This window comes from Rhizobium sp. P1_B8, assembly GCF_056406515.1.
The window spans coordinates 1-55448 of sequence record NZ_JBFTZZ010000003.1 but is presented as its reverse complement, the minus strand read 5'-3'; the positions used below and the strand labels follow the sequence as shown (position 1 = coordinate 55448).

Genomic DNA, 55448 nt, shown 5'->3' with positions numbered 1-55448 from the left:
GCGAGGGTTTCACCTGGGAAACGCAGGACCGCGCCCGCGACGTCGCCGCAGCCGCGGCCGCCTGGGAAAAGGCCAAGGAACTGATCCGCGACGAAAGTATTTCCATGGTGCTGCTCGACGAGATCAACATCGCGCTGCGCTACGATTATCTCGACATCAACGACGTCGTCGCCTTCCTGACGAGCGAGAAGCCCGCCATGACGCATGTCGTGCTGACCGGCCGGAACGCCAAGGAGGAATTGATCGAGATCGCCGATCTGGTGACCGAGATGGAACTCGTCAAGCACCCCTTCCGCTCCGGCATCAAGGGTCAGCCGGGCGTGGAGTTCTGAGGCGGTCAGTTGAGCGCGAGGCTGCGCAGGATGGCAGCCGTTTCCTCATCCGCCGGAAAGAAAGATTCGACCGCGAGTTCCGACAAAGTGATGTCGACGGGCGTGCCGAAGATCGTTGTTGTCGAGATCAGGGAAAGCAAGCCGGCCTTGGTCCAAAGCTGAAGGGGAACGACGATTCCGGCATAGTCGGTATGGACCTCGCCAGCAGTTTTAGGCGCTGGATAGGACAACAACTCCTTCAAAAGCTTGTCCAACATTGGATCGCCCGAAGCCGAGAACTGTTGGCGCAGCCTGCCGATAAGGTGGGCGCGCCACTCGGAAAGGTTTTTGATATGGGGCGCCAATCCTTGTGGATGCAAGCTGAGGCGCAGTACGTTGACGGGTGCCGTGAGCAGAGACTGGTCAGCAACGGCTGAGAGCAGCGGAGCGATGGCCGCATTGGCCGCGATGAGTGTCCAATGGCGGTCGACGGCGATTGCTGGGAAGGGCTCGTGCCCCTTCAGCACTATGTCGATGGCGAGACGGGCCGGTTCCATTGCGGGATCGTCGAGCGCGCGTTCGGCAAAAACAGGAGCGAAACCCGCCGCGAGCAGCAGCGGGTTCCGATCGCGAAGGGGCACGTCGAGCCGCTCGGCAAGATGCAGCAGCATGTCGCGGCTCGGTGTCGAGCGCCCGCTCTCGATGAAGCTCAGATGGCGCTGCGAGATCTCCGCCTCCAGCGAGAGCTCGAGCTGGCTCATGCGGCGACGTTGGCGCCATTCGCGCAAATGGTCTCCAAGCGAGCGGGCGGTCGGCGTCATCAGGCGGCTTCCGGCAGCAAATCTATGAACCCGCGAACGGATTTCAGCTTGCCGCCTTGGAGTTCAGCGAAATCCGTGCCCTTTATCAGCGCTTCGCCATTTTCCGGGCCGAGGCCCCAGGAGAAGCGCAGGTTGTCGCCGTAGCCGTCGGCCGCCCCGATCAGGGCGAAGCGGAAGCCGGGGAAGCGGCTTTGCACGGCCTCGACCAGCGAATTGATCTGCTCATGGCCCTCGCCGCGCATCAGTGGGTCGATATAAGTTGCGGCTTCGCTCCAGCTCTCGGCGATGAGAGCGCGGCGGCGAGCGGCATCCGTCTCATTCCAGATGGCGAGATAGCGCTCTGCGTTGGTGTTTGCTTCGTTCATCGGGTCATCTCCTTCTGATCGCCCATCAGTTCCAGGCAGCCCGATCATGCGGGAAGGCGGTGCACCTTATCAATTACGCCAGAGGTAATGGAAGATGGTCGAGGGTTTGGGTCAGACGCCGAGCCACAGGCGCAGCGGATTTGCCGGGCCGGCGAGCAGCTTTACCGCAAGGGCGACGCAGACGATCACAAGCAGCGGCTTGATGAGCTTTGCGCCGATGCGTATGGCAAGCCGCGAGCCCAGCTGCGCGCCGAGGAATTGGCAGACACCCATCAACAGGCCGATCTTCCAGAGTATCGCGCCGAAGCTTGCGAAGACGATTAGCGCGCCGAAATTCGAGCCGAGATTGAGCAGCTTGGTGTGGGCCGTCGCCTTCAGCATGCCGAAGCCGGCGAGCGTGACGAAGGCCAGCATGAAGAAGGAGCCCGTGCCGGGGCCGAAGACGCCGTCATAGAAGCCGATGACAGGTACCAGCGTCAGACCGAAGGCGAAGGGAGTCATGCGGCGGTGGGTGTCGAGGTCGTTGAGGTTCGGCTTGACGGCGAAGAAGACGGCGATCGCCACCAGGAGTACCGGCATGATGGCCTGCAGCACCTGGCCTGGAACGATCGTCGCGAGTGCCGCGCCGAGCGCGCCGCCCATGATGGCCATCAGCGCCATCGGAAGTTGTTCGGCAAGCTGCACATGGCCCCTACGGGCATAGGCGATCGTGGCCGAGGCGGCGCCGAAGAGAGACTGCACCTTGTTGGTGCCGAGGGCCTGGAGCGGTGGAATACCTACGATCAGCATGACGGGAACGGTGATGAGGCCACCGCCGCCGGCAATGGAATCGACGAAACCGGCAAAAAAGGCCGCCGCGCAGAGCAGCGGAAGCAGATGGAAAGCGATATCGGGCAAGGTGGTATTCCGGGGGAGGGACTTCAGACGGCCTTGTTGCATTTGCCGCGCCAAGCTGCAATGGCTGCAACGACACGGGCAGGGCGCATTCGACGGTTTCCATGAGCGATCTCTCTTTCGATACGGCGAGGCACCACGTGCTCGGCCTCGGCTGCGAGCGCGGGACGTCGCCTGCCGAGGTGCTGGCGCTTGCGATCGAGGCGCTCGACGTAGCCGGTATCGGCGCGGCGGAACTCGCAACCATCGCCTCGATCGACAGCCGAAGACTGGAGCCGGCGATCCTTGCGGTTGCTGCGCATTTTTCCGTGCCTGGCGTCTTCTTCGATGCGCTGCGGCTGGAGGAGGAGACGCCGCGGCTCGCGAATCCCTCTGCGGTCGTCTTTGCCCGTGTCGGCTGCCATGGGGTCGCCGAGGCAGCTGCGCTGGCGGCTGCGGGGCCGGATGCCGAGCTTGCTGTCGCCAAGATCAAATCTGCGCATGCGACGGCGGCAGTTGCCCGCAGCGGGTTGCAGAAAGCCTAGTGGGCGTTATGTTGGCGCCAATTCGCGGCGCCGTCCGGCAGCTTCACGGTTCACATCTAGAGGATATCTCATGCACAAGGTCATCTATGACACCGACCCTGGCGTCGACGACGCCATGGCGCTTCTCTTCCTGCATCGCCATCCCGAAATCGACCTTCTCGGCATCACCACGGTCTTCGGCAACGCCTCGGTCGAGACGACGACGCGCAATGCGCTCTTCCTCAAGCGTGAATGGAATATACCGGCACCCGTTTCCAAAGGCGCCAGCGTCACTATCGATTCCTCGCGCGCGGAGCGGCCATGGCCCGCCATGGTGCATGGCGAGAACGGCCTCGGTGATATCGACGTGCCCGAGACGATCGACCTGCCGCTCGATCCGCGCCCGGCGCATCGTTTTATCATCGACACGGTGCGCGCCCACCCGGGCGAAGTGCGACTCGTCGCCGTTGGCCGTATGACCAATCTGGCCCTGGCGCTGAAGGAAGATCCCGAGATTGCGACGCTGGCCAAGGACGTCGTCATCATGGGCGGCAATTTCTATGTGCCGGGAAATGTCTCGCCCGTCGCCGAGGCCAATATCCACGGTGATCCTGAGGCTGCCGACATTGTCATGACCGCGCCCTGGAAGGTGGCCGTCATTGGCCTCGACGTCACCGCGATCACTACGATGAGCCGCAGCTATCTCGGCGAGATGGCGGCTATGGGCGACAAGGCGGTCAAGCAGCTCGACGCACTCTCGCAGTCCTACATCGATTTCTACAAGCACGCGGTTGAAGACGGCATGATGGTGCATGACAGCTGCGCCTGCGTCTATGTCGTGGTGCCGGAGCTGTTCTCGTCAATATCGGGTGCAGTGCGTGTCGTCTGCGGCGGCATCGCCGATGGCCAGACGATCGTCAGGCCAGATGGGCGGCGTTTTCCGCCTGATGGCGCTTGGGATGGCTTGCCGAGCCAGATCGTCTGCACAGGCATCGAGTCGGAAAGGGTCCTGGACCTCATCCGTAATACGCTGCTTGCAGCCTGACACGCTTGAGGGCCGGCAGCATCGCGGCCGGCCTTCGGGATATATTGTAATATATTCATTGCGTTGTGCGGGTTCTCCGAGGATTTGAATCCGACGCTTCACAAAGTGATTCATGATCATCTCAGCAACTTCAAGTGAGGCGATGGGCGCGGCGTTGACCTTGCCCTTTGCGGGGCCTAGATCAGCAGGATGATCGATGCCGCATTCTCCAATCTTCCGGCGCTTCAGCCGGGCAGCGTCTGGCTCGTCGGCGCCGGTCCCGGCGATCCCGGGCTTTTGACGCTGCTCGCCGCCAAGGGGCTTTCCGAGGCCGACGTCATCGTGCACGACGCTTTGGTCAACGAGGAATGCCTGGCGCTGGCGCGGCCGGAAACGCTTGTGGAATATGCCGGTAAACGCGGCGGCAAGCCTTCGGCGAAGCAGCGCGACATCTCGCTGCGGCTGGTGGAGCTTGCGCGCGCCGGCAAGCGAGTGCTGCGGCTGAAGGGCGGCGATCCCTTCGTCTTCGGTCGCGGCGGCGAAGAGGCGCTGACGCTGGTCGAGCACAACATCCCCTTCCGCATCGTGCCCGGCATCACCGCCGGTATCGGCGGGCTCGCCTATGCCGGCATCCCGGTGACGCATCGCGACATCAACCATGCCGTGACCTTCCTCACCGGCCATGATTCGTCCGGCATCGTGCCCGACAGGATCAACTGGGAGGCGATAGGCCAGGGCTCGCCCGTCATCGTTATGTACATGGCGATGAAGCATATCGCCGAGATCAGCGCCCGGCTGATCGCCGCGGGACGGCTGGCGTCGGAACCCGTCGCCTTCGTCTGCAATGCGGCCACTGGCCGGCAGCAGGTGTTGGAAACGACACTCGCCGATGCGCCCGGGGCCGTTGCCGCCTCCGGCCTGGAGCCGCCGGCGGTGGTCGTCGTCGGTGAGGTGGTCCGGCTCCGAGCCTCGCTCGACTGGCTTGGTGCGCTGGAGGGGCGGCGCCTGCAACCCGATCCATTCCGCCGGTCCGGCAAGGTGCGGGCATGAGCGGCCTCCTGATCGCAGCCCCTTCCTCCGGTGCCGGCAAGACGACGGTAACGCTCGGGCTGCTCCGAGCGCTTCGCCGGCGCGGCATCGCGGTCGCGCCGGGCAAGGCCGGCCCTGACTATATCGATCCCGCCTTCCATGCGGCAGCGAGCGGCACGCTCTGTCTGAATTTCGATCCCTGGGCGATGCGCCCGGAGCTGATCTCGGCCAATGCGGCCCTTCACCGTTCCGGCGACCGCATCCTCGTCATCGAGGCGATGATGGGGCTTTTCGACGGGGCGGCTGACGGAAGGGGGACGGCGGCCGATCTGGCGGCCCAGCTTGGGCTTTCCGTGGTGTTGGTCGTCGATGCTTCGCGCATGTCGCAGTCGGTGGCGGCGCTGGTTACTGGTTTTGCCGGTTTCCGTGCCGATGTGCGGGTTGCTGGCGTCATCCTCAACAAGGTCGGCAGCGACCGGCACGAGGCGATGCTGCGGCAGGCGCTCGAAGCTATCCGTATGCCTGTCATCGCCGTCATCGGCAGCGACAAGGCGCTTTCCCTGCCGGAGCGCCATCTCGGCCTCGTCCAGGCCGGCGAACACGCAACCCTCGACAATTTCATCGACCATGCGGCGGATGCCGTCTCCGAGGAATGTAATTTCGAATTCCTGCTGCGCATCGCCAGGCAGGGGCTCAACCGGCCGTCGGCCGCCAATATCGACCGGTTGCCGCCACTGGGTGCCCGCATCGCCGTGGCGCGCGATGTCGCCTTTGCCTTTTCCTACGAGCATATGCTGCTCGGCTGGCGCCGCCGGGGCGCTGCGATTTCCTTTTTCTCGCCGCTCGGCGACGAGGCGCCGGCTGGTGATGCCGATGCGATCTATCTGCCCGGTGGTTATCCCGAGCTGCATGCCGGGCGGCTGGCAGAGGCGCAGAATTTCCGCGCCGGCATGCTCGATGCGGCAGCGCGCGACATCCGGATCTATGGCGAATGCGGCGGCTACATGGTGCTTGGCGAGTGCTTGATCGATGCTAAGGGGCATCGCCATGAAATGCTCGGCCTGCTGCCCGTCGTCACCACCTATGCCGAGCGAAAGCGCCATCTCGGCTATCGCCGTGTTGTGCCCCTCGACGGCGCCTTCTTTGCGCGGATGATGACGGCCCATGAATTCCACTATTCCAGCGTCGTTTCCGAGGGCGAGGGCAAACGGCTTTTTCAGGTGCAAGATGCGCTCGGAACCGATCTGGGCGCCGCCGGTCTCAGGCGCGACCAGGTGGCAGGCTCCTACATGCATCTGATCGATCTTGCCGGAGCTGCAGGATGAGCGCACCGATCGTCCACGGCGGCGGCATCACCGCCGCTGCCGCTACCTTCGGCGGTAGACCGGAAGATTGGCTCGATCTTTCCACGGGCATCAATCCGTGCCCCGTCGCCCTGCCTGACATTCCGGCAAGGGCCTGGCATCGCCTGCCGGACCGGCATCTCCTCGATGAGGCAAGGCGTGCGGCGCGAGATCATTACCGCAGCGGCGAGATCTTGCCGCTGCCGGTGCCAGGTACGCAGTCGGTCATCCAGCTTCTGCCGCGCCTCGTCGAGGCGGATAGGCTGGTTGGCGGCACGGACAACAGTGTCGCGGTGACGGATAACAGGGTTGCCGTGACGGACAACAGGGTTGCCGTGGTATCGCCGACCTATGGCGAGTATGCGCGCGCCTTCGCCTCGGCCGGTTTTGCCGTCGATGCGGTCGACGATATTGCCGCGATCGGAGCCGGACATCGGCTGGCTGTCGTCGTCAATCCGAACAATCCTGATGGGTTGATATGGCCGGCCGAAACGCTGATTGCCCTGCACGACAGGATGAAGGCAGCGGACGGACTTCTCGTCGTCGACGAAGCCTTTGGCGATACCGATCCGGCGCTCAGCCTTGCATCCCGCGCGCCGCAGCTTTCCAATCTGGTGATCTTTCGTTCTTTCGGCAAGTTCTTCGGGCTTGCCGGCCTGCGGCTCGGTTTTGCGATTGCGCGCAGCGATATTCTCGCGCGTTTCGAAGACTGGCTCGGCCCCTGGGCGGTCTCCGGCCCGGCTCTTTCGATTGCAGCTTCGCTGCTGCGCTCGGACGTTTCTCCGATTCGCGGCCGCATCAATGAACGCTGCGCCGGCCTGCATGGGGTGCTGACGGGCGCCGGGTTGCAGCTTTCAGGAGGCACGGCGCTCTTCACCCTTGTCGCCGATGCGAGAGCCGACGACATTTACACACATCTCTGCCGCCATCATATTCTCGTCCGCAAGTTCGACTATGCGCCGGAGTGGCTGCGTTTCGGGCTGCCGCCCGATCCGGCGGCAGACAGGCGGCTTGGCGAAGCCCTTCAGAGATTTGAGCGATGACGATCGACGAAAACCTTCTCGTACTGCTTCTGGCGCTGCTGCTCGACCGGATCGCCGGCGATCCGCAATGGCTGTGGTCGCGGATGCCGCATCCCGTTGTCATGTTCGGCGCGGCGATCTCCTATGCCGAGCGGCAGCTCAACCCGGCAAGCCTCACGGGCTCGCAACGCCGAATGAACGGTATTGCCGCCATCCTGGCGCTGCTTCTTTTGGCGGTGGCCGCAGGCTTCGTGTTCAACCGGTTCTTCGCGCTGTTCGGCCCTGTCGGCATCTTGCTGGAGACCGGGCTGGTGGCGATCTTCCTGGCGCAAAAAAGCCTTGCCGATCACGTCGCGGCCGTCGCTGTCGCCTTACGCCACGAAGGGCTTGCCGGCGGACGAGCCGCCGTTTCCCGCATCGTCGGACGCGATCCCGAGACGCTGGACGAGCCGGCCGTCTGCCGCGCGGCGATCGAAAGCCTTGCCGAGAATTTCTCCGACGGCGTTGTGGCGCCGGCGCTCTGGTATGCCATCTTCGGGCTGCCGGGGCTCTTCGCCTACAAGATGCTGAACACCGCGGATTCGATGATCGGCCATAAGTCTGAAAAATACATCGACTTCGGCTGGGCAGCCGCCCGGCTCGACGATGTCGCCAACTGGCCGGCCGCTCGCCTCTCCATCCTGCTGATTGCCGCCGGCGCCTGGATCCGGCGGGGAACAAGCGCGGGCCGTGAAGCGATCCGCGTGGCGATGCGGGACGGGGCCTTACACCGCTCGCCGAATTCCGGTCGGCCGGAGGCGGCCATGGCGGGTGCGCTGAACGTCCAGCTCGCCGGGCCGCGCATCTATGGCGGCGTCATCGTGCGTGAACCGATGATCAACGACGCCGGCCGCGACGTGGCGACCTCAGGCGACATCGAGGACGGCGTATCGGTGTTCTACGCCAGCTGCATGGTGCTCGCCGGTGTTACGTTCGGGCTGTTTTTGTGTTTTCTGTAGGGTTGTGCCGTGCATGCCCCAGTGGACAGGTCAGGCTCAAACGTTTATTCCGACCGCCTCATATCTCGTCAGACCGGAAGTAGAGCGATGACAGTTCAGGTTGAATTACCGTGCCCGAAGTGCAAGAGCACCAAGATGAAGTTCGAGCGGCCCGAGATCCGGGAGACCGACATCATCACCTGTGCGGCCTGCGGGCATAATCTCGGCACGATGGCCTCAATCCGCGAGAAGATGAACAAGGCCTACCAAGGGCTCAAGAAGCCTTCGGCGGCACGCAAGCTCCAGTGAGCAGGTGCCACTATCTTCCGGCGCTTGCTCCTGCTTTGGCTCGTTAAAATTGTGATTACCATTCGGATTAAAGCAATATAACAAGTATTGCCGTAGTCTCTCTTTCGTGAGGGCGCAATTAAGCTGCGCGAGTTCGAAGAGGGCTATGATGAAGACGATTTTGGCGGCTGCGGCCGCAAGTTTATTGCTGCAGTTTTCTCCCGTTGCCGCTCAGGCAGCAACGCTGGTCGCCAATATCAGCATCGGTAAGCAGATGATGACCGTTTCCGAGAACGGCTTCGTCAAGTATCGCTGGAAGGTTTCGACCGCGCGCAACGGCTATGTCACGCCGACCGGTTCGTGGAGCGCCAAGTGGCTGTCGCGCGATCACCGCTCCAGAAAATACGACAACGCGCCGATGCCCTTTGCCGTCTTCTTCAACGGCGGTTACGCCGTTCACGCCACCTTCGACCTGAAACGCCTGGGTCGGCCGGCCTCGCATGGCTGCGTTCGCCTGCATCCCGACAATGCGGCGCAGTTCTTCTCGCTGGCGCGGCAGGCCGGCCTTGCCAATACCCGCGTCGTGATCACACGCTAATCTCGGATCAGCGCGTGAATCCGGGTTCGGTATCGGATCCTGTTTTACGCGCTAATCTCAGATCAGCGCCTGCCCCCGAAATCGGCAGCTGACCCCAGTTTACGCACTGATCATCCTCTCCAGCTCATCCATGTCGGGGACGATGATATGCCGGAAGTTCTCGATGCGTATGACGCCGCTCTTGCGCAACCTGGTCATCTGGCGGCTGACGGTTTCGATCGTCAGACCGAGGAAATCGGCGATCTCGGCGCGGGATAGCGGCAGGTCGAAGGCGGTGCTTGTGGCGGTTTGCGGTTCGGCATGGGTGGCGATGAGGTGGAGCAGGCTTGCGACCTTCTCCTCGGCGGTGCGCCGGCCGAGCGTCAGCATCCATTCACGCGCCGCATCCAGCTCCTTCAGCGCCTGATCGTGCAGGCTACGCTGCAGTTCCGGCGTTTCCGATATCATGCGGTCGAGCAGGCTGCGCGGGAAGACGCAGATTTCGGCATCGGTCGCAGCCTCGGCCGACAGCGTGCTTTCGCGCACGAAGGGCCTGCCGACGAAATCGGGAGCGAATTGCAGGCCGACGATCTGCTGGCGCCCGTCCGGCATCACCTTGCAGAGCTTCACCACCCCGCGCATGATGTTCGAATAGAAAGAGCTTTCCGACCCTTGTGCGATGATCTCGCAGCCGGCATCGACCTTGCGGCGCAGCGAGTGGCGGCCGAGGTCCTTCAACTGACCGCTCGACAGTACGCCGCAGACGACGCCGTGCCGCGCCTGGCAGGAACGGCAGGCGACGGGGATACCAACCTCGAGAACCCCACTATGTGCGACGTCCATATCCTGATCCCTTCGAAATCCGCATGTGCCGGGCGTAGCTGCGCATGCCGGGCATGCCCTAGACGATTACGCCGCGATTGCGGGTTCGGCTATCCCGATTTCTTCCAGCGCGGCTTGATGATTATCAATTTCGCCGGGATCGCGATTTGATCCAGATCAAAGTTTGCGTGCCCTGGCTGTTATTGAAAGTGCGGCGTCGAGATGAGGCCGTCCGCGGGTTGATTCGGACGGCTTCTTCGCCCTCGCTGGCGAGACGGGTTCTCTGCAGCGGCATCGCCTCGCGCCTTGGGTGAGGGCAAAGGCCGGCATTCCATTGCTGTTTAGGCAACACCCAGCCGGCAAATTGCCGCGACGCCGGGACGAAAGCATTGGCTTTTGAAATGGATTTGCCTATGAGGGGGTTTAAATCGTCATTTCATGAGGTACAGCGCGTGACCGCTACATTCGATAAAGTTGCCGACATTATTGCAGAAACCAGCGAGATCGACCGCGCGACGATCACGCCGGAGAGCCATACGATCGACGACCTCGGTATCGACAGCCTCGATTTCCTCGACATCGTCTTCGCGATCGACAAGGAATTCGGCATCAAGATCCCGCTCGAAAAGTGGACGCAGGAAGTCAACGAAGGCAAGGTTTCCACCGAAGAATACTTCGTGCTGAAGAACCTCTGCGCCAAGATCGACGAGCTCAAAGCAGCCAAGGCCTGAGCGATATAACAGTCTTTTTTGAACGCCCTGCCGCCCTGAATATGGCGGCTGGGCGATTTTGTTCCTAAGTAGGCGTCACCGGCGGGCGGATCTGGCCTGTCGGGCCGGAGGATCCGAATGCTGCTGGAATATTTCCAGATGATCGACCGCGTGGAAGCGGTGGACCTGAAGAAGGGCACGCTTAAGGCGCGATCCGTCGTGCCGGCGAAGAGCCCTGTCTTCGAGGGTCATTTTCCCGGCATGCCCCTCGTTCCCGGCGTGCTCCTGATCGAGACCATGGCGCAGGCCTCCGGCATGCTGGTGCTTGCCGTCACCAATTTCGCCGCCATGCCCTTCCTGATGACAGTTGACGGCGCCAAGATGCGCACTTTCGTCGAACCGGAAGCCGTGCTCGACATCGAGGCAGTGCTCGAGCATGACGGTTCGGGTTTCGCGGTCACCAAGGCTAAAATCACCAGCGGCGGCAAGAAGGTCTGCGATGCGCAGCTGAAACTCCGCACCATGCCGTTTTCCGAGGTGCCGCTCGGCGATATCGTGAAGAAACGTGCCGGCGAGATAGGGCTTCTCGAAGCGATCGCGGCGCAGGGAGTGATTGGATGAGCAAGGCTGCAAACGACGTCGTCATCTCGGGCATCGGCATCGTCACCTGTCAGGGCGTCGGCAAGGATGCGCATATCGCGCTGCTTTCGGCCACCAGCACGCCGAAGGCGATCGTCGAGACCGAGAAGTTCAAGCCCTATCCGGTGCACCCGCTGCCGGAGATCGACTGGTCGCAGCAGATCGCCAAGCGCGGTGATCAGCGCCAGATGGAGAACTGGCAGCGCATCGGCGTCTTCGCCGCCGGCCTTGCGCTCGATGATGCCGGTTTCAAGGATGATATCGAAGCCTGCGGCACGATGGACATGATCGTGGCGGCCGGCGGCGGCGAGCGCGACATCAATGTCGACACACTAATCGTCGACGAAGCGCTGAAGCGCAATGACCGCGAGCTGCTGCTCAACGAGAAGCTGACGACCGAGCTGAGGCCAACGCTGTTCCTCGCCCAGCTTTCCAATCTGCTCGCCGGGAATATCTCGATCGTGCACAAGGTCACCGGCTCGTCGCGCACCTTCATGGGCGAGGAAGCGGCCGGCATATCCGCCGTCGAGACCGCCTTCTACCGCATCAAATCAGGCGAATCCTCGCATGCGCTTGTTGGAGGCGCCTTCGCGGCCGAACGGCCGGATATGATCCTGCTCACCGAAGCGATCGGCGCCCATGCGCGCGGCGACTGGGTGCCGCTCTGGTCGCGCAAGCCGAGCGACGGCGGCGGCATGATCACCGGTTCGGCAGGCGCCTTCCTGGTGCTCGAATCGCGCAAACACGCCGAAGCCCGCGGCGCCCATATCTATGCGGTCATCGACGCGGTCGAGGGTGACCGTGGCAACCGCAATTCCGGCAATCTCGAAGTCCGGCTGGAGCGGCTTTTGGCACCGGCTGCCGGGCTTGCGGCCGAAAGCACGGCGATCTTTTCCGGATCGACCGGCATGCACGATCTTGCCGCCCGTGAGCGGGCGGTGCTCGAACATCAATTGCCGGACTTTGCGATCCGCGGCTTCGGCGGCGTCACCGGCCATACGATTGAGACGCAGTTTACGCTGGGTCTTGCGCTCGCCGCCCTTGCCGTCGACGGCAAGGCCAAGGTTCCGCCCTTCGATGCCGCCCATGAGGCGCCGATGCGGGCAGGGGCCACCGCCGCCGTCGTGACCACGGTCGGACACCAGCGCGGCGAGGGCGTTGCCGTTCTTTCCGCAGATGCGTGAGGAGTGAGAGATATGACAGCTTCCGCTTATAGAGATCACCTCGGCCGTCCGATCGTGGCTGTTACCGGCATGGGCATCATCACCTCGCTCGGCCAGGGCCTCAGCGACAACTGGGCAGCGCTTTCGTCAGGCACGTCGGGCATCCACGAGATCAACCGCTTCCCGACCGAGGGCCTGTCGACGCGGATCGCCGGCACCGTCGATTTCATCGGCATTCCGGTGCCGAACGCCGTCGAGCGCTCCTATGCCTTTGCGCGCGAGACGACGATCGAGGCGCTGGCCGATGCCGGCCTTTCCGGTGATTTCAACGGCCCGCTATTCCTCGCCGCCCCGCCGATCGAGCCGGAATGGAGCGCGCGCTTCGAGCTTGCCGACCGTTCGCCGGCCTCCGACCATCCGGGTGATGCCTATGAGCGTTTCCTGACGGCGCTGCGCCAGCGTCCGGACCCGGCCTTCCATGAGGCGGCTCTGTTCGGCGCGATTTCAGAGCGCCTTGCCGACCGGTTCGGCACCCGCGGCCTTCCCGTGACGCTGTCGACCGCCTGTGCCTCCGGCGTCACGGCGATCCAGCTCGGCATCGAGGCAATCCGCCAGGGCCGCACGGATCGGGCGCTGACGGTCGCGACCGACGGATCGCTGAGTGCCGAAGCGCTGATCCGCTTCTCGTTGCTGTCAGCCCTTTCGACGCAGAACGATCCGCCGACCAAGGCTTCCAAGCCATTCAGCAAGGATCGTGACGGCTTCGTCATCGCCGAGGGCGCGGCGACCCTGGTGCTGGAATCGCTGGAATCAGCAGTCGCCCGCGGCGCCAAGGTGCTCGGCATCATGAGGGGCGCCGGCGACAAGGCCGACAGCTTCCACCGCACCCGGTCGTCGCCGGATGGCGGCCCGGCAATCGCGACGATCCGTGCAGCCCTTGCCGACGCCGGCATGGACGAGAGCGGCATCGGCTACATCAATGCGCACGGCACCTCGACGCCGGAGAACGACAAGATGGAGTATGGCTCGATGTCGGCTGTGTTCGGCGAGCGGCTCGTCGGCATTCCGGTTTCGTCGAACAAGTCGATGATCGGCCATACGCTGACGGCGGCGGGCGCTGTCGAGGCGGTGTTCTCGCTGCAGACGATGCTGACGGGAACGCTGCCGCCGACCATCAACTACAACAACCCCGATCCGTCGATCGTTCTCGATGTCGTGCCGAACAAGAAGCGGGAAGCACAGGTTTCAGCCGTGCTTTCCAACTCCTTCGGCTTCGGCGGGCAGAATGCCAGCCTTGTCATGGCGCTCGAACCGGCTTAAGCGGTTCCCGACAATTTTTCGAGACGAGATGACGCCTTCAGGCGAGGGATTTTGCCATGCGCGCTTTGCAACTGATCGACGACCGCAAGCTTGAGATCACCGATCTGCCGGAACCGGATGCTCCAGCCGCTGGCGAGGTGACGCTGCGCGTCAAGGCGGTCGCGCTGAACCATATCGACGTCTGGGGCTGGCGCGGCATGGCATTTGCCAAGCGCAAGATGCCGCTGGTCATCGGTGCGGAAGCCTCCGGCGTGGTGGAATCGATCGGGCCGGGCGTCGCCAACGTGCTGCCGGGCCAGCTCGTCTCCATCTACGGCGCGCGCACTTGCGGCCTCTGCCGCCCCTGCCGCGAAGGCCGCGACAATCTCTGCGAACATGTCTCGGGCGTGCACGGCTTCCATCTCGACGGCTTTGCGCAGGAGAAGGTCAACCTGCCGGCGCGCCTGCTGGTGCCGGCTCCTCCCGGCGTCGACGCGATCGGCGCGGCGCTTGCTCCGGTCACTTTCGGCACGGTCGAGCACATGCTGTTCGACAATGCCAAGCTTGAGCCGGGCGAGACCATCCTCGTCCATGCCGGCGGCTCCGGCATCGGCACGGCGGCAATCCAGCTTGCCAAGAAGATCGGCTGCACCGTCATCACCACGGTCGGCTCGGATGACAAGATCGAGAAGGCCAAGGCGCTCGGCGCCGATCACGTCATCAACTACCGCACCGACCGTTTCGAGGGTGTGGTGCGCAAACTCACCAAGAAGAAGGGTGTCGACGTCGTCTTCGAACATGTCGGCAAGGACACCTGGGCAGGCTCGATGCTCTGCATGAAGCGCGGCGGGCGGCTCGTCACCTGTGGCTCGACCTCGGGTGTTTCCACAGAGATGAACCTGATGATGCTGTTCCAGCAGCAGCTGAAGCTCTTCGGCTCGTTCGGTTGCCGTATGGAGAACATGGCGGATGCGATGCAGAAAATGGGCCGCGGGCTCGTCCATCCGGTCATCGATACCGAGGTCAGCTTCGGCGATATCGATCGGGCACTGGAGCGGATGGAATCGCGCCAGATCTTCGGCAAGATCATCCTGAAGATGGATTGACCGCGTGAAGCTGTTCATCACCCGGATCGTTCTAGCGCTCAGGAATTTCCAGCAATGGCTGGTGGCGCAGATGATGTTCGGCTTTCTGAATTTCCTGAAGCTGTTTCCCGCCGATGGCGCGATCCGCTTCGCCGACAGGATGATGCGCCGCCTCGGCCGGCTGACCAGCCGCCACAGACTTATGCTGACCAATCTGCGCAACGCCTTTCCTGAAAAGAGCGAGGCCGAGATCGAGGAGATCGCGCTCGCCAGTTGGGGCAATATGGGCCGGCTTGCTGCAGAATACGTCTTCCTTGACCAACTGTTCGACTATGATCCCGAAAAGTCGGAGCCGGGCAGGGTGGAGGTGTCGGGCGTCCCGATCTTCCTAGACCTGCGCGACAATCCGCGCCCCTTCATCGTCTTTACCGGCCATACCGCCAATTTCGAGCTGCTGCCGGTGGCGGGCGCCGCCTTCGGGCTCACGGTAACCGTGCTCTTTCGGCCGCCGAATAATCCCTATGTCGCCAAGAAAGTGTTCGACTTCAGGAGCGCGCGCATGGGCAAGCTGGTGCCCTCGCATGCCGGCTCCTCCTTCGCGCTCGCCCGTCAGCTGGAAGCAGGTCAGGGCGTGGGCGTGCTGGTCGACCAGAAATTCCGCAAGGGGCTGAAGGGTACCTTCTTTGGCCGCGACGTGAAGACCAATCCGCTGCTGCCAAAGCTGGTGCGCCAGTTCAACTGCGAAGTCTATCCGGCGCGTTGCATCCGTCTGCCGGGAAATCGCTACCGGCTGGAAATCGAGCCACGGCTAGACATGCCGCGCGACGCCAATGGCAATCTCGACCTGCCGGCGGCGGCCCAGCTGCTCAACGACAAGGTGGAAAGCTGGGTGCGGGAATATCCGGAACAGTGGCTCTGGTATCACGACCGCTGGCAAATCAAGCAGACGCTCGCGCCTTAGAGCAGGATGATTAAATAATTGGAGCACGATGTCGCGTGAAAACCGCTCACACTTTCGGCATCATGGTAAAAAAACGTCCACCCTCATTTATCAGCGGTGAAAAGCGGCAGGTGCTCTCGGATTGAAACTGAGGGCACTTCATGTTACCCGTCACCACCAAGACGCGAATAATGTCTACCGGAAAGCGCATTTTTGGGAAATGCAGCCATATGAGGTTTCGGACTCGTCTCTTGGGAAAATGGGAGTGGAGGCGTCTTGCTGGAGCTTTTTCGAGCTTTTTCCTTGCGTTGCGTGCAAATCGAGGAAGCCATACGCCTGGGCGACGACCAGCGCGTCACGGCGCTCGACCGCCATGTCGAGCCGCTGGTCGAGGCAATCCTTGCCTGCCGGGCAGTCAATCTGCTCGAAGTTTACATGCAACTGCAGTTTGTGAGCCATCTGATCAGCCAGGATGCCGACGACAGCGCCAGCGTCACGGAGCACACGTCGGTGCTTTCCTACCTGCTCGACCGCTATTTCGGGGCGCATGGGCCGGACTGGCGCGTGCCTTCGCCGCAGGATGTGCGCATCGAGCCGCCACCGGCCTATGTGCCTGATACCGACAATGGCCAGTTCCTCAACGCGGTAATCCTTGAAAGCCTGCCGGATCGCGTGGCGGTGCTGACAAGGGACTATCGCTACCTCTATTCCAATCCCGCCAACAGCGCCCATCTCAACAGGAAGCCGATGGAGCTCATCGGCCGCCACCTTTCCGAATTCATCGGCGAGGAGCGGTTTGCCGAATGCGCCAAGCATAAGCTCGACGCCTGTTTTGCCGGCGAACAGATCGACTATTCCTATGAGCGCCCGGCCGGCAGCGGCAAATCGCGACAGGTGCGCTGTCGCATGTCGCCGCTGCGCGATGCGGGCGGTACGGTGATCGGCGCCCTGCTCGTCATGGAAGATCTCGATCGGCTGTCGCAGGCTGCCTGATCCCGGTCGGCAGCCTTAGGCAGCCTGACCAACTCGGCTGCGTTGGGTAGTCTGGCTAAGCCGCCGCCCAGACGGCGAGCTCGTAACCATCGCGGTCGAGGAAGTGGAAGCGACGGCCGCCGGGAAAATCGGTGATCGGCCGGCAGATCGTGCCGCCGGCTCTTTCGACTGAGGTCAGCACTTCTTCCAGATCACTGGCATAGACGACGACAAGCGGGCCGCCGCCCGGCCGCACCGGTCCGAAATCGGTAAAGCCGCCCTTCAGCCGGCCATCGTCGAATTCGCAATAATTGGGGCCGTAATCGGTGAAGCGCCAGCCGAAGGCCGAGCCGTAAAAGGCTTTGGCGGCGGCAATGTCGGCGACGTTGAATTCGACATAGTCGATGCGGCGGTCGTGGTTTTCTGTCTTCTCGGCCATCTATCTCTCCATCAGGGCTTTCAGCATGGCGAGATCCTTCTCGACATGGGCGGCATCGGCGGAAAACTGTGTGTCGGTCATGCCGGGCAGACGCAGCAGCGTGAACATGACCTCGCAGCCATCGCCGTTCGGCACGATGCGCAGGGCATTATAAACCCTCAGGCCGGATTCGATCGTCACCGTATGGTCGATCACGCCGAATTTATTGGCAGGAACGAAGCTCACCTTGACGTTGCCGAGAGCGCCGTGGGCGATCCAGTCGGCGCCGTGAGGCTCTAAGCCAGTCGCAAGGCCAGAGGCCCAGAGCGGCATGTTCTCCGGCTTGCCGGCGAAGTCATAGACGTCGCGCCAGTCGCGCTCTATCGACAGGTGGATGATTTTCGCGGGCATTGTCGACATGGCTTGCAGGTCCCTGGCATTTGGTTTCGTCAGAATAACAGACCGGCCAGCAGCGTCTTGAACAAAACGGTCAATCGGCTCTTTGCCGTCTGCTGAGCTGGTCGAGAATGACGGCAGGTGTCAGCGTCGAGAGCTCGCCGACCTCGCGTGTCATGTGGGGCTGGTCGGCAAAGCCCGCTTCGAGCGCAAGGCGGGCAAGCGGCATCGCGCCCGACCTGTGGCAGAGGTCGAGGAAACGCTGGAACCGGCGAATCCGTTCCAGCGTCTTTGCGCCGTAGCCGAAATGGTGGTGGCAGCGGCGGCGCAGCTGCCTCTCACTCATGCCGAGGTGCTCGAGCAGGCTGGACGCCTGGCGAGAGCTGTCGGCGGCGGCGAAGATCATGGCGGCATCGCGGGCGGGCTCCTCCTCACCGCGCGCGGTCTCTTCGAGCAAGCGGCTAAACAGCGCCCTGGCGGCCGAGGGGTCGGGACAATCCGCAAGCCGCGCTTCGAATTCGGCGGTGTCCTTCCGGCCGATGTCAGCGAGGGGCACCGAGCAGCCGACCAGTGCCGAGAGCGGCGTCTTCAGCCAGGGGGCTGCGGCGCCGGGCGCAAAACGTGCGCCGATGACTGTCGCGCCCGGCCGGATGACGGGAAAGGACGCTGTCCTGTCGGGACCGGCGACAACCAGCCGGCCGTCGATCCAGAGGAGATCGCAATAACCGTCAGGCACGATCGCCACCATTGCCGGCGGTCCGTCATGAAGCGCATGCGACCAGAGGCGGCTGAAATGGCGTCGCAGCGCCGGCGGCGGCATAGACTCGCGGTAGCAGCCGGCGCGGGCCGCCAGGAGAGCCGTATCTTTTCGTCTTCCCGATGCCAATGCGATATCTCCCGAGGCGCTGATGATAACAGATAGGGCATTGCGGGCGGGGCGCACGAAAAAACTAGGGCTTCCGGAGTAGGCGCCAGCCGGCGGGTTGTCGGACAAGCGGCGATATTGCAAGCTTCATTTCATTGGCTTTTGCGAACCGATTAGACCCTTGCGAGACTTGCCGTTTGACCGAGACAGTGCCACAACACCGGTCCAAATGACACATCGGAGGTTTGTCGTGGAAAAGGCAGAAATCGGACTGATCGGTCTTGCGGTCATGGGCTCCAACCTGGCGCTCAACATCGCGGAGAAAGGCAATAAAATCGCGGTGTTCAACCGCACGCCGGAGAAAACCGACGAATTCTACGAAAGCGCCGGCGATCTGAAGAAGCAGATTATTCCCTGCAAGACGATCGAAGAGTTCGTCGATGCGATCCGGCCGCCGCGTCCGATCATCATCATGATCAAGGCGGGCGAGGCCGTCGACCAGCAGATGGAGCTGCTGCGCCCGCATCTCTCCAAGGGCGACATCATGATCGATGCCGGCAACGCCAATTTCCGCGACACCGTCGCCCGCTTCGACCGGCTGAAGAATACCGATCTGACCTTCATCGGCATGGGTGTTTCCGGCGGCGAAGAAGGTGCGCGCCATGGCCCGTCAATCATGGTCGGCGGCACCGAAGAGTCCTGGAAGCGCGTCGAGAAGGTGCTGACATCGATTGCCGCCCGCTACAATGACGAGCCCTGCGTCGCCTGGCTCGGCAATGACGGCGCCGGCCATTTCGTCAAGACCATCCATAACGGCATCGAATATGCCGACATGCAGATGATCGCCGAAATCTACGGCATCCTGCGCGACGGCCTCGGCAAGAGCGCCTCCGAAATCTCCGGCATCTTCGGCGAATGGAACAAGGGCCGGCTGAACTCCTACCTGATCGAAATCTCCGAGAAGGTGCTTGCGGCCACTGATCCGGTCTCCGGCGGGCCGATGGTCGACATGATCCTCGACAAAGCAGGCCAGAAAGGCACCGGCAAGTGGTCGGCGATCGAGGCGCAGAATATGGGCATTCCGGCAACGGCGATCGAAGCCGCCGTCGCCGCCCGCAGCCTCTCTTCGATGAAGTCGCAGCGCGAAGCCGCCGAAAAGATCTTCGGCACCCAGGCTGTGTCCTTCCCGATCGCTTACGGCCCCGAACTCAACAAGGATCTGGAACTGGCGCTGTTTGCCGCCAAGATCGGCGCCTATGCGCAGGGCTTCGCGGTGATGGCGGAAGCATCGCGCGAGTTTAACTGGTCGCTGCCGATGCCGACGATTGCCAGGATCTGGCGCGCCGGCTGCATCATCCGCTCGCAGTTCCTCGACGAGATCACCTCGGCTTTCACCAAGGCGCCTGATGCTGCCAACCTGATCGTCACGCCTGCCTTCTCCGACATGGTCAAGGAATCGATCCCGGCGCTACGCCGCGTCGTCGGTGCCGCGATTGCCGCCGGCCTGCCGGTTCCGGCGCTGACCTCGGCGCTGACCTATTTCGACGCCTATCGCCAGGCCAGGGGAACGGCAAACCTCATCCAGGCGCAGCGCGACTTCTTCGGCGCCCACGGTTTCGACCGCCTGGACGGCAAGGATTTCCACCACGGCCCCTGGGGCAGCGGTGCGTCGACCTTCTGAGGTTGCTGAGAAGAGATCGAGGAAAAGCCCGGCCGTCGCGCCGGGCTTTTTCGTCATTGTGCCCTCAAATTCTCCATCTACGATCCGCTGGGGTGGCGCTCCCTGCGCAGGCCCGATCGGATAGTCTGCAAGGCATCCAATTGCGGCGATCGGGCTAGATTGGTTGACCGACGTCGATGCGGTTCCCGTCGGGATCTTCAAACACGAATGCCCGCAATCCGTAGTCCTTGTCCTGAAGGCTTTTGATGATTCTTAACCCGTATTGCCGGCAAACCGTGTGCAGGGCATCGACATCGTCCACCATCAGGTGCGCAACATTGAAGTCCGCAGCCTTGTGGCTCGGCTGCAAGGTGAGATGCAGCTCCCCGCGATCACGCTTCAGGATCATGAAGCCGACAGGATTTCCGTTCTCGAATATTTTCTGGAAGCCGAGGACATTGGCATAAAAATCGTAGGCTTTGGTCATGTCCTTGACTGGCAGCATGGCGGCAATTCGTCCGAAACGAACACCGTGATCGGCGATATTATTCATCGCAGAACCTCTGGTTGCGAAGACGCTCACACCCTTCGGACGGTGCCGGCAGAGATTTCACGCTTCGATGTTTCGATCAGCAGGACGGTGCCCACGCCTCTCCGTCTATAGCCTCGGAAAATCCTCTGCGGAAGAGGGGCAACCGATTCCCGCGAGATTCGCGTGGGTCTACGACACTTCGTTTCAATAGGATAAGACGTTATTTATACACGACAACGCGCCCGAGGAATTGACCGTGATGCTGATCCGAGACGAAACGCCGGAGGATTTCGACGCGATCCATGATCTGACCTCGACCGCCTTCAAGCCGATGTCTTACAGCGACGGGACGGAAGCGGAGATTGTTCGAAGACTTCGTGAATACGGTGATCTGACAATATCGCTGGTCGCAGAGCAGCACGGCGAGATCCTGGGGCATGTCGCGTTTTCCCCGGTGACGATCGACGGCGCGCATGATGGCTGGTTCGGGCTGGGGCCGATATCGGTCAAGCCGGAGAGACAACGGCAAGGCATCGGTAAGGCGATGATTGCAAGAGGTCTCGAACTGCTGAACGAGATGGGTGCCAGCGGATGCGCGTTGATCGGCAATCCCGACATCTATAGCCGTGTCGGTTTCAGCAGCGACGGGCAACTGAAGTATCTCGACCTCGATACGCGGCTCGTGCAGCGGATTGTTTTTCGCGGATCCCGGCCAAGCGGGACGTTGCAATTCGCCCCGGCATTTGAAAGCTAGGATATTCCGTTCAACGGCCGAAACTTCAAAACCAAGCTGACAGAGAAGGCGGCGACATGTCCGAAACGGGCGCGATGACCATCCGAACCGAGCGTCTCAGGCTCCGCATGCCAGATATCGACGATTTCGCCGCCTATGCGCAGTTGATGGCGTCGCCGCGATCGCTCGGAATGGGCGGCCCGTTCGATCTGCGCGCGGCGTGGGGGATGTTCTGTCACGACGTCGCTCTCTGGCAGCTTTTCGGCCACGGAGCGCTGACGATGGAGCTCAGCGAAACTGGCGAATGCGTCGGTCAGGTAGGGATCAATCACGGGCCGCTCTTTCCAGAGAAGGAGCTCGGCTGGTTCGTCTATGCGGAATATGAGCGCAAGGGCTATGCTACCGAAGCGGCCTTGGCGCTGCGCGACTGGGCCTTTGCGACACTCAAGCTGCCATCGCTTGTCAGCTATATCGCTCCCGGCAATGCCGCATCCGTTGCGGTTGCGGAACGGCTGGGAGCGCGTCTCGATCCCGCAGCACCCCGAACCGATCCCGCCGATCTCGTTTACCGGCACCTCCCTTCCTGAAATGCGGAAGTGGTCTTGGGAACTGCATTGGTTGCGGACGTCTCAGTCCCTACATGTTGATCTGTTAGGATGTCGGGCTCCGCAAGAGATGGGGATATCGGATGACAGGCGCGAAGCGGGAACACTGGGACGAGGTCTACCGCACGAAAGCTGCCGACAGCGTCAGCTGGTATCAGCCGACGCCCGGGCCTTCCTTGCGAGCGCTGGACGAGCTGCAACTGCCGGTCACGGCCTCGCTGATCGATGTGGGCGGCGGCGCATCGAACCTTGTCGACCGTCTTATTGAGCGCGGGTGGTCCGACCTCACCGTCCTCGACATCGCCGCGCCGGCGCTTGAGGTCGCCAAGGCGCTGCTGCGGGATGAAGCCGACCGGATCGCCTGGGTGGTTGCTGACGTCACTTCATGGCAACCCGACCGGCATTACGATGTGTGGCACGACCGCGCCGTCTTTCACTTCCTCACCGAGCCCGAGCAGCGGCTGGCCTATCGGCATGCGCTCGAAACCGGCACGGCGCCGGACAGCGCCGTGATCATCGCCACCTTCGCGCCGGACGGGCCGGAACGGTGCAGCGGCCTGCCGGTCCAGCGCTACGACGCGGTAGCGCTTGCGAGTGAATTCTCGTCCACCTTCGCGCTTCAGCGCGACTGGCGCGAGGAGCACACGACACCCGCTGGTGGCCGGCAGTCGTTCCAGTGGTGCGTCTTTCGCAGGCGCTGAGCCCTCGGAGTGGGCGGCCGGGAGGCACGACCCTGATGATCGCGCTACTGCTGCCTCGTTTCCCGAGAGAGGCAGTCGAGGATGAAATCCGCCCGGTCTGCGACCGCGATTTTCGGCAGTATGATGATGTCGTAGCCGAGCGTCGGATAGATCGCGGCCAACCGGTCATATTCGTCGACAGCCTCGTCGAAGCCATGGCGCCGCTCGGGATCGGTCGTGTAGATTTCGGGCCATGGCGGGGTCAGAAAAACCCTCTGGTGATAGCGGTGGGCTACGCTCAATTTTTCCAGGATAGGTTCTCCGGTGAGGTGCTGAAGCGCTGCCGCCGCATCGACCAGCCCGCGATCGAAAAACATCCAGCCGGTCTGCTCACACGCCGCTGCATGGTCGGCGATCGCCATCTCGATCGCGCGGCGCGCAAAGGCCACCATGTCGACCCAGGGCAGGGCTGCGCCGTCGCCTTCAAGTTCTTGCTTGACGATGCGCCGGCCAGGCTCTTCGACGACGGCATGACCGCGGGCAACAAGCTCCTGAAGCAGCGTCGATTTCCCGCCGCCGGAACATCCCGAAATCAAGACCGACCTGTTCATGTTCAAGCTCCCATCTCAGGCGGCCCGACGGGCGCGCGCCAGGCCGTGGTCGACGAGCCTGTCGATGATTTCGGCGTATCCGACGCCGCTTGCCGCCATCGCTTTGGAATACATGCTGATATTGGTGAAGCCGGGGATGGTGTTGATTTCATTGACCAGGAACTGCATGTCATCAGTCAGGAAGAAGTCGATGCGGGCCATGCCGTCGCAACCGACGGCTCGGAAGGCGCTGGCGGCCACGTCGCGCATCGCGGTCTCGACCTCCTCGGGCAGTTCGGCCGGCACTTTCAGCGCCGCGCCCTTCTCGTCGATATATTTGGCGTCGTAACTGTAGAAGCCGTGGCTTTCGGCCGGCACGATCTCGCCCGGCCGGGAGACGAAGAGTTCTCCTGCCGCATTCTCCAGCACGCTGAATTCGATCTCGCGGCCGCGCACGAATTCCTCGGCGAGCAGCGTGCGATCATGGCGGAAGGCCTCAGTAAGGGCGCGCGCGAATTCCTGACTGGCATGGACCTTGGCAACGCCGACCGACGATCCCTGCCGCGCCGGCTTGATGAAGAGCGGAAGACCAAGTTCACCTTCGAGGGCTGCCAGTGAAGGGACAGCATCCTCATGGATCGTCACCGCTCGCGCAACAGGCACACCGGCTGCCCTCAGCAGGCGCTTGGCAATGTCCTTGTCGAGTGCTGCGGCGGAGCCGAGGATGCCGCAGCCGGCGAGTGGAACGCGGGCCACCTCCGCCACGCCTTGCACTGAGCCGTCTTCGCCATGCGGGCCGTGCAGCACAGGAAAGAGGATGTCGATCCTTGCCAGTTCATGCGGCGCGCCATGGACAGGGATCGCCAGCATCCGGCCCCGTCCGCCCGGCACGAGGCAGATTTCCGCACCCGATGAAGGTGTCGCCAATATGCCGTCTTCGAAACTGCTCAGCAGCCATTGCCCCTCACGGGTGATGAAGATGGGGAGGGCATCGTATTTTTCGGGCTTGAGCGCGCCCATGACATTGGTTGCCGAGAGCACGGAAACCTCATGCTCGGCCGAGCGGCCGCCGAAGAGCACGGCAATGCGCAGCCTGTGTGGGGAAGGTGTCATGAAAGCCTCCGAAACGATCTGGTGTTGAAAAGGTCAGGCGTCGACCGATATGCCGCGATTGGCGAAGAAGCGGTCGAAGACGGCAAGCGGCAGCGTCACATCGGCCTGGCTCGCCGCGTCGTGGCCGGACGGGTTGTGGAATCGGATTGCCCCCTGCGAGGCCGCCGTCACCAGCACCAGATGCCCGCCCTTCGACGGCGGCTCGCGCTCCGGCCAGCGGATGCCCGAGTTCACCGAGGCGATGAAGAACCGCCGCCTCGACAGAAGGTCGGGAATGGCCGATGTCTCGACGCCGGTCATCGTCTCCGCGCTAAGTGCGAAACGGTCGGTGGCGAAGCGGACGAAGGGCGCGTAGATCAGCCCTTTGATCGAGGCATCGAGTTCGTTGACGACATAACCGCCATAGGCGGTGCAGGCGCGGGCAAGCTCGAGTGTCGGATGGATCTCGCCGCGTGCGGCAAGAATCATCTTCAGGCAGGCCATGCCACAGACATTGACCGCCCAGCGCGCATATTCCTCGATCGTCGTGGCCCCAGAATGGCGCCAGAGCGAATCGCCCAGCAAGGCCTTTGATCCCTCGGCAAGCACCGGCAGTGTCATGCCGGGTGTTTCCCATTGGCTGAAATAAGGCACGCCGCTTTGCTGCATCCTGTCGATATCCCCCTGGTTCGTCTCATGAGATGGCCGGCAATCTTGGCTTTTTTCGAACCGATGCCCGCTTGCGAATCCAAGGCTAAGGTGCAGCTTTCTTCAGGTCCACTTAATTAAAGTAAGTATATAGGTTAGAAATTATGGCCAATTGATCAGCCGGGGAAACAGGCTTGGATTTCTTCCGATTGCGCACACTTCGCGAGCTTTCGCGCCGCGAGACGATGGCGGCGGTCGCCGACGCGCTGGGTATTTCCTCATCGGCCGTTTCTCAGCAGATCGCCCAACTGGAGGACGAAGTTGGAATCCCGCTCGTCGAGCGGCGCGGGCGAGGGGTGATGCTGACACCGGCCGGCCAGAGGCTCGTCCTGCATGCCGACCGGATATTCACCGTCGTCGAGGAAGCCAAAACCGATATTGCCGAGTTGCAGAACATCGTCGCCGGCGACTTGAGGATCGCCGCCCAACCCTCCGCGGCGTCCTCCTTCATCCCGGCCGCGATGCGCGAGCTCGCGATCCACCATCCGCATCTCAACATCGTCATGACGACGATGGGACCTGCCGAAGGCGTGGCCGCGCTCCGGGCCTGGCAGGCCGACATCGTCGTTGCCGACGACATATCCTTCGATCCGCACACGCTCGAGGGCACGGTCGACACGCTGTTCCTCTGCCGCGATCAGCTCTTCGCGCTTCTGCCCGCCGGCCACAGGCTGGAGAGCGAGCCCGTCATCGAACTCGCACAGCTGAGGGATGAACATTGGGCACTCGACGTCGCCTCCAGCGCCTATTCCATGGCGATCCGCCAGGCCTGCCGCGACATCGGTTTCGAGCCGCTCATCAACGGTTTCAGCGACAGTTTCGAAGTGGTGTTCGCGCTCGTCGAAGCCGGATGCTCGATTTCGGTGATGCCCGGACTGGCGCTTCGAGATTTTGGCGAAGGCCTCACCGTCAAGCCGCTGGCGCCAGCCGCCTACCGCGGCATCCATGCGATTAGCCGGCGCGGCGAGGTGCGCAACCCGAAGGTCGCGGCGGTGCTCGATCAACTGGTAAAGAGCGCGCCGCGGGATTTGAACAGATCCTGATTTTCGCGCGAATGCACTCTTGGCAGAAGCGATCATATCGGGCACTCTTGGTTCATGACTATGGCAACTCAAGCAGCAGACGTTCGCGCACGCGACGCACGACTTACCACCACGGCCTCCTGATCGGAGCCGGGTTAACACTGTCGTTTGCTTTCTCCTTATTTGCCTTGAGTCACCGTCCATGGACACCAGATCGTTTCCAAAGCCACATCGCGCTTTTTTCGTCCGGAGAGTCGCGCGGACGTTCTGCGTCGCAACTCCGCACGCGTTTCGACTTAGCCGCGGCTGCCGGACGTCACCGGAGCACCGGCAGCCGTAGCTGCTCCTGAACCAAAGAACGCCTCCATTTTTCAGGATACGCCGCCGCCAGAGCCGGTCGGCGCCAGGAGTGATGCATGCCTTATGATCCCAGGACGATCGAACCGAAGTGGCAGGCCTATTGGGCCGATCACCATATTTTTCGCGCGGAAATCGATCGGGCCAGGCCGAAATTCTACGCGCTCGACATGTTTCCGTATCCTTCGGGTGCGGGCCTGCATGTCGGCCATCCCCTTGGCTACACTGCCACGGATATAACGTGCCGCTACAAACGCATGCGCGGCTTCAACGTCCTGCATCCGATGGGATGGGACAGTTTCGGCCTGCCGGCGGAGCGCCACGCCATGCGGACTGGTGTGCATCCCGAGATCACGACGAAGCGCAATATCGAGACGTTTCGCGGACAGGTGCAAAGGTTGGGTTTCTCCTATGACTGGAGCCGCGAGTTCGCCACCACCGATCCTGCCTACGTGCGCTGGACACAGTGGATATTCCTGAAGCTGTTCGAGAAGGGCCTCGCCTATCAAGCCGAGGTCGCGGTCAACTGGTGCCCGGCACAGAACGCCGTGCTCGCCGACGAGGAGGTCAAGGACGGGTGTTACGTCGAGACCGGCGATCCCGTCATCCGCCGCAGGATGCGCCAGTGGATGCTGCGCATCACGGCTTATGCTGGCCGACTGCTGGAGGGACTGGATGGCCTCGATTGGCCCGAAAGCCTGAAAACCATGCAGCGCAACTGGATCGGGCGTTCTGAAGGGGCCGAAATCCGTTTTTCGCTCGAGCATGGCACGGAGGGCATTACCGTCTTCACGACGCGCCCCGAAACCCTATTCGGAGCAAGCTATATCGTGCTCGCACCGGAGCATCCCGCTGTCGCCACCACCGTCACGCCCGAAGCAAGAGAGGCGGTTGCCGCCTATATTGCCGAGGCCGAGGCATTGGAGGAAACGACGCGTACCGATGCTGGACGCGAGAAGACCGGCGTCTTCACCGGCGCCTATGCCGTCAATCCCGCAACCGGCGCCCGGCTACCGATCTGGGTGGCCGATTACGTCCTGGCGGGCTACGGCGCCGGCGCCTTGATGGCGGTGCCGGCCCATGATGCGCGGGACCACGCCTTTGCCTGCGCGCACGGCCTGCCGATCATTCGCGTGATCGACAGTGCGGACGACATCGAAAAGGCGGCCTTTGAGGGTGAGGGGAGGATGGTTAATTCCGACTTCCTGAATGGTCTGGCCGCGCCGGAGGCCAGGAAAGCCATGATTGCTTGGCTGCAGGCGAGTGGCGCAGGCTGGCCTAAAGTCACCTATCGCCTACGCGATTGGCTGTTTTCCCGCCAGCGCTACTGGGGCGAGCCGATACCGGTGCTGCATCTGGCGGATGGCTCGGTGATGCCGCTGCCCGAGGAATGCCTGCCGCTGCTGCCGCCTGAGCTGGACGACTACGCCCCGACGCCGGATGGCGAACCGCCGCTTGCCCGTGCGCATGCCTGGGTCGAAACGATCGTGCCGGCCACCGAGATTCCGGCACGGCGGGAGACTAACACGATGCCGCAATGGGCGGGCTCCTGCTGGTATTTTCTCAGATTCCTCGATCCCGGCAACGCCCGCGAGCCCGTCGGGCGCGAGGCCGAGCGCTATTGGATGCCGGTTGATCTCTACGTCGGCGGTGCCGAGCATGCGGTCCTGCATCTGCTCTATGCCCGCTTCTGGCACAAGGTTCTCTACGATATCAGGGTCGTTTCGACGGAAGAGCCGTTCCAGCGTCTGTTCAACCAGGGCATGATCCTTGCTCATTCCTACCGCGATGCGGCGGGCCGGTATTACGCGCCGTCTTCCGTCGTCGAAGAGCAGGGCAGATGGTTCGCTGGGCCGGTCGAAGTGCAGCGCGCCGTCGAGAAGATGTCGAAGTCGCGGTTGAACGTCGTCAATCCCGACGATGTCGTCGATCAGTTCGGGGCCGACGCCTTGCGGTTGTACGAAATGTTCATGGGGCCTCTGGATGCGGCAAAACCCTGGCAGACCGCTGGCGTGATCGGTGTGCGCCGGTTTCTAGAGCGCGCCTGGCGTATTGTTTGCGACGAGAGCGACGGACTCTCCTCAGCGGTGCAGGAGGCGGCCCCGAGCCCGCAGCTTCTGTGCTTGCGCCACCAGACGGTGAAGACCGTGACGGCGGATATCGACGCAATGCGGTTCAACACCGCGGTTTCCCGGCTGATGGAACTGGCCAATGCACTGACGGTAGAAGCCGCGCGTCCGCGCGAAGTGGTGGAGACATTCGTGTTGCTACTGGCACCCTTTGCGCCTCACATCGCGGAGGAGTTATGGAGCAAGCTTGGTCACGGGGAAACACTGACATGGGTTTCCTGGCCGACCTTCGACCCTGCGATGATCGAGATGGAAACCCGCGAATATGTCGTGCAGATAAACGGCAAGGTTCGCCACCGCTTCGAAGCTGCCGCCGACCTCGGCGAGGCGCTGCTGGCGGCGGCGCGATCGGAACCCGCTGTCATGGCCTTGCTCGACGGCAGAATGGTGGTCAAGGAAGTTTTGGTCCCGGGGCGACTGGTGAATTTCGTCGTCGCAGACCTGTGATGATCCAAAGCTGATCGTCGGATTTGAGCCCGACGGTCCGTTCCCTCAACCGACCGCCTACCTGCCGCTCTCCGGCCAAGTCGGCTGGCTGACGCTCTGCAGCAGTTCCGGTTCGACGCCGTCGATGCGGGCGATGACGGCTTTGGCCATTTCGCGGCCGGCTTGGCGCACGTCTTCCTGGGCGGTGATGATCTCGGGGCGGATCCAGTTCAGGATCGGTACCGATTGCTTGGAAACCATGTCGAGATCGCGGCCGAGCGCTTTGCCGGCGGCCTCGATGCCGGCATTGACGGCGATTGCCGCGCTACCGGCCGAACAGACGATACCGTCGGGGGCGTTGGCCGAGCGCATCATCACCTCGACGATGTCGCGGATGTCGGCGAGCGGGGCGTCGGTGTTGACGCGCAGCGGCACTTCCTCGGCGCCGTAATCATGCAGGCCGGTCTGGAAGCCGATGCGGATATGGGCGTAGTAGGTGAGCTTGCTCGGCGGCTGCAGCAGGGCAATGCGGCGCCGGCCGCGCTTGACGAGCTTTTCCACCGCCTGATGCGCGAAGGCCTCGTTGTCGAAATCGTGGAACGGGTGTGTGAGACCCGCGTCGGTGCGCCCATGTGTGGCGAAGGGCATGCCGCGCTCGCTCAATAGCCGCACGCGCGGATCATCCGGCTCGATGCGGGAGATGATGACGCCGTCCGCCGAGCCGGTATCAAGGATATAGCGCACCGGCAGCATCGGGTCCTTGCTGTGGGAATGCGGCGTGATGACGATATGATAGGGCGTGCCGGATAGCACCTCGGAGATGCCGAAGACCATCTGGCTCGAGAAGCCCATGATCTCCTCGTCGATGCTGAGAACGAGGGCAATGACGTTGGTCTTGCCGGTGCGCAGGCGCACACCTGCCCTGTTCGGCTGGTAGCCAAGCTGGCGGGCGACCATGCGCACCCGCTCCTTGGTTTCCGCCCCGATATCCGGCGCATCCTTCAGCGCGCGCGACACCGTCGTCACGCCAAGGCCGGTCATGTAGGCGATCGTCTTCAACGTCGGGCGCTCGCGCGCTGCCGGCGTCGATGCCGTGTTCTCGAAATTTCCCTTGTTTTCCATCCCTTTAGGCCTGCCTCGCGCGAATTGGTGTCGCTTATAGAGGCTTTTTCCAGCGTCGTAAGCCCGCCGCCTGCCAAAATCGCGCCTCCCTGAGGAATGCAATCTGTAACGATACAGTAGAAATGTCGAGTGCTTTTTGTTGTGTGCGTTGCAACATTGTACGCATAGGTTGAATCGGCAATTCGTGCTCTGTTTTTTTGCGATTGCGAAGAGGCTGAATCGCACGGCTCAATTTATCGTGCAAAATTATTATGTTTATTCAAATAGATAAATTGAAAACGCATGTGCGAGAACGGCCGACTGTATTTCGCTTCAGGGGATGCGGCGCTTCCGATGGAAACAGGCAGAAGTAGCATTTCCCGTTATCGCGGAAAAATTTGCCTGCGGGCAGTTGCGTGGAGAAATCGATTGATCTAAGTTTTTCCGGCAACGTTTCAGTGAGGGAGGAGAACTCATGAAAATCCGTATAATGGCGGCCGTGCTTGCCGCTTCGGTCGCGCTTCCGTTCGGCGCCGCCAACGCCACCGATCTCGAAGTCACGCACTGGTGGACTTCGGGCGGCGAATCCGCTGCCGTCGCCGAGCTGGCAAAGGCATTCGACGCCACCGGCAACCACTGGGTCGACGGTGCTATCGCCGGTTCCGGCGGCACTGCCCGTCCGATCATGATCAGCCGCATCACTGGCGGCGACCCGATGGGCGCCACCCAGTTCAACCATGGCCGCCAGGCCGAGGAACTCGTTCAGGCCGGCCTGATGCGCGACCTGACCGATGTGGCGACCGCCGAGCACTGGAAGGATATCATTCGTCCGTCGAGCCTGCTCGATTCCTGCACCATCGACGGCAAGATCTACTGCGCTCCCGTCAACATCCACTCCTGGCAGTGGTTGTGGCTTTCGAACGCCGCCTTCAAGAAGGCCGGCGTCGAGGTTCCGAAGAATTGGGATGAATTCGTCGCTGCGGCTCCGGCTCTCAAAAAGGCCGGCATCATTCCGCTCGCCGTCGGCGGTCAGCCGTGGCAGGCGACAGGCGCCTTCGACGTGCTGATGGTTGCGGTTGCCGGTAAGGATACCTTCAACAAGGTCTTCAAGGACAAGGACGCTGAAGTTGCCGCCGGTCCCGAAATCGCCAAGGTGTTCAAGGCGGCCGACGATGCTCGGCGCATGGCCAAAGGCAGCAACGTCCAGGATTGGAACCAGGCCACCAACCTTGTCATCACAGGCAAGGCCGGCGGCCAGATCATGGGCGACTGGGCGCAGGGTGAGTTCGCGCTCGCCGGTCAGAAGGCCGGTACCGACTATACCTGCCTGCCGGGCCTCGGCGTGAACGAGATCATCTCGACTGGCGGCGACGCCTTTTACTTCCCGCTGCTGAAGGACGAAGAAAAGTCCAAGGCGCAGGCCGTTCTTGCCAAGACCCTGCTCGATCCCAAGACCCAGGTTGCCTTTAACCTGAAGAAGGGTTCGCTGCCGGTTCGCGGCGACGTCGATCTCGCTGCCGCCAACGATTGCATGAAGAAGGGTCTCGACATCCTGGCCAAGGGCAACGTGATCCAAGGCACCGACCAGCTGCTTTCGGCCGACAGCCAGAAGCAGAAGGAAGACCTTTTCTCCGAATTCTTCGCCAATCCGTCGATGACACCGGAAGACGCTCAGAAGCGTTTCGCCGGGATCATCGCTTCAGCTGACTGATCAGCAGATTCGCTGCCCTTGCGGTCCGGCTCCCATCGGGGCCGGATCGTTCCGGACGGTCGGTGATGGTCCGGCGGGCGGCGGCGTCTCTCTGGTATCTTCAGCAGGTTTCAGAGGTGGAGACGACAGGCGGCGCCTTGCCGATCTGTCACTGGTCGCAGCTGCGATTTGAGGAGAAGTATTCATGACGGGTCAAGCGCGAGCAGGCCGGCCAAATAAGCTACTGCGCAATCTGAATGCCAAGATTGCGTCCATTCCGATGATCCTGACGGCGCTGGTGATCTTTGTCGGCGGCACGTTTTGGACGGTCTTTTATTCATTCACCAATTCCAAGCTCCTTCCGCGGTTGAGCTTTGTCGGCTTCGATCAGTACCAGCGCCTCTGGGCGGCACCCCGCTGGGTGACGGCGATCGAGAATCTGGCTGTCTACGGCATCCTCTCGCTGATTTTCAGCCTGGTCATCGGTTTCATGCTCGCGGCGCTGATGGACCAGAAGATCCGTTTCGAAAACACTTTCCGCACCATCTTTCTTTATCCCTTCGCGCTGTCCTTCATCGTGACGGGCCTCGTCTGGCAATGGGTTCTGAACCCCGATTTCGGCATTCAGGCGGTGGTGCGCTCGATGGGGTGGACGAGTTTCACCTTCAATCCGCTCTATACGCCTGAAATCGTCATCTACGGCATTCTGATCGCGGCGCTGTGGCAGGGAACGGGCCTCGTCATGTGCCTGATGCTTGCCGGCCTGCGTGGGATCGACGAGGACATCTGGAAAGCGGCGCGCGTGGACGGCATTCCGATGTGGAGGACCTATCTCTTCATCGTGATCCCGATGATGCGGCCGGTCTTTATCACGACGATCGTGATCATCGCCTCCGGCATCGTCAAGGTCTACGACCTCGTGGTCGCGCAGACATCGGGCGGACCGGGCATCTCCTCGGAAGTGCCGGCGAAATATGTCTACGATTACATGTTCCAGGCGCAGAACCTGGGGCAGGGCTTTGCTGCCTCGACCATGATGCTCGTCACAGTCGCGATCATTATCGTTCCGTGGGCCTATCTGGAATTCGGCGGAGGGCGCAAGCGTGGCTGATGTAGGAACTCTCAACACCACCGCGGCCGGCATCGACGCCGTCGCGCCTAAACTCGCCGAAGGCCCCAGCGGCCCCAGGCCGCGCCCGGCGGTGTCGGCGCGCAACATCATGCTCTACGGCACGCTTATCATTGCAGCGCTCTACTATCTGTTGCCGCTCTATGTGATGGTGGTGACGTCGCTGAAGGGTATGCCCGAAATCCGGCTCGGCAACATCTTTTCGCCGCCGGTAGAGATCACCTTCGAGCCCTGGGTGAAAGCCTGGGCGCAGGCTTGTACCGGGCTCAACTGCGATGGCCTGTCGCGCGGTTTCTGGAATTCGGTGCGCATCACGGTGCCATCGGTCATCATCTCGATCGCGATCGCCTCGGTGAACGGCTACGCGCTGGCGAACTGGCGCTTCAGAGGATCTGAGCTTTTCTTCTCGATCCTGATCATCGGCGCATTCATTCCCTATCAGGTGATGATCTATCCGATCGTCATCATCCTGCGCGAAATCGGCATATACGGCACGCTGAGTGGCCTCGTGATCGTGCATTCGATCTTCGGCATGCCGATCCTGACGCTGCTCTTCCGCAATTATTTCGTGTCGCTGCCGGAGGAACTGTTCAAGGCGGCGCGTGTCGACGGGGCGGGCTTCTGGCAGATCTTCCTGCGCATCATGCTGCCGATGTCGCTGCCGATCTTCGTAGTCGCGATGATCCTGCAGGTAACCGGCATCTGGAACGACTTCCTGTTCGGCGTGGTGTTCACCCGGCCGGATACCTATCCGATGACCGTGCAGCTCAACAACATCGTCAATTCCGTCCAGGGCGTGAAGGAATACAACGTCAACATGGCGGCAACGATCCTGACGGGTCTCGTGCCGCTCATCGTCTACTTCGTGTCGGGACGGCTTTTCGTCCGCGGCATCGCCGCCGGCGCAGTGAAGGGTTGATCTCATGAATATGAATGCAAGCGTCTCCATCAAGGATCTGTCCCTGAATTTCGGCGCGGTGAGCGTGCTGAAGGATCTCAATCTCGACATCAACGACGGCGAATTCCTCGTGCTGCTCGGCTCGTCCGGCTGCGGCAAGTCGACCTTGCTGAATTGCATCGCCGGCCTGCTCGATGCGTCGGAAGGGCAGATCTTCATCAAGGGCAAGAACGTTACCTGGGAAGAGCCCAAGGACCGCGGCATCGGCATGGTGTTCCAGTCCTATGCGCTCTATCCGCAGATGACCGTCGAGAAGAACCTGTCCTTCGGTCTTCGCGTCGCCAAGGTGCCGCAGGCAGAGATCGACAAGCGGGTGGCGCGCGCCTCCGAAATCCTGCAGATTCAGCCGCTCCTGAAGCGCAAGCCGGCCGAGCTTTCCGGCGGCCAGCGCCAGCGCGTGGCGATCGGCCGGGCACTGGTGCGCGATGTCGACGTCTTCCTGTTCGACGAGCCTCTGTCCAACCTCGACGCCAAACTTCGCTCGGAGCTGCGCGTTGAGATCAAGCGCCTGCACCAGTCGCTGAAGAACACGATGATCTACGTCACCCACGACCAGATCGAGGCGCTGACGCTTGCCGACCGCATCGCCATCATGAAGAGCGGCATCATCCAGCAGCTCGACGATCCGACGACGATCTACAACAGGCCGCGCAATCTGTTCGTCGCCGGCTTCATCGGTTCGCCGTCAATGAATTTCCTGCATGGCGAGCTGGTCAAATCAGGCGACGGCATTGCCTTTTTGGCCAACGGCGTCATTTTCTCGCTCGCTGCCTACGACGCTAGCGAGACGTTGCAGCCCGGCCGCAAAGTGGTGCTCGGCGTCCGTCCAGAACACATCAAGGTCAACGAGAATACCGGCGGCGAAGAACATGACGCCACCGTCGATATCGAGGAGCCGATGGGCGCGGACAATCTGCTGTGGCTGAAACATGCCGGTCACACGATGTCGGTACGTGTCAACGGTGCGCGCCGCTTCAACGTCGGAGCCAAGGTGAAGCTCAGCTTCGACATGACGGTCGCCTCGGTCTTCGATGCCGAAAGCGAGCTGCGTCTCTAGAGAACTCTGCGGGCGGGGCCGAAATGGCGCCGCCCTACCTCCAATCGGCCATCAGGCCAGCCAAATTCGGCCGCGGTCCGGCTTGTCCGGCGTCCCAGGAGCGGCCCGATCGGGATACGACTATGACATCCTTGCCGAAGAACGGTTTCAACATCGACCTTTCCGGTTCGTGGCAGCTTGCCTCTGTCGACGGCGAGATCCGCACTACAATCATCTTGCCGGGCGACGTGCACTCCGCGCTCCACCGCGCAAGCCTGATCCCCGATCCCTATTTCGGCCGCAACGAGGAAAAGGTGCAGTGGGTCGCCGAGCGCGAATGGGCGGTCGAGCGCAGCTTCACGCTTCCTGAGGTCGAAGGCGACTGGTATCTCGATATCGATTATCTCGACACGGTCGCCAGCGTCCACGTCAACGGCTTCCTGGCGCTCGAAGCCGACAACAGCTTCCGCCGCTACCGGCCCGATGTCTCCAGCATGCTGAAATCAGGCGACAACAGCATCCGCATCGTCTTTGCCTCCAGCATCGCTGTTGCTGCTGCGCGGCAGAAGCAGCAGCCCTTCTACATTCCCTACAGCACCGGCAATTCGCCAATCCCCGACGGCAACATGTTGCGCAAGCCGCAATGCCATTTCGGCTGGGACTGGAACATCGCCATTGCGCCGCTCGGCCTTTACGGGACGATCGCGCTGAAAAAGCTTGAAACGGCGCGCATCGAACATGTCGTCACCCGCCAGACCCACAATAATGACGGTTCGGTCGATCTCAAAGTGACGGCGACGCTGTTTTCCAAGGGGCCAGACATTGCCCAGGTCTATTTTGAGCTCGACGGCGAGCGCGTGCGCCTGGATGTCGGCGTCAATGGCGAGACCCATGTCAACCACCTCTTCCATATCGACAATCCGCGCCTCTGGTGGCCGTCTGGCAGCGGCGAGCAGGCGCTCTACAGGCTTTCTGTCCAATTGCCGACGGATGAGGTGTCCAAGCAGATCGGCCTTCGCACCATCGAACTGATCACCACGCCGGATGCATCAGGCAGCCGCTTCGCTTTCAAGGTCAACGGCCGCGAGATCTTCTGCCGCGGCGCCAACTGGATCCCGGCCGACGCGCTATTTTCGCTGTCTTCGCCCGAGAAGACCGAGGACCTGCTGCAATCGGCCAAAGCCGCCAATATGAACATGATCCGCGTCTGGGGCGGCGGCTTCTACGAGCAGGATCATTTCTACGATCTCTGCGACCGGCTGGGCCTCATGGTCTGGCAGGACTTCATGTTCGCTTGCAACCTCTATCCCTCGACCGAGGACTTCCTCGACAACGTAACGATCGAGGTCGATTACCAGGTGCGCCGGCTCTCCTCGCATGCCTCGATCGTGCTCTGGTGCGGCGACAACGAGCTGGTCGGGGCGCTCACCTGGTTCGAGGAATCGAGGAAGGACCGCGACCGTTATCTCGTCTCCTATGATCGCCTCAACCGCACCATCGAGCAGGCGGTGAAGAAGGCGTTGCCCGGCGCGCTCTGGTGGCCGTCGAGCCCGGCGTCCGGCTATCTCGATTTCGGCGATGCCTGGCATGCGGACGGGTCCGGCGACATGCACTACTGGTCGGTCTGGCACGAGAACAAGTCGTTCGACAATTACCGTTCGGTGCGTCCGCGCTTCTGCTCGGAATTCGGCTTCCAGTCCTATACGTCGCTGCCTGTGATCAGGACCTATGCCGAGGAGAAGGACATGAACGTCGCTTCCCCCGTCATGGAGCTGCACCAGAAGAATGCCGGCGGTAACGAGCGCATCGCCGGCACGATGTTCCGCTATTTCCGCTTTCCCAAGGATTTTCCGAACTTCGTCTATCTCTCCCAGATCCAGCAGGGGCTGGCGATTAAGACGGCGGTGGAATACTGGCGGTCGCTCAAACCCCATTGCATGGGCACGATCTACTGGCAGCTCAACGACACCTGGCCGGTCGCCTCCTGGTCGAGCCTCGACTATGGCGGGCGCTGGAAGGCGATGCACTACCTCGTCAAGCGCTTCTTCCAGCCGGTCGCGGTCGCTGCCATTCCTTCCGATGACGGAAAGACGATCCGCTTCTCGCTGGTCAACGACACGCTTGCCGATGTCAGCGTTGATCTTGCAGTCTCGATCCTGACGGTAAAGGGCGAACGCCGGCACTTGAAGGACGTGCAGGCTGTGTGTTCGCCGGATGCGTCCGTCACTGCCACGAGCATCGACGTCTCCGATATTTCCGTGGGAACGCTGCTTGCCTGGCACTTCACCGCGTCGAACGGCACGGGCGGCGAGGGGCATTACGTCAACGGCACCTACAAGGCGCTGGAGCTGGAGCCCTCGGGGCTTGCTGTCACCCACGAATATATCGAGGAGAATGGCTCCGTCGACATCAACGTCACCGCTAGGGGACTTGCGCTTTTCGTGATGATCGAGACCGAGACGGACGGCAAATATTCCGACAATGCCTTCGATCTCGCGGCCGGCGAGAGCCGCCGCATCACCTTTACCCCGGCACGGCCGCTTGATCGTGGCGCGCTTCCGGAGTTCCGATTCTACGACCTGTATTCCTGCCAGTCGGCGGATTGATCTTGCAAGAATGGGCACGAGGCCCAAGGAGAACATGATGACGAAACTCAGCTACCAGCTCTATAGCGCCCGCAACTTCCAGCCTTATTCGGCGATTTTCGAAAAACTTGGCAAATCAGGCTACGCGGAGGTCGAGGGCTTCGGCGGTATCTATGCCGATCTCGACGATGCCGGGCTGAAGAGCCTTCGCGCTGAGCTCGACAAGAATGGCCTGGTTATGGCGAGCGGCCATTTCAGCCCCGACTTCCTCGAGAAGGAGGTTGAGAAGTCGCTGAACATTGCCAAGATCCTCGGCATGGATTCGATTTATGCGCCGCATCTGGCGGCCGAGGAACGCCCGTCCGACGCTGCCGGCTGGGCCGCCTTCGGCAAACGCCTGCAGGAGATCAGCAAGCCCTACAAGGCTGCCGGCTACGAATTCGGCTGGCACAATCATGATTTCGAATTCTTCAAGCTGCAGGATGGCTCGCGGCCGATCGAGCACATCTTCGAAGGCGCGCCCGACATTTCCTGGGAAGCCGATATCGCCTGGGTTATCCGCGGCGGCGCCGATCCCTTCGCCTGGATCGAGAAGCTCGGACCGCGCATCACCGCTGTCCATGTCAAGGACATCGCACCGGCCGGCGAGGCGACGGATGAGAGCGGCTGGGCAGATGTCGGTCACGGCAAGGTCGAGTGGGCCAGGCTGATGACGGCGTTGCGCGCCACCAAGGCCAAGCACTACGTCGTCGAACACGACAACCCGAATGACATCGATCGCAATATCAGCCGCTCGATCGCATCCTTCCAGACCTACTGAGGCTTCATCATGACCAAGGAACTTGGCGTCGGCATCATCGGATGCGGCAACATCTCCACCACTTACTTCTCGCTGGCACCGCTCTTCAAGGGGTTGAAGGTGCTGGCCTGCGCCGATATCAACGCGCAGGCGGCCGAGGCGCGGGCCGAGGAATATGGCGTCAAAGCGCAGACGATCGACGAGCTTCTCGTCAATGACGAGATCGACGTCGTCGTCAATCTGACGATCCCGGATGCGCATTTCCGGGTATCGAAGGCGATCCTCGAGGCCGGAAAACACGTCTATTCCGAAAAGCCGCTGGTGCTTTCGCTCGAAGAGGGCGAGGAGCTTCGCCGCATCGCCAAGCAGAAGAACCTTGCCGTCGGCTGCGCGCCTGACACTTTCCTCGGCGGCGCCCACCAACTCGCCCGCAAGTTCATCGATGACGGCGGCATTGGCCGGGTGACTTCGGGCGCTTGCTACGTGATGAGCCCCGGCATGGAGATGTGGCATCCGAACCCGGACTTCTTCTTCCTGCCAGGCGGCGGCCCGATCCTCGATCTCGGCCCCTATTACATCGCTAATCTGATCAATCTGATCGGCCCGGTCAAACGTGTCGGCGGCATGACCTCGATGGCGTCGCCCACCCGCACGATCACCAGCGAGCCGCGCAATGGCGAGATCATCCCGGTTAAGACGCCGACGACGATCCAGGCGCTGCTCGAATTCGTCAATGGTGCCACGGTGACGCTGACGGCGAGCTGGGATGTGTGGTCGCACCGCCATGCCAATATGGAGCTCTACGGCACCGATGGCTCGCTCTATGTGCCGGACCCGAACTTCTTCGGCGGCACCGTCGAGGCCAGCGGCCGCGATAAAGACATCAAGCCGCTGGAGACTTGGGAGCATCCGTTCGGCAAGATCAACCAGGAAAACCCGAACGGCGCGCGCGCCAACTACCGCACCGCCGGCCTTGCCGACATGGTGATGGCGCTGATCGAGGGGCGCGATGCGCGCTGCTCGCTCGACCGCACGCTGCACGGCGTCGACGTCATGACCTCGATCCTGAAATCGGGCGAGGAGGGCCGTTTCATTGACCTAACGACGACCTGCACGCAACCGGCCGCCCTCGGCATCGAAGAAGCGCAGGCGCTCTTGAAGTAACAGGAAGAATGCCTGTATCTCGTTGGACCGCGAGACATACCGTCAAAGTCGTTATCCTCGGCCTTGTGCCGAGGATCTACAGGCCGGGCGGCAGATGCTCGACACAAGGCGAGCATCACGACTGTATAGATATTTTAGCAAGGAGAGTCTTATGAGCTGGCAACCAGCCGCAGACCGCTATTCGAAAATGAAATATAACCGCACGGGCCGTTCCGGCCTGAAGCTGCCGGCCGTCTCCCTCGGCCTCTGGCACAATTTCGGCGGCGACACGCCGCATGACCGCAAGATCGACATGTGCCGCACGGCCTTCGACCTCGGCATCACCCATTTCGACCTCGCCAACAATTACGGCCCGCCGCCCGGCAGTGCAGAAACTGCCTTTGGCGAGATCCTGCGCACCGAATTCGCTGGGCTTCGCGACGAGCTGATCATCTCCTCCAAAGCCGGCTACGACATGTGGCCGGGACCCTATGGCGAATGGGGCAGCCGCAAATACCTGATCGCCTCCTGCGACCAAAGCCTGAAGCGCATGGGCCTCGATTATGTCGATATCTTCTATTCGCACCGCTTCGACCCGGAAACACCATTGGAAGAGACCTGCGGCGCGCTCGATCATATCGTCCGTTCCGGCCGGGCACTCTATGTCGGCATTTCCTCCTATAATTCGCAGCGATCGCGCGAAGCCGCAAAGATCCTTAAGGAACTCGGCACACCGTGCCTGATTCACCAGCCGAGCTATTCGATGCTCAACCGCTGGGTCGAGGACGACAGGCTGCTCGATACGCTGGATGAGGTCGGCATGGGCTCGATCGTGTTCTCGCCGCTTGCCCAGGGCATGCTGACGACGAAATATCTCGGTGGCATTCCCGAAGACAGCCGCGCGGCGCAGAACCACTTTCTCAAGCGCGACTACATCCGCCCCTCGATCATCGACAATATCCGCAAGCTCAACGAGATCGCCGAAAGGCGCGGCCAGACGCTGGCGCAGATGGCGATCGCCTGGGTACTGCGCGGCGGCCGCGTGACCTCGGCGCTGATCGGCGCCAGCCGCTCGTCGCAGATCGTCGATTGCGTCAAGGCGCTCGACAATCTCGAATTCAGTGTCGAGGAGCTTGCCGAGATCGACGTCTATGCCCGCGAGGCCGACATCAACCTCTGGGCCAAGTCCGCCGAACGCGAATAGTCACGTCAGGCCCGGAGGCAAGTCTTCCGGGCCTTTTTCTGCTATAATCTGATGTACGTACAGCAAAAAAGCACCGCCGGTCGGAGGAGACCCTGTCATGATCCGCAACCCCATCTTGCCCGGGTTTAACCCCGATCCGTCGATCTGCCGCGTCGGCGCGGATTATTACATCGCCACCTCGACCTTCGAATGGTATCCCGGCGTGCAGATCCACCATTCGCGGGACCTGGTGAACTGGACACTGGTGCGCCGGCCGCTGGAGCGGAGATCGCAGCTCGACATGCGCGGCAATCCGGATAGCTGTGGCATCTGGGCGCCGTGCCTGTCCTATGCCGACGGGCAGTTCTGGCTGGTCTATACCGACGTCAAGCGTTACGACGGCAATTTCAAGGATGCGCCGAACTACATCGTCACGGCACCTACGATCGAGGCCGATTGGTCCGAGCCGGTCTATGTCAATTCCTCCGGCTTCGATCCCTCGCTCTTCCATGACGATGACGGCCGCAAGTGGTTCGTCAACATGCAGTGGAACCATCGCACCGAAAGCTATGGCGGCTCGCCGAAATCGCCGGCCTTCGACGGCATCCTGCTGCAGGAATGGGATCCGGCGGCAAAGGCGCTGAAGGGGCCGATCAAGAACATCTTCGCAGGCAGCCCGCTCGGCCTCGTCGAGGGCCCGCATCTCTTCAAGCGCAATGGCTGGTATTATCTGACGACCGCCGAGGGCGGCACCGGCTACGACCATGCCGTCACCATGGCGCGGTCGCGAAAGATCGACGGACCCTATGAGATGCATCCGAACATGCATCTCATCACCTCCAAGGATCATCCGGGCGCAGTGCTGCAGCGAGCAGGGCATGGCCAATATGTCGAGACGCCGAAGGGCGAGGCCTATCACACCCATCTCTGCGGCCGGCCGCTACCGCCGAAACGGCGCTGCACGCTGGGGCGCGAGACATCCTTACAGAAATGCGTCTGGCGCGACGATGACTGGCTCTATCTTGAAAACGGCACCGCGGTGCCCGATGTCGATGTGCCGGGCCTCTTTGGCGCGGTTCCCGTGGAAAAGCCGATGCGCAGCGAATACAACTTCGACGGCGGCACATTGCCTGCCGATTTCCAGTGGCTGCGCACGCCCGAGCCCAAGCGCATCTTTAACCTCACGGATCGTCCCGGCCATCTGCGCCTGATTGCGCGCGAAAGCATCGGCTCCTGGTTCGAACAGTCGCTGGTCGCCCGCCGCCAGGAACACCACAGTTTCCGCGCCGAGACCGTGATCGAGTTCTCGCCCGACACCTATCAGCAGGTGGCGGGGCTGACGCATTACTACAACCGTCACAAGTTCCACGCGGTTGCTGTGACGCTGCACGAAACACTCGGCCGCTGCGTGACGATCCTCTCCTGCAACGGCGACTACCCGAACGGACGCCTGAGCTTTCCCGCCGACAGCGGGGTTTCGATCGCCGCCGAGGGCCGCGTTCAGCTCGCCATGGAAATCCGCGAGAACGACCTGCGATTCTTCTGGCAGACAGAAGGCAAGGGCGCCTGGCAGCCGATCGGCCCGATCCTTGACGCCGGCGTGATTTCCGACGAGGGCGGACGTGGCGAACACGGCTCCTTCACCGGCGCCTTCGCTGGCGTATTCGCTTTCGATACGTCGGGTCGGGCGAAGGCAGCGGATTTCGATTGGTTCAATTACGACGAGCTGTAAGGGTGCACCCTTGGTCGCTTTCATCCGCAATGGATCACGGAAAGAGCGAGGAGCGGAGAAGAGGCACATAAAAAGAAAGCCGGCGCAGGGCCGGCTAAGACGGAACGCGGGTGAACAGGGGATACTGGCCGGTTCCAAGCACTTCGTGACTGAACAATAACTTTGACTACATGCCGAGGCAGCGAAAAAGGGGCGCAACGAGAACACCCGGAGACGGCTCCGCAAAGGGGTGGGCGGCGGGGCGGATGCCGGTGCTGGCCTCGGCTCCCTTATCGGGCATGAATATCACCGTATGATGACATCTGACGCCGGCGCTGCCTTTCTTTCGCAAAACCCGATGCCGGCTACTTCGCCCGCGTCAGCAGGTCAGCGGGCCAACTGTGTTAGCAGCGTGAATGCAGTGTTCATGGCTTAAGGATGTTAAAGCGTTACAAAGGGACTATATAGCGGCCGAAGTAACTTCCAAGAATCCGCAAGAGTCCCGCATGGCCCCCATCATTTCCGTTCAGAACCTCACCAAGACCTATGCCAATGGGTTCGAGGCCCTGAAGGGCATCAATCTCGACGTCGAAAAGGGTGAGATCCTGGCGCTGCTCGGGCCAAACGGTGCAGGCAAGACGACGCTGATCTCGATCATCTGCGGCATCGCCAATCCGAGCGGCGGCCGGGTGTTGGTCGCCGGCCACGACGTCGTGAAGGATTTCCGCGCCACCCGCGGGATGATCGGGCTGGTGCCGCAGGAGCTGACCACCGACCAGTTCGAGACGGTGTTCAATACCGTGAGCTTTTCGCGCGGTCTGCACGGCAAGAAAGCCAATCCGGCCCATATCGAGAAGGTGCTGCGCGCACTCTCGCTCTGGGACAAAAAGGACAATATGCTGCGCCAACTCTCCGGTGGCATGAAGCGACGGGTACTGATCGCCAAGGCGCTCTCGCATGAGCCGGATATTCTTTTCCTTGACGAGCCGACCGCCGGCGTCGACGTGACGCTGCGCAAGGACATGTGGCATGTCGTCGAAGAGCTTAGGGCCTCCGGCGTCACCATCATCCTGACCACTCATTATATCGAAGAGGCGGAGGAAATCGCCGACCGCGTCGGAGTCATCAATGGCGGCGAATTGCTGCTCGTCGAGGACAAGGCGGCGCTGATGGCCAAGCTCGGCCGCAAGCAGCTCATTCTCGATCTCACCGAACCGCTCAGCCGACTGCCGGACTGTTTTGCCGGCAATGGACTGACGCTGGAAGCGGACGGGAATCGGCTGACCTATGATTTCGATACTGACAACGAGCAGGAAAGCATCGCCGCACTGCTGACCCGACTCGGCGAGAACAACATCCATTTCAAGGATCTCTCGACGCGGCAAAGCTCGCTCGAGGACATCTTCGTGGCGCTGGTGGGAGCGGGCAAATGAACGTTGAAGCGGTCAAATCGATCTATTTCTTCGAGATGGCGCGTACGCGCCGCACTCTGCTGCAGAGCGTCATCTCGCCCGTGATCTCAACCTCGCTTTATTTCATCGTCTTCGGTGCCGCGGTCGGTTCACGTATCCAGGAGGTAGAGGGCGTGTCCTACGGCGCCTTCATCACACCCGGCTTGATCATGCTGACGCTGCTTGGCCAGTGCATCAGCAATGGCTCCTTCGGCATTTATTTCCCGAAATTCACCGGCACGATCTACGAGGTACTTTCGGCGCCGGTGGCGATGACGGAGATCCTGCTCGGTTATGTCGGGGCGGCGGCGACCAAGGGGATGCTGATCGGCTTCATCATTCTCTTGACAGCCAATCTTTTCGTCGACGTCAGGATCGAGCATCCCTTCATGATGATCCTGTTCTTCCTGCTGACAGCGATCACCTTCAGTCTGTTCGGCTTCATGATCGGCATCTGGGCCGGCAATTTCGAACAGCTGAACCTCATTCCCATGCTGGTCGTGCCGCCGCTGACCTTCCTCGGCGGGAGTTTCTATTCGGTCAGCATGCTGCCGCCCTTCTGGCAGGTGGTCAGCCACCTCAATCCGGTGCTCTATCTCGTCAGCGGCTTCCGCTGGAGCTTTTACGGGATCGCCGATGTCAATCCGGCGATCAGCCTGGCGATGATCACGGTATTCCTGGTGATCTGCCTGGGAACACTCGCCTGGATCTTCAAGACCGGTTACCGGCTGCGCAACTGATCGTTTTCTGAAACAACCATCGGAAAACTCGATGACGTCATCGGTTTCTTCCGTTTTTCTTCCGCTCCGGCCTGAGGCATCTGCTGCGTCAGCCAAGAAGGAGACGGCAGATGACGGGTATCAGGATCGAAGGCGCGAAGATCATTATTGTTGGCGGCAGTTCCGGAATGGGGCTGGCGCTGGCGAGGCGTTTGCTCGGGGAAGGGGCGGCGGTGACGATTGCAGGACGCAGCGAAGATAGGCTTGCGGCGGCCCGCCGCGCTCTCGGTGACCATCCTGGAGTGGCGACGATTGCTGTCGACATATCGCGGGAGGAAGAGGTCGCGGCGCTGTTCCGCAATGGCGGGCCGGTCGATCACATCGTCAGCACGGCGGCAGATATCGGAGGAGCCTATCAGCTGCTGCCTTCGATTGAGCTTGCGGCGGCGCAAAGAGTGGTCGAGAGCAAGTTCTACGGGCCGCTGATGCTGGCGAAATATGGTGCCGCCCATTTGCCGCCCTCAGGATCGATCACCTATACGTCAGGTGTTGCGGCCTACCGGCCCGCGGCGCGTGGATCGGTGGTCGCCGCCGTCAATGCGGCGCTGGAGGGCCTGGTCAGGGCACTTGCAGTCGAACTAGCGCCGATCCGGATCAACGCGGTGTCGCCCGGATGGGTGGATACACCGATCTGGAGCTTCGTCGCCGGCGACGCCAAGCAGGCGACGCTCGACGCGATGGCGCAGCGCCTGCCGGCGGGGCGCGTTGGACAGCCTGATGATATTGCCGATGCGATCCGCTTCCTGATCGGCAACGGATTCACGACAGGCACTATCCTGCATGTCGAAGGAGGGCATCGGCTGATCTGAGCGGCGAGAGTTCTTCGCTTGCAGATTGCAGCAGGATGGTAAGCGCCGGCGGCTGCACGCGCCTGCGCCGCCACATCATCACCAGCGAGGCTGCGGGTGGTTTGCCCGGCCAAGGCAGTTCGACGACGTCGCCCCGTGTGGCGGCCGGGCCGAGCGCAAGGCGCGGCACGAGGCCATAACCGGGGCCGGATGCAACGAGTCGGATGATCGTCGCGATGCTGTCAGCTTCCGTGACGATTGATGGTGCTGCAATGTTTGCTTCGGCAAAGGCGGTGTCGAACAGGTGACGGTAGACGCAACCGGTTTCGGTGGCGACGAAGGGCACGGTGCTGAGTGCCGTGAGGCTTTCCGGCGGCCGGGCTTGCGCATCGCGGCCGGCAATCAGCACCAGCGGTTCGCTGCAGATGCGGCGCGTCAAGAAGCGTTCATCCTGCTGCTCGCGATCGAAGGTGAAGGCGACGTCGATCGAGCCGTGCTGCAATTGCGCAAGCAATTCGCCGCTGCCGTTGACCTTAAGCTTGAGGCCGACGCGTGGGTTCTTCTTGCGAAAGAGTGACAGCCAGGGCGCTAGCCTTTCGGCGGCTATGGTTTCGAGCGTGCCCAAGGTGATGGACTGTCCGGCGCTGCCGGCTGCGGCGCTGACGGCGGCCTTCGCCTCGTCGCTCAGCGCCAGTATCTCCTCGGCATAAGCCTTGAGGACCGCACCTGCGGGTGTCGGGACGACGCCCTGCCGGGAGCGGAGGAAGAGTTCCGCGCCCAATTCCTCTTCCAGCGCCTGGATCTGGTCGCTGAGGCTTGACTGAGCGAGATTGACCTCGGCAGCGGCGCGCGTGAGATTTTCGTGCCGGATCACTGCGAGGAATGTCTTCAATTGTCGTGGGTTCATATCGGGCTCCAGTATGGCGCGCCGAGACGCCTTGAACGCAGGATAGCAACAAAGCAGAACACGCTGCAACGCAGGAGCATTTGGCGGCGAACTGCTTATCTTATGCTGCTGCGTCCGTCTCCCGTCAGGCGCTGCTGACGAGAAGGGCGCCCGAGATGATGAGGAGGGTGCCGGCGACGAGCTTCATTGTGTCGAGCTCGGAGGCTTCGCCGAGAAAGACGGCGCCGATTGCCAGCGTCACCAGCACGTTGCAGCTCCAGATCGGCGCGAGTTTCGAGACGGGGACACCGTAAGTGAAAAGCGCAAAGCTGATGAGGCCGGTGCCGACGGCAAAGCAGGCGCCTGATGTGGCAGCAAAACCGAGACCTTCGGCGGTCCATGGGGCAGGGCGCCAGATCAGTGCTGCGATCAGGCCGGCGAGCGCGCAGGCAGCGCCAAAGGCGATCAGATAGACGGCGGAGCCGGTGGCTGATGTGGCGCTCTGCTTCTGGAAGATGGCGGTGATGCCCCAGAACAGGGCGGGCAGAACGCCGCCGATGACGATCGGCCAGACTGAATTCATTGCGAAACTCCTGTCGCACCCATGGATCAAGGCCTCGCCCAAGGCGAAGGCCGGTCGAACATGCGGTGCCACCAGACTAGGAGTTTCTTTTTGCTCTTTGTGGTCTTGTTGTTCTTGCGCCCAAGCTGCCAGATCCGGTTGCCGCCGTAAAGCGGCGGAGCCGTATTAATCGCGCATGCGGAGTTCGTCGGTCTGCATCTGCAGCGAGCCCAGCGTTTCCAGGAAGCTCATGCCAAGCAGGCTCTGGTCGAGCCGGCCGTCTTCGGCGACACTGGCTGTGACATTGTTGCGGATGATCGGGCCGATCGCCACCTGGTCGAGGGTGACGGGTGCTGCACGGCCGCGGCCGTTGGCGGTCATGACGGTCATAGAATAGGTGAGGCGGGAGAGGTCGATGCCGATCCGTTCGGCATCTTCGCGCGACAGCGCCACCATGCTGGCGCCGGTATCGACGAGCATCTCGATCGTCTGGCCATTGACCGCGACATCGGCTTCGAAATGGCCGTTCAGTAGCTTGTGCAGAATGATCTCCTGGCCGCCCTCACTTGTGGTGACGACGACGGCGTGGCCGGGAACGAGGCCGGCGAGCAGCCTGTTGCCGACGCCGAGCGCTTCCTGGCGATAGAGATAGACAGTCACGAGCGCCAGGATGATGACCAGCCAGATCATCATCTGGCGCATCGTTTCGCCGACGCTGCGCCGGCTCGCCCAGATGCCGGCCGACAGCATCAGCGCGATCGGTAGTAGATAGACGACGCGTCCGAAGTCATCGCTCTGCAGGCCGAGGATGCGGCCGCTGTCATTGTTGACGATCAGCACGGCAAGGCCGATGCCGATCACGACGAGGAAGACGGTCAAACGGATCATAAGGGCCGCTCCGGCCCGCGGGCGAGGCTTGGTTTCATGTGGTTCGACACACTGACGGCGCCTGCAAGCCTTGCCGGCAGCAGGGCCATGATCCGTCTTCGCTCGGTGTCGGAGTAGCTCATCCAGCCGCCGATTTCCTGAAGAGTCCGGCCGCATCCGGCGCAAAATCCGGTGGCTGAAACCAGGGAGCAGACGTGAACGCAGGGTGTTTGCATGGTGGATATATCGGAGTTTCAAAGAGCCGTGGCAAGGGCGCAAAGGGTAGCGATCTCGCAAATCTGCTGCGTTGCGCCCAGCGTGTCGCCAGTGTGGCCGGCAAGCTTGCGGCGGATGAAAGCGGTGAAGGCAAACCCTGCGATGCCGGTGGCGAGCAGGCTTGCGACCAGCGGCCGCAGGCCGAAGGCCGGCCAGATCAGAAGTGCTGCCACGAGGCCGGCTGAGGCGAGCGCAAACTGCATCGCTGCCTCGTCCGGCTGGCCGGTCGAGGCGGCCACGCCATCGGCCTTTGCCGGCGCCAACCGCTGCCAGTGCCAGGCGACGGCGCCGCGGCTCAGCGCCGCGACAGCGGGAATGGCAAGCGCGGCAGTGAGGGGCGCGGAATGGCGGGCGATGGCGGCAAGCGCGGCTGCGCGGATCACGAAGGAGAGGATCAGCGCTATCGCGCCATAGGTGCCGATCCGGCTGTCCTTCATGATGAGGAGGCTGTGCTCGCGGCTCTTGCCGCCGCCGATGCCGTCGGCCGTATCGGCCAGGCCGTCCTCGTGCAGCGCGCCGGTGACGAAGACCTGGATGGAAAGCGCGATCAGGGCTGCCATCGGCGGATCGGCGCGCAGCCCCAAAAGCAGGAGGAGGGCGAGTGCAGGGATGAAGCCGATGACGATGCCGGCGAAGGGAAAGGCGCGCACCAGCGGGCCGAGCCTGCCGTCATAGCCTTTGAACAGCGATTGCGGCATGGGAATGCGGCTGAGGAAGGCGACGGCGCGGGCGGTATCGACCGCATAGTCATTAATCTTCATTCTGCTTCGTTCTGCCGGAGGTCATCTCGGCTTATGGTCGCGGCTGCGCTTTTGGAGTTGTTCGCCTCGTCCGCCCGCTTTAAGAGAGTTGCCATCCGCAAAGAAGCTGATTTGCGTGGAAAAAACAAGAAATACCCGGATTTATAGGAAAACCGCACAGATGAGCGTTTCAGGCCTGCCGTTCGACGATTTCCGTACCCTGCTTCGTGACCTGCCGGGGCCGGATGCCCGCGCGCTGGTGGCCGCGCGCGAACGTGACGCGCAGCTGACCAAGCCGCCGGGCGCGCTCGGACGGCTCGAGGAGATCGCCTTCTGGCTTGCCGCCTGGACCGGCCGCACACCTGCCGTCAACCGGCCGCTGGTGGCGATCTTTGCCGGCAATCACGGCGTCACCAAGCAGGGCATCACGCCCTTTCCACCAACGGTGACGCAACAGATGGTCGAGAACTTCGCAGCGGGTGGTGCTGCGATCAATCAGATCTGTGTCGCCTATGATCTCGGACTGAAAGTCTTCGATCTGGCGCTCGATTATCCTACTGGTGATATCACCGAGGAGGCAGCACTTTCCGAGCGCGATTGCGCCGCGACCATGGCCTTCGGCATGGAGGCGATCGCCGGTGGCACCGACCTGCTCTGCATCGGCGAGATGGGCATCGGCAACACGACGATTGCGGCGGCGATCAACTATGCGCTCTACGGCGGTTCGGCGCGTGACTGGGTGGGACCCGGCACCGGTTCGGAAGGTGAGATGCTCGAGCGCAAAATCGCGGCGGTGGAAAAGGCGGTGGCGCTGCATGGTGACCATCTCGACGATCCGCTCGAGATCATGCGCCGGCTCGGCGGCCGCGAGATCGCGGCGATGGCCGGCGCCATTCTTGCTGCTCGCATGGAGCGCATCCCGGTGCTGATCGACGGTTATGTCGCGACCGCGGCGGCAGCGATCCTGAAGGCCGCCAATCCGTCCGCGCTCGATCATTGCCTGATCGGCCATGTCTCCGGCGAGCCCGGACATCTTCGCGCAATCGAGATGCTCGGCAAGACGCCGCTTCTGGCGCTCGGCATGCGGCTTGGCGAAGGCACCGGTGCGGCGCTTGCCGCCGGCATCGTCAAGGCCGCCGCCGCCTGCCATTCCGGCATGGCGACCTTCGCCCAGGCGGGTGTGTCGAATAAGCATTAAGGCCGCGGCTGGCGCCGTCGATCCGCACGCGTTCGCTTGCGCCGCCCAAATGGATTCGGTATTTGCGTATTCGCTCATCGAAGGGGAGGCGGCAAAGCCTCTCCCGGTCTGTGATGCAACGGGAAGAGGAGAGGGCATCTTGACGAAGCCTGCGGTGACGAAAGAGACCGGACTTCGGCATTTCATCGCCGCCGCCAGCTACTCCTGGGCGGGCTTCCTGCGGGTGCTGAAAGAGGCAGCCTTCCGCCAGGAACTTGGCTTCTTCATCGTTTCGATCGCGGCGCTGGCGTTGGTGGGAGCCACTGCCGGCGAGATCGTCGTCGCGGTGCTTCTGTTTCTCGGGCTCTTTTCGATGGAGGCGATGAATACCGCCGTTGAAGAGGTGATCGACCGGATTTCGCCGGAGATTTCGATCGTCGGCAAACATGCCAAGGATCTCGGCTCCTTCGCGGTAACCTGCATGATTGCCGCCTGCTGCCTTTATCTCGGCTTCGTCCTCGGCAAGCACCTGTTCTTTGGATCTGGATGATTTCACGCTGGATCGGCCGAAAATCTGAATCCGGATCCAAATTAAAAATCCAACATGATGTCGCCCGAAAAACCGCTCACACTTCTCGGCATCGTGCTTTAGCTGAATCAGGCAAAACTCTTGCGCTTGCGCAAGACGGCCTGAGCCTCCTCGACGGCCGGCAGGCTCTGGAGCACGCGCTTGGCAGGCAGGATGGCGATGACCTCGGTGCCCTCGCGCAGCTTCGATTTCAGCAGGAACTGCCCATCATGCTTGGCAAGGATCGCCTGGACGATCGGCAGGCCGAGGCCGGTACCCTGTTCGGCGCTCTTGATGGCGATCGAGCCCTGGCCAAAGGCCGACAGGACGACGGGAATCTCTTCTTCCGGAATGCCGGGGCCGTTGTCCTTGATCGAGATGTACTGTCCGCCACCAGCTGTCCAGCCGACCTTGACGTGGATCTCGCCGCCCTGCGGCGTGAACTTGACGGCATTGGAGAGAAGGTTGAGCACCACCTGGCGCATCGACTTCTCGTCGGCCCAGATGGCCGGCAGCTGCCGCTCGAACTGGTCCGAAATGGCAATGTTCTTGGCGCGGGCGCGCAGCTGGACCATGCCGATGCAATCCTCGGTGATATCGAGCAGCGAAATCGCCTCCTCGCTCAGCTCGTATTTGCCGGCCTCGATGCGTGACAGGTCGAGGATCTCGTTGATGAGATCGAGCAGATGCTGGCCGGAGCGGTGGATATCGCCGGCGTATTCCTTGTAGGTCGGATTGGCGAGCGGCCCCATGACTTCGGCCGACATCACCTCAGAAAAGCCGAGGATGGCGTTGAGCGGGGTTCTGAGCTCATGCGACATGGAGGCAAGGAAGCGGGACTTGGCGAGGTTTGCCTCTTCGGCGCGGCGGCGAGCTTCGTCCGACATCGATTTCGCCACTTCCAACTCGGCGATCAGGTCGTCCTTCTCCGACTGGTATGAGAGAATTCTGAGGTTCGACTTGAAGAGCCGGTCGCTGATATAATTGAAGAAGACCAGGGTGGTGGTGAAGGCCCCCGTCAGGCTGATTTCGAGGAGGTCCCGCGACAGGCCGCTCTTGGCGGCTAGCGCCAGGACCGCGGGCGAGAAGGCGGCGAGCACGGCGGGCGTCAGCATGAAGTTCGACATCGCCGTGACGGAGAGCGCGATCAGCAGCGTCGCGCCCTTATAGAGAATGAAGCTCGACGGCTCGCAGGTGTCACAGCCTTGCAGCGCGAAGACGGCCCAGCAGCAGCCGAGCAGGAACTGGCCGAGCAGCAGCAGGCGGCGCCATTTGCGGGCGCTCTCGGAGGTGATTTCCTGCCGGCGTGCGCGCCGCGCCAGCAGGATATTGCCGGTGTGACAGGTGAGTGTCAGCAGCGCCCAGAAGAGCAATTGCGTATTCTGGGTGAAATAAACGCCAAGCGCGGTGATGATGACGACGAAGAGCGGCATGATCGTCGCGCCCTGCAGCACCGATGCCACATACATGTTGAGCACGTCACGATCGAAGGAGGAATTTGACGCATGACCGGACTGAAGACGTTCGCGCGTCTGCCGCACGGCCTTGGAAACGGCCTTATTGCGGTGGCTGCGCGACCTGTCGACGATGATCTTGTCGGTCGATGTGCTTACGCCGGTACTCATGTGCACGTTGAAACTTCATCCCAGGGTGGATAAGAGCTTAATCGACAATTCTTAAGAAGATGTTTGCCATCTTTGCCAAGGATTTGTTTTTTAAGGAGGCAAAAGCGTGACACGGGGCCTGCGCCTGATTCGCGACGGCGTGACCGCTTTTGCCCTGCTGGCGCTCGTGGCGCTGATCGCCGCCAAGCTCAATGATGCGACAAAAATCGAGCATATGGGTGCTTTCCATGCCGCCGACGGCGACAGTCTGACATTGGGAGCCGAACGTTTGCGCCTCGAAGGCATCGATGCGCCGGAGCTCAACCAGAGCTGCGAGCGGGCAGGGAAGGCCTGGGCCTGTGGCCGCGCGGCGCGCGAGGCGCTGCAGGGCATGGTGCTGGCATCCGGAACACTTTGTCAGGGCAGCCGGCACGACCGCTACGACAGGCTGCTCGTCATCTGCCGGAGCGGGGCGGGCGGCGACATCAATGCCGCCATGGTGCGCCAGGGTATGGCCATCTCCTATGGCGGTTATGCCAAGGAGGAGGCCGACGCGAAGGCTCAAAAGGCGGGCCTCTGGGCCGGGACTTTCGAGCGGCCACGCGATGTGCGCGACCATGCGCGCCAGAGTTCCGGTTTCGACGGCGCCCTGCACCTCATCGGGCGGATCGTCGGATGGGAGTAAAGTCATGACCGACGAAGCCATGCTGGAGACGCTGCGGCGGGAGATCGCCTCCTGCCGCATCTGTCGAGACGCGCCGGCAAAAGGCATCGCGCACCGGCTGCCGCACGAGCCGCGCCCGGTGGCCGTGATCTCGTCGAGCGCACGCATCCTGATCGCCGGGCAGGCGCCCGGGCTTCGGGTGCATGAGAGCGGGCTGCCGTTCGACGATGCCTCAGGCGACCGGCTGCGGTCATGGCTTGGCGTTGACAGGGCAAGCTTCTATGACCGCGACCGATTCGCTATTGTCCCGATGGGCTTCTGCTTTCCTGGCTACGACGGCAAGGGCGCGGATCTGCCGCCGCGGCGCGAATGCGCGCCCCTCTGGCGGCAAAGGGTGATCTCGGCCATGCCACAGATCGAACTGGTACTGGTCATCGGCCAATATGCGCAGGCTTGGCATATGGCCGGTGAAAGGCGGGACAATATGACCGAGACGGTGCGGGCATGGCGTGACTGTCTTCTGTCCAACCGATCGCCGGCGGTGCTGCCGCTGCCGCATCCGAGCTGGCGCAATAGCGGCTGGCTGAAGCGCAATCCCTGGTTCGAGAAAGAATTGCTCCCGGTCTTGCAGGAACGGACGAAAATGCTGCTTTCCTGAAACAAAATTCTTTTAGTTGCGCGGAATCGAGTTATACAAAGAAAATAATTCGAAAGGACTGTTGTGCGCATGGACCGCCTCGACCGAAAAATACTGCGTCTTCTGCAAGAAGATTCGACGCTTGCCGTTGCCGATCTCGCCAAGAAAGTGGGGCTTTCGACGACGCCGTGCTGGCGGCGCATCCAGAAGATGGAAGAAGACGGCGTCATCAAGCGCCGAGTCGCCATCCTCGATCCGGAGAAGGTCAACACCAAGGTCACCGTCTTCGTGTCGATTCGCACTGCCACTCATTCGATCGAATGGCTGCGCCGCTTTTCCGAGGTGGTCGCCGAATTCCCCGAAGTGGTCGAATTCTACCGGATGAGCGGGGATGTCGATTATCTCCTGCGAGTCGTTGTGCCCGATATTGCCGCCTATGACGCCTTTTATAAGCGGATGATCGCCAAGATCGAGATTCGCGACGTTTCCTCCGCCTTTGCGATGGAGCAGATCAAGTATTCGACGCAGTTGCCGCTCGACTACATGATTCTCGATAATGCCAAATCAAACGAGGATTGAGGTCAAGCGTGCGGCCGTGACCGCACGCGATAATGCAAAATCCAATGAGGGCTGAGACCGGGCGTGAGTCTGCGACCTCAGATATGCCCTTAGGAGGCGGCGTGTGCACTCCGGCTGCACGTGGGATTGCCGGTTCGGCAAAGGCCGGGTTTAAGTATGTGCGATCTGCTATTGCAAAAAAAAAGCCTCAAAAATAGCGAAAAAACGCTCAAATCGACCGAATTTCCTGGAAAAGTGAATAGCCTGGTAAGGATTCCCGGGTTATGTTCGATGAAACCAGTGGGCGATATGTCATAATTTTGTCTCATTGGTATCGAATTCAGGACACTATGTTCCAAACCGCCACCTTGTTTGTGCTCATTAGCCGGCGGTAGAATTTATGCGCTTCACCAGTATGTTCGACGGGGGTCGGACGGTGGAGAATTTGACAAAGGGGTTTAGGGTTTGCGGCTTGCGATGGAAGATTTCCGTCGCGAAGCCGTTTGGTGTGTCTTTCGTATAAATATTTGAAATTGTTGTATAAAAATCACGTTGTCGGGGAAAGTTGCCCGTGAGAACCCATCTGGCGTGTATCGAGAATTGCTTGATAGGGCCTTGTATGTGATGACGGTTTGGCGGTTCGATCGATCCGCACGCCGAGATGGCTGTTCAAACTGGGCCGGCTTCAAATCGACTACCCGATCTGAAGCCAGCCCCGATCGACAAAGGAATGGATTGGTAAATGAACATCAGAATGGTTTTGCTTGCATCAGCAGCAGCATTTGCTGCATCGACGCCGGTTCTTGCAGCTGACGCTATTGTTGCTGCTGAGCCGGAACCGGTTGAATATGTTCGCGTCTGCGACGCTTACGGCACCGGCTACTTCTACATCCCGGGCACCGAAACCTGCCTCAAGATCGAAGGCTACATCCGTTTCCAGGTTAACGTTGGCGAAGACGTCGGCGGCGATTCGGACTGGGATGCCGTCACCCGCGGTCAGGTTCAGTTCACGGCCAAGAGCGACACCGAATATGGTCCGCTGACCGGCGTCATCGTCATGCAGTTCAATGCTGACAACGCCACGGCTCAGGACGCCATTCTCGATTCCGCTTACCTCGACATCGCGGGCTTCCGCGCTGGTCTGTTCTACAGCTGGTGGGACGATGGTCTCTCTGGCGAAACCGACGACATCGGCTCGGTCGTAACGCTGCACAACTCCATCCGCTATCAGTATGAAAGCGGCACCTTCTACGCTGGTATCAGCGTCGATGAACTGGAAGACGGCGTTTATCAGGGTGACGTGGATCCCGTCACCGGCCTCCTTGTTCCGAACGATGGTCCGAACAATGTCGGCGTTGCCTTCGGCATCGGCGGCACTGCCGGCGCGTTCAGCTACCAGGTCACTGGCGGCTGGGACGTCGACAACGAAGACGGCGCTGTCCGTGCAATGGGTACGGTTGACATCGGTCCCGGTACGCTCGGCCTCGCTGCTGTGTACTCTTCCGGCCCGAACTCCTACTACTCGACGGCTGAATGGGCAGTTGCTGCCGAATACTACG

58 protein-coding genes (1 of these 58 running past the window's edge) are annotated in these 55448 nt (G+C 61.8%); 40 read left to right on the top strand and 18 right to left on the bottom strand.

Annotated features, from left to right (window positions below):
* Positions 1–332 carry the 3' portion of a cob(I)yrinic acid a,c-diamide adenosyltransferase gene (gene cobO, locus AC1D2N_RS05895; RefSeq protein WP_130729079.1) on the top strand. It extends 319 nt beyond the left edge of the window, so the window shows 332 of its 651 coding nt (coding positions 320–651); the start codon falls outside the window, past its left edge; its stop codon occupies positions 330–332.
* A gap of 5 nt (positions 333–337) precedes the next feature.
* Here the strand turns inward: cobO and AC1D2N_RS05890 are convergent, their stop codons facing one another.
* From AC1D2N_RS05890 to AC1D2N_RS05880, 3 genes are all read right to left on the bottom strand, one after another.
* Complete coding sequence (locus AC1D2N_RS05890) at positions 338–1132, bottom strand: helix-turn-helix domain-containing protein (RefSeq protein ID WP_130729078.1); 795 nt, start codon at positions 1130–1132, stop codon at positions 338–340.
* Positions 1132–1545, bottom strand: coding sequence for a nuclear transport factor 2 family protein (locus AC1D2N_RS05885; protein WP_171820906.1), 414 nt, complete (start codon positions 1543–1545; stop codon positions 1132–1134). The genes AC1D2N_RS05890 and AC1D2N_RS05885 overlap by 1 nt, the downstream gene beginning before the upstream one ends.
* A 63-nt stretch (positions 1546–1608) precedes the next feature.
* Entirely contained in the window at positions 1609–2394 is a 786-nt protein-coding gene (locus AC1D2N_RS05880) for a TSUP family transporter (protein ID WP_028733098.1), read from the bottom strand.
* Between the two features lie 101 nt (positions 2395–2495).
* On the opposite strand from AC1D2N_RS05880, the gene AC1D2N_RS05875 reads away from it, so the two are divergent.
* The 8 genes from AC1D2N_RS05875 to AC1D2N_RS05840 all read left to right on the top strand — a co-directional run bounded on the left by AC1D2N_RS05875 (position 2496) and on the right by AC1D2N_RS05840 (position 9175).
* Complete coding sequence (locus AC1D2N_RS05875) at positions 2496–2915, top strand: cobalamin biosynthesis protein (protein WP_047621438.1); 420 nt, start codon at positions 2496–2498, stop codon at positions 2913–2915.
* 70 nt (positions 2916–2985) lie between these two features.
* Positions 2986–3939: a nucleoside hydrolase gene (locus tag AC1D2N_RS05870; protein ID WP_028733096.1), complete on the top strand. Its 954-nt coding sequence runs from the start codon at positions 2986–2988 to the stop codon at positions 3937–3939.
* A 189-nt stretch (positions 3940–4128) separates the two neighbouring features.
* Positions 4129–4968 (top strand): uroporphyrinogen-III C-methyltransferase, encoded by an 840-nt coding sequence (gene cobA, locus AC1D2N_RS05865; protein ID WP_130729077.1) that lies wholly within the window; start codon positions 4129–4131, stop codon positions 4966–4968.
* Positions 4965–6272 (top strand): cobyrinic acid a,c-diamide synthase CobB, encoded by a 1308-nt coding sequence (locus AC1D2N_RS05860; RefSeq protein WP_130729076.1) that lies wholly within the window; start codon positions 4965–4967, stop codon positions 6270–6272. The genes cobA and AC1D2N_RS05860 overlap by 4 nt, the downstream gene beginning before the upstream one ends.
* A complete protein-coding gene (cobD, locus tag AC1D2N_RS05855) occupies positions 6269–7333 on the top strand; it encodes a threonine-phosphate decarboxylase CobD (RefSeq protein WP_028733093.1) in 1065 nt (354 codons plus the stop codon). The genes AC1D2N_RS05860 and cobD overlap by 4 nt, the downstream gene beginning before the upstream one ends.
* On the top strand, positions 7330–8310 hold the full coding sequence (gene cbiB, locus AC1D2N_RS05850; RefSeq protein WP_018447296.1) for an adenosylcobinamide-phosphate synthase CbiB: 981 nt from the start codon (positions 7330–7332) through the stop codon (positions 8308–8310). Before cobD ends, cbiB begins: the two co-directional genes overlap by 4 nt.
* A gap of 87 nt (positions 8311–8397) precedes the next feature.
* Positions 8398–8598, top strand: coding sequence for an ECs_2282 family putative zinc-binding protein (locus tag AC1D2N_RS05845; protein WP_018074603.1), 201 nt, complete (start codon positions 8398–8400; stop codon positions 8596–8598).
* A gap of 145 nt (positions 8599–8743) precedes the next feature.
* A complete protein-coding gene (locus AC1D2N_RS05840) occupies positions 8744–9175 on the top strand; it encodes a L,D-transpeptidase (RefSeq protein ID WP_196767180.1) in 432 nt (143 codons plus the stop codon).
* A gap of 99 nt (positions 9176–9274) precedes the next feature.
* Here AC1D2N_RS05840 and AC1D2N_RS05835 read toward each other — a convergent pair whose 3' ends face one another.
* Positions 9275–9997 carry a Crp/Fnr family transcriptional regulator gene (locus AC1D2N_RS05835; RefSeq protein ID WP_018447299.1) on the bottom strand — a complete coding sequence of 241 codons (723 nt, stop codon included), beginning with the start codon at positions 9995–9997 and terminating at the stop codon, positions 9275–9277.
* Between the two features lie 431 nt (positions 9998–10428).
* Here AC1D2N_RS05835 and AC1D2N_RS05830 point away from each other — a divergent pair, with 431 nt between their 5' ends.
* The 7 genes from AC1D2N_RS05830 to AC1D2N_RS05800 all read left to right on the top strand — a co-directional run bounded on the left by AC1D2N_RS05830 (position 10429) and on the right by AC1D2N_RS05800 (position 16805).
* Positions 10429–10707, top strand: coding sequence for an acyl carrier protein (locus AC1D2N_RS05830; protein ID WP_003540486.1), 279 nt, complete (start codon positions 10429–10431; stop codon positions 10705–10707).
* A gap of 117 nt (positions 10708–10824) precedes the next feature.
* Entirely contained in the window at positions 10825–11307 is a 483-nt protein-coding gene (locus AC1D2N_RS05825; protein WP_003540474.1) for a 3-hydroxyacyl-ACP dehydratase FabZ family protein, read from the top strand.
* Positions 11304–12509, top strand: a complete 1206-nt coding sequence (locus tag AC1D2N_RS05820) for a beta-ketoacyl-ACP synthase (protein WP_018242383.1) — start codon at positions 11304–11306, stop codon at positions 12507–12509. The genes AC1D2N_RS05825 and AC1D2N_RS05820 overlap by 4 nt, the downstream gene beginning before the upstream one ends.
* A gap of 12 nt (positions 12510–12521) precedes the next feature.
* A complete protein-coding gene (locus tag AC1D2N_RS05815) occupies positions 12522–13808 on the top strand; it encodes a beta-ketoacyl-ACP synthase (RefSeq protein ID WP_130729075.1) in 1287 nt (428 codons plus the stop codon).
* A gap of 56 nt (positions 13809–13864) precedes the next feature.
* A complete protein-coding gene (locus AC1D2N_RS05810) occupies positions 13865–14893 on the top strand; it encodes a zinc-binding dehydrogenase (protein WP_018242381.1) in 1029 nt (342 codons plus the stop codon).
* A 4-nt stretch (positions 14894–14897) separates the two neighbouring features.
* The gene (locus tag AC1D2N_RS05805) at positions 14898–15833 is read left to right on the top strand and encodes a lipid A biosynthesis lauroyl acyltransferase (protein WP_130729074.1); all 936 of its coding nucleotides are present in this window, start codon (positions 14898–14900) and stop codon (positions 15831–15833) included.
* A gap of 255 nt (positions 15834–16088) precedes the next feature.
* On the top strand, positions 16089–16805 hold the full coding sequence (locus AC1D2N_RS05800; RefSeq protein WP_130729073.1) for a PAS domain-containing protein: 717 nt from the start codon (positions 16089–16091) through the stop codon (positions 16803–16805).
* Between the two features lie 55 nt (positions 16806–16860).
* Here AC1D2N_RS05800 and AC1D2N_RS05795 read toward each other — a convergent pair whose 3' ends face one another.
* From AC1D2N_RS05795 to AC1D2N_RS05785, 3 genes are all read right to left on the bottom strand, one after another.
* Positions 16861–17223, bottom strand: a complete 363-nt coding sequence (locus tag AC1D2N_RS05795; RefSeq protein ID WP_018242378.1) for a VOC family protein — start codon at positions 17221–17223, stop codon at positions 16861–16863.
* Positions 17224–17622: an SRPBCC family protein gene (locus AC1D2N_RS05790; protein WP_130729072.1), complete on the bottom strand. Its 399-nt coding sequence runs from the start codon at positions 17620–17622 to the stop codon at positions 17224–17226.
* 70 nt (positions 17623–17692) lie between these two features.
* The gene (locus AC1D2N_RS05785; RefSeq protein WP_130729071.1) at positions 17693–18484 is read right to left on the bottom strand and encodes a helix-turn-helix domain-containing protein; all 792 of its coding nucleotides are present in this window, start codon (positions 18482–18484) and stop codon (positions 17693–17695) included.
* A 208-nt stretch (positions 18485–18692) separates the two neighbouring features.
* Here AC1D2N_RS05785 and gndA point away from each other — a divergent pair, with 208 nt between their 5' ends.
* Positions 18693–20144 (top strand): NADP-dependent phosphogluconate dehydrogenase, encoded by a 1452-nt coding sequence (gndA, locus tag AC1D2N_RS05780; protein WP_193446537.1) that lies wholly within the window; start codon positions 18693–18695, stop codon positions 20142–20144.
* A 154-nt stretch (positions 20145–20298) separates the two neighbouring features.
* On the opposite strand, the gene AC1D2N_RS05775 is transcribed toward gndA, so the two are convergent.
* The gene (locus AC1D2N_RS05775; protein ID WP_130729069.1) at positions 20299–20676 is read right to left on the bottom strand and encodes a VOC family protein; all 378 of its coding nucleotides are present in this window, start codon (positions 20674–20676) and stop codon (positions 20299–20301) included.
* 238 nt (positions 20677–20914) lie between these two features.
* Between AC1D2N_RS05775 and AC1D2N_RS05770 the strand changes: the two genes are divergently transcribed.
* The 3 genes from AC1D2N_RS05770 to AC1D2N_RS05760 all read left to right on the top strand — a co-directional run bounded on the left by AC1D2N_RS05770 (position 20915) and on the right by AC1D2N_RS05760 (position 22694).
* Positions 20915–21409, top strand: coding sequence for a GNAT family N-acetyltransferase (locus AC1D2N_RS05770; protein ID WP_130729481.1), 495 nt, complete (start codon positions 20915–20917; stop codon positions 21407–21409).
* Positions 21410–21465: 56 nt separating this feature from the next.
* Entirely contained in the window at positions 21466–21975 is a 510-nt protein-coding gene (locus AC1D2N_RS05765; RefSeq protein ID WP_018242372.1) for a GNAT family N-acetyltransferase, read from the top strand.
* A gap of 101 nt (positions 21976–22076) precedes the next feature.
* Entirely contained in the window at positions 22077–22694 is a 618-nt protein-coding gene (locus AC1D2N_RS05760) for a class I SAM-dependent methyltransferase (RefSeq protein WP_130729068.1), read from the top strand.
* Between the two features lie 44 nt (positions 22695–22738).
* On the opposite strand, the gene AC1D2N_RS05755 is transcribed toward AC1D2N_RS05760, so the two are convergent.
* The 3 genes from AC1D2N_RS05755 to AC1D2N_RS05745 are packed head-to-tail and all read right to left on the bottom strand — an operon-like array spanning position 22739 to position 25024.
* A complete protein-coding gene (locus AC1D2N_RS05755; protein ID WP_130729067.1) occupies positions 22739–23284 on the bottom strand; it encodes an AAA family ATPase in 546 nt (181 codons plus the stop codon).
* 15 nt (positions 23285–23299) lie between these two features.
* On the bottom strand, positions 23300–24376 hold the full coding sequence (locus AC1D2N_RS05750; RefSeq protein WP_130729066.1) for a D-alanine--D-alanine ligase family protein: 1077 nt from the start codon (positions 24374–24376) through the stop codon (positions 23300–23302).
* 33 nt (positions 24377–24409) lie between these two features.
* The gene (locus AC1D2N_RS05745; protein ID WP_130729065.1) at positions 24410–25024 is read right to left on the bottom strand and encodes a C39 family peptidase; all 615 of its coding nucleotides are present in this window, start codon (positions 25022–25024) and stop codon (positions 24410–24412) included.
* Positions 25025–25197: 173 nt separating this feature from the next.
* Here AC1D2N_RS05745 and AC1D2N_RS05740 point away from each other — a divergent pair, with 173 nt between their 5' ends.
* A complete protein-coding gene (locus AC1D2N_RS05740; RefSeq protein ID WP_130729064.1) occupies positions 25198–26106 on the top strand; it encodes a LysR family transcriptional regulator in 909 nt (302 codons plus the stop codon).
* 395 nt (positions 26107–26501) lie between these two features.
* Positions 26502–29018: a leucine--tRNA ligase gene (leuS, locus tag AC1D2N_RS05735; protein WP_130729063.1), complete on the top strand. Its 2517-nt coding sequence runs from the start codon at positions 26502–26504 to the stop codon at positions 29016–29018.
* Positions 29019–29075: 57 nt separating this feature from the next.
* Here the strand turns inward: leuS and AC1D2N_RS05730 are convergent, their stop codons facing one another.
* Positions 29076–30119: a LacI family transcriptional regulator gene (locus AC1D2N_RS05730; protein ID WP_018242366.1), complete on the bottom strand. Its 1044-nt coding sequence runs from the start codon at positions 30117–30119 to the stop codon at positions 29076–29078.
* A 454-nt stretch (positions 30120–30573) separates the two neighbouring features.
* Here AC1D2N_RS05730 and AC1D2N_RS05725 point away from each other — a divergent pair, with 454 nt between their 5' ends.
* The 12 genes from AC1D2N_RS05725 (at position 30574) to AC1D2N_RS05670 (ending at position 45371) form a co-directional block, all read left to right on the top strand.
* The gene (locus AC1D2N_RS05725; RefSeq protein ID WP_130729062.1) at positions 30574–31809 is read left to right on the top strand and encodes an ABC transporter substrate-binding protein; all 1236 of its coding nucleotides are present in this window, start codon (positions 30574–30576) and stop codon (positions 31807–31809) included.
* A 184-nt stretch (positions 31810–31993) separates the two neighbouring features.
* Positions 31994–32899: a carbohydrate ABC transporter permease gene (locus tag AC1D2N_RS05720; protein WP_018242364.1), complete on the top strand. Its 906-nt coding sequence runs from the start codon at positions 31994–31996 to the stop codon at positions 32897–32899.
* The gene (locus AC1D2N_RS05715; RefSeq protein ID WP_018242363.1) at positions 32892–33836 is read left to right on the top strand and encodes a carbohydrate ABC transporter permease; all 945 of its coding nucleotides are present in this window, start codon (positions 32892–32894) and stop codon (positions 33834–33836) included. Before AC1D2N_RS05720 ends, AC1D2N_RS05715 begins: the two co-directional genes overlap by 8 nt.
* Before the next feature lie 4 nt (positions 33837–33840).
* Positions 33841–34932 (top strand): ABC transporter ATP-binding protein, encoded by a 1092-nt coding sequence (locus AC1D2N_RS05710; RefSeq protein WP_003540428.1) that lies wholly within the window; start codon positions 33841–33843, stop codon positions 34930–34932.
* 122 nt (positions 34933–35054) lie between these two features.
* Positions 35055–37517 (top strand): beta-mannosidase, encoded by a 2463-nt coding sequence (locus AC1D2N_RS05705; protein WP_130729061.1) that lies wholly within the window; start codon positions 35055–35057, stop codon positions 37515–37517.
* A 37-nt stretch (positions 37518–37554) separates the two neighbouring features.
* The gene (locus AC1D2N_RS05700) at positions 37555–38316 is read left to right on the top strand and encodes a sugar phosphate isomerase/epimerase family protein (RefSeq protein ID WP_018242361.1); all 762 of its coding nucleotides are present in this window, start codon (positions 37555–37557) and stop codon (positions 38314–38316) included.
* 9 nt (positions 38317–38325) lie between these two features.
* The gene (locus AC1D2N_RS05695; RefSeq protein ID WP_047621412.1) at positions 38326–39459 is read left to right on the top strand and encodes a Gfo/Idh/MocA family protein; all 1134 of its coding nucleotides are present in this window, start codon (positions 38326–38328) and stop codon (positions 39457–39459) included.
* A gap of 151 nt (positions 39460–39610) precedes the next feature.
* On the top strand, positions 39611–40642 hold the full coding sequence (gene mgrA, locus AC1D2N_RS05690; RefSeq protein ID WP_047621410.1) for an L-glyceraldehyde 3-phosphate reductase: 1032 nt from the start codon (positions 39611–39613) through the stop codon (positions 40640–40642).
* Between the two features lie 97 nt (positions 40643–40739).
* Positions 40740–42353, top strand: a complete 1614-nt coding sequence (locus tag AC1D2N_RS05685) for a glycoside hydrolase family 43 protein (protein ID WP_130729060.1) — start codon at positions 40740–40742, stop codon at positions 42351–42353.
* A 485-nt stretch (positions 42354–42838) separates the two neighbouring features.
* On the top strand, positions 42839–43765 hold the full coding sequence (locus tag AC1D2N_RS05680) for an ABC transporter ATP-binding protein (protein WP_018242357.1): 927 nt from the start codon (positions 42839–42841) through the stop codon (positions 43763–43765).
* On the top strand, positions 43762–44523 hold the full coding sequence (locus tag AC1D2N_RS05675) for an ABC transporter permease (protein ID WP_018242356.1): 762 nt from the start codon (positions 43762–43764) through the stop codon (positions 44521–44523). Before AC1D2N_RS05680 ends, AC1D2N_RS05675 begins: the two co-directional genes overlap by 4 nt.
* A 110-nt stretch (positions 44524–44633) precedes the next feature.
* On the top strand, positions 44634–45371 hold the full coding sequence (locus AC1D2N_RS05670; RefSeq protein ID WP_130729059.1) for an SDR family oxidoreductase: 738 nt from the start codon (positions 44634–44636) through the stop codon (positions 45369–45371).
* Here AC1D2N_RS05670 and AC1D2N_RS05665 read toward each other — a convergent pair.
* From AC1D2N_RS05665 to AC1D2N_RS05645, 5 genes are all read right to left on the bottom strand, one after another.
* On the bottom strand, positions 45334–46257 hold the full coding sequence (locus AC1D2N_RS05665) for a LysR family transcriptional regulator (RefSeq protein ID WP_130729058.1): 924 nt from the start codon (positions 46255–46257) through the stop codon (positions 45334–45336). The two genes, AC1D2N_RS05670 and AC1D2N_RS05665, sit on opposite strands and share 38 nt — an antisense overlap.
* A gap of 124 nt (positions 46258–46381) precedes the next feature.
* Positions 46382–46819: an EamA family transporter gene (locus tag AC1D2N_RS05660; RefSeq protein WP_018242353.1), complete on the bottom strand. Its 438-nt coding sequence runs from the start codon at positions 46817–46819 to the stop codon at positions 46382–46384.
* 165 nt (positions 46820–46984) lie between these two features.
* On the bottom strand, positions 46985–47686 hold the full coding sequence (locus AC1D2N_RS05655; protein WP_003560075.1) for a TIGR02281 family clan AA aspartic protease: 702 nt from the start codon (positions 47684–47686) through the stop codon (positions 46985–46987).
* Positions 47683–47901: a DUF1289 domain-containing protein gene (locus AC1D2N_RS05650; protein WP_115157425.1), complete on the bottom strand. Its 219-nt coding sequence runs from the start codon at positions 47899–47901 to the stop codon at positions 47683–47685. The genes AC1D2N_RS05655 and AC1D2N_RS05650 overlap by 4 nt, the downstream gene beginning before the upstream one ends.
* Positions 47902–47919: 18 nt before the next feature.
* The gene (locus AC1D2N_RS05645) at positions 47920–48702 is read right to left on the bottom strand and encodes an adenosylcobinamide-GDP ribazoletransferase (protein WP_130729057.1); all 783 of its coding nucleotides are present in this window, start codon (positions 48700–48702) and stop codon (positions 47920–47922) included.
* A 160-nt stretch (positions 48703–48862) separates the two neighbouring features.
* Between AC1D2N_RS05645 and cobT the strand changes: the two genes are divergently transcribed.
* Positions 48863–49879 (top strand): nicotinate-nucleotide--dimethylbenzimidazole phosphoribosyltransferase, encoded by a 1017-nt coding sequence (cobT, locus tag AC1D2N_RS05640; protein WP_011652311.1) that lies wholly within the window; start codon positions 48863–48865, stop codon positions 49877–49879.
* Positions 49880–50018: 139 nt separating this feature from the next.
* Positions 50019–50408, top strand: a complete 390-nt coding sequence (locus tag AC1D2N_RS05635; protein ID WP_003560069.1) for a diacylglycerol kinase — start codon at positions 50019–50021, stop codon at positions 50406–50408.
* 107 nt (positions 50409–50515) lie between these two features.
* Here the strand turns inward: AC1D2N_RS05635 and AC1D2N_RS05630 are convergent, their stop codons facing one another.
* Positions 50516–52051: a sensor histidine kinase gene (locus tag AC1D2N_RS05630; protein ID WP_018447330.1), complete on the bottom strand. Its 1536-nt coding sequence runs from the start codon at positions 52049–52051 to the stop codon at positions 50516–50518.
* Positions 52052–52157: 106 nt separating this feature from the next.
* On the opposite strand from AC1D2N_RS05630, the gene AC1D2N_RS05625 reads away from it, so the two are divergent.
* The 4 genes from AC1D2N_RS05625 to AC1D2N_RS05610 all read left to right on the top strand — a co-directional run.
* Complete coding sequence (locus tag AC1D2N_RS05625; protein ID WP_130729056.1) at positions 52158–52715, top strand: thermonuclease family protein; 558 nt, start codon at positions 52158–52160, stop codon at positions 52713–52715.
* A gap of 4 nt (positions 52716–52719) precedes the next feature.
* Positions 52720–53352, top strand: coding sequence for a uracil-DNA glycosylase family protein (locus tag AC1D2N_RS05620; RefSeq protein ID WP_028733064.1), 633 nt, complete (start codon positions 52720–52722; stop codon positions 53350–53352).
* Between the two features lie 69 nt (positions 53353–53421).
* Positions 53422–53910: an Lrp/AsnC family transcriptional regulator gene (locus AC1D2N_RS05615; RefSeq protein WP_003540387.1), complete on the top strand. Its 489-nt coding sequence runs from the start codon at positions 53422–53424 to the stop codon at positions 53908–53910.
* Positions 53911–54631: 721 nt separating this feature from the next.
* Positions 54632–55448, top strand: an 817-nt coding sequence (locus AC1D2N_RS05610; protein ID WP_477980899.1) for a porin, incomplete at its 3' end; no start/stop codon positions are given.

Excerpts from the sequence above, each read along its gene's own strand:
- AC1D2N_RS05890 (WP_130729078.1), bottom strand. The coding sequence starts at position 1,132 with ATGACGCCGACCGCCCGCTCGCTTGGAGACCATTTGCGCGAATGGCGC.
- AC1D2N_RS05885 (WP_171820906.1), bottom strand. The coding sequence starts at position 1,545 with ATGATCGGGCTGCCTGGAACTGATGGGCGATCAGAAGGAGATGACCCG.
- AC1D2N_RS05875 (WP_047621438.1), top strand. The coding sequence starts at position 2,496 with ATGAGCGATCTCTCTTTCGATACGGCGAGGCACCACGTGCTCGGCCTC.
- AC1D2N_RS05870 (WP_028733096.1), top strand. The coding sequence starts at position 2,986 with ATGCACAAGGTCATCTATGACACCGACCCTGGCGTCGACGACGCCATG.
- cobA (WP_130729077.1), top strand. The coding sequence starts at position 4,129 with ATGATCGATGCCGCATTCTCCAATCTTCCGGCGCTTCAGCCGGGCAGC.
- AC1D2N_RS05860 (WP_130729076.1), top strand. The coding sequence starts at position 4,965 with ATGAGCGGCCTCCTGATCGCAGCCCCTTCCTCCGGTGCCGGCAAGACG.
- cobD (WP_028733093.1), top strand. The coding sequence starts at position 6,269 with ATGAGCGCACCGATCGTCCACGGCGGCGGCATCACCGCCGCTGCCGCT.
- cbiB (WP_018447296.1), top strand. The coding sequence starts at position 7,330 with ATGACGATCGACGAAAACCTTCTCGTACTGCTTCTGGCGCTGCTGCTC.
- AC1D2N_RS05845 (WP_018074603.1), top strand. The coding sequence starts at position 8,398 with ATGACAGTTCAGGTTGAATTACCGTGCCCGAAGTGCAAGAGCACCAAG.
- AC1D2N_RS05840 (WP_196767180.1), top strand. The coding sequence starts at position 8,744 with ATGATGAAGACGATTTTGGCGGCTGCGGCCGCAAGTTTATTGCTGCAG.
- AC1D2N_RS05835 (WP_018447299.1), bottom strand. The coding sequence starts at position 9,997 with ATGGACGTCGCACATAGTGGGGTTCTCGAGGTTGGTATCCCCGTCGCC.
- AC1D2N_RS05825 (WP_003540474.1), top strand. The coding sequence starts at position 10,825 with ATGCTGCTGGAATATTTCCAGATGATCGACCGCGTGGAAGCGGTGGAC.
- AC1D2N_RS05820 (WP_018242383.1), top strand. The coding sequence starts at position 11,304 with ATGAGCAAGGCTGCAAACGACGTCGTCATCTCGGGCATCGGCATCGTC.
- AC1D2N_RS05815 (WP_130729075.1), top strand. The coding sequence starts at position 12,522 with ATGACAGCTTCCGCTTATAGAGATCACCTCGGCCGTCCGATCGTGGCT.
- AC1D2N_RS05810 (WP_018242381.1), top strand. The coding sequence starts at position 13,865 with ATGCGCGCTTTGCAACTGATCGACGACCGCAAGCTTGAGATCACCGAT.
- AC1D2N_RS05795 (WP_018242378.1), bottom strand. The coding sequence starts at position 17,223 with ATGGCCGAGAAGACAGAAAACCACGACCGCCGCATCGACTATGTCGAA.
- AC1D2N_RS05790 (WP_130729072.1), bottom strand. The coding sequence starts at position 17,622 with ATGTCGACAATGCCCGCGAAAATCATCCACCTGTCGATAGAGCGCGAC.
- gndA (WP_193446537.1), top strand. The coding sequence starts at position 18,693 with ATGACACATCGGAGGTTTGTCGTGGAAAAGGCAGAAATCGGACTGATC.
- AC1D2N_RS05775 (WP_130729069.1), bottom strand. The coding sequence starts at position 20,676 with ATGAATAATATCGCCGATCACGGTGTTCGTTTCGGACGAATTGCCGCC.
- AC1D2N_RS05770 (WP_130729481.1), top strand. The coding sequence starts at position 20,915 with ATGCTGATCCGAGACGAAACGCCGGAGGATTTCGACGCGATCCATGAT.
- AC1D2N_RS05765 (WP_018242372.1), top strand. The coding sequence starts at position 21,466 with ATGTCCGAAACGGGCGCGATGACCATCCGAACCGAGCGTCTCAGGCTC.
- AC1D2N_RS05760 (WP_130729068.1), top strand. The coding sequence starts at position 22,077 with ATGACAGGCGCGAAGCGGGAACACTGGGACGAGGTCTACCGCACGAAA.
- AC1D2N_RS05755 (WP_130729067.1), bottom strand. The coding sequence starts at position 23,284 with ATGAACAGGTCGGTCTTGATTTCGGGATGTTCCGGCGGCGGGAAATCG.
- AC1D2N_RS05750 (WP_130729066.1), bottom strand. The coding sequence starts at position 24,376 with ATGACACCTTCCCCACACAGGCTGCGCATTGCCGTGCTCTTCGGCGGC.
- AC1D2N_RS05745 (WP_130729065.1), bottom strand. The coding sequence starts at position 25,024 with ATGCAGCAAAGCGGCGTGCCTTATTTCAGCCAATGGGAAACACCCGGC.
- leuS (WP_130729063.1), top strand. The coding sequence starts at position 26,502 with ATGCCTTATGATCCCAGGACGATCGAACCGAAGTGGCAGGCCTATTGG.
- AC1D2N_RS05730 (WP_018242366.1), bottom strand. The coding sequence starts at position 30,119 with ATGGAAAACAAGGGAAATTTCGAGAACACGGCATCGACGCCGGCAGCG.
- AC1D2N_RS05725 (WP_130729062.1), top strand. The coding sequence starts at position 30,574 with ATGAAAATCCGTATAATGGCGGCCGTGCTTGCCGCTTCGGTCGCGCTT.
- AC1D2N_RS05720 (WP_018242364.1), top strand. The coding sequence starts at position 31,994 with ATGACGGGTCAAGCGCGAGCAGGCCGGCCAAATAAGCTACTGCGCAAT.
- AC1D2N_RS05710 (WP_003540428.1), top strand. The coding sequence starts at position 33,841 with ATGAATATGAATGCAAGCGTCTCCATCAAGGATCTGTCCCTGAATTTC.
- AC1D2N_RS05705 (WP_130729061.1), top strand. The coding sequence starts at position 35,055 with ATGACATCCTTGCCGAAGAACGGTTTCAACATCGACCTTTCCGGTTCG.
- AC1D2N_RS05700 (WP_018242361.1), top strand. The coding sequence starts at position 37,555 with ATGACGAAACTCAGCTACCAGCTCTATAGCGCCCGCAACTTCCAGCCT.
- AC1D2N_RS05695 (WP_047621412.1), top strand. The coding sequence starts at position 38,326 with ATGACCAAGGAACTTGGCGTCGGCATCATCGGATGCGGCAACATCTCC.
- mgrA (WP_047621410.1), top strand. The coding sequence starts at position 39,611 with ATGAGCTGGCAACCAGCCGCAGACCGCTATTCGAAAATGAAATATAAC.
- AC1D2N_RS05685 (WP_130729060.1), top strand. The coding sequence starts at position 40,740 with ATGATCCGCAACCCCATCTTGCCCGGGTTTAACCCCGATCCGTCGATC.
- AC1D2N_RS05680 (WP_018242357.1), top strand. The coding sequence starts at position 42,839 with ATGGCCCCCATCATTTCCGTTCAGAACCTCACCAAGACCTATGCCAAT.
- AC1D2N_RS05675 (WP_018242356.1), top strand. The coding sequence starts at position 43,762 with ATGAACGTTGAAGCGGTCAAATCGATCTATTTCTTCGAGATGGCGCGT.
- AC1D2N_RS05670 (WP_130729059.1), top strand. The coding sequence starts at position 44,634 with ATGACGGGTATCAGGATCGAAGGCGCGAAGATCATTATTGTTGGCGGC.
- AC1D2N_RS05665 (WP_130729058.1), bottom strand. The coding sequence starts at position 46,257 with ATGAACCCACGACAATTGAAGACATTCCTCGCAGTGATCCGGCACGAA.
- AC1D2N_RS05660 (WP_018242353.1), bottom strand. The coding sequence starts at position 46,819 with ATGAATTCAGTCTGGCCGATCGTCATCGGCGGCGTTCTGCCCGCCCTG.
- AC1D2N_RS05655 (WP_003560075.1), bottom strand. The coding sequence starts at position 47,686 with ATGATCCGTTTGACCGTCTTCCTCGTCGTGATCGGCATCGGCCTTGCC.
- AC1D2N_RS05650 (WP_115157425.1), bottom strand. The coding sequence starts at position 47,901 with ATGCAAACACCCTGCGTTCACGTCTGCTCCCTGGTTTCAGCCACCGGA.
- AC1D2N_RS05645 (WP_130729057.1), bottom strand. The coding sequence starts at position 48,702 with ATGAAGATTAATGACTATGCGGTCGATACCGCCCGCGCCGTCGCCTTC.
- cobT (WP_011652311.1), top strand. The coding sequence starts at position 48,863 with ATGAGCGTTTCAGGCCTGCCGTTCGACGATTTCCGTACCCTGCTTCGT.
- AC1D2N_RS05630 (WP_018447330.1), bottom strand. The coding sequence starts at position 52,051 with ATGAGTACCGGCGTAAGCACATCGACCGACAAGATCATCGTCGACAGG.
- AC1D2N_RS05620 (WP_028733064.1), top strand. The coding sequence starts at position 52,720 with ATGACCGACGAAGCCATGCTGGAGACGCTGCGGCGGGAGATCGCCTCC.
- AC1D2N_RS05615 (WP_003540387.1), top strand. The coding sequence starts at position 53,422 with ATGGACCGCCTCGACCGAAAAATACTGCGTCTTCTGCAAGAAGATTCG.